56 protein-coding genes and 1 other RNA gene (2 of these 57 cut by a window edge) are annotated in these 54,047 nt (G+C 67.8%); 22 read left to right on the top strand and 35 right to left on the bottom strand.

Annotated elements, in window-relative coordinates:
* Window positions 1–853: the 3' portion of a histidine kinase famiy protein gene (locus SPI01S_RS09130; RefSeq protein WP_066721374.1), read on the top strand. The gene continues 860 nt to the left of window position 1, outside the view; 853 of the gene's 1,713 nt are visible here — the last part of the coding sequence; the start codon falls outside the window, past its left edge; it ends in the stop codon at window positions 851–853.
* Window positions 854–984: 131 nt separating this feature from the next.
* Window positions 985–3,444, top strand: a complete 2,460-nt coding sequence (locus SPI01S_RS09125) for a PAS domain-containing protein (protein ID WP_444544597.1) — start codon at window positions 985–987, stop codon at window positions 3,442–3,444.
* Window positions 3,445–3,475: 31 nt separating this feature from the next.
* Here SPI01S_RS09125 and SPI01S_RS09120 read toward each other — a convergent pair whose 3' ends face one another.
* Both SPI01S_RS09120 and SPI01S_RS09115 read right to left on the bottom strand, forming a co-directional pair.
* Window positions 3,476–4,423, bottom strand: coding sequence for a UDP-glucuronic acid decarboxylase family protein (locus tag SPI01S_RS09120; RefSeq protein WP_066721371.1), 948 nt, complete (start codon window positions 4,421–4,423; stop codon window positions 3,476–3,478).
* 143 nt (window positions 4,424–4,566) lie between these two features.
* Entirely contained in the window at window positions 4,567–5,508 is a 942-nt protein-coding gene (locus SPI01S_RS09115; protein WP_157084617.1) for a DapH/DapD/GlmU-related protein, read from the bottom strand.
* A gap of 30 nt (window positions 5,509–5,538) precedes the next feature.
* Between SPI01S_RS09115 and SPI01S_RS09110 the strand changes: the two genes are divergently transcribed.
* A complete protein-coding gene (locus SPI01S_RS09110; RefSeq protein WP_066721367.1) occupies window positions 5,539–7,794 on the top strand; it encodes a glycosyltransferase in 2,256 nt (751 codons plus the stop codon).
* Here SPI01S_RS09110 and SPI01S_RS09105 read toward each other — a convergent pair.
* From SPI01S_RS09105 to SPI01S_RS09090, 4 genes are all read right to left on the bottom strand, one after another.
* Window positions 7,791–8,810 (bottom strand): glycosyltransferase family 4 protein, encoded by a 1,020-nt coding sequence (locus SPI01S_RS09105; RefSeq protein ID WP_066721365.1) that lies wholly within the window; start codon window positions 8,808–8,810, stop codon window positions 7,791–7,793. The genes SPI01S_RS09110 and SPI01S_RS09105 overlap by 4 nt on opposite strands.
* 130 nt (window positions 8,811–8,940) lie before the next feature.
* Window positions 8,941–10,524: an alpha-amylase family glycosyl hydrolase gene (locus tag SPI01S_RS09100; protein ID WP_066721363.1), complete on the bottom strand. Its 1,584-nt coding sequence runs from the start codon at window positions 10,522–10,524 to the stop codon at window positions 8,941–8,943.
* Window positions 10,525–10,651: 127 nt separating this feature from the next.
* Window positions 10,652–11,767 (bottom strand): glycoside hydrolase family 130 protein, encoded by a 1,116-nt coding sequence (locus tag SPI01S_RS09095; protein ID WP_066721361.1) that lies wholly within the window; start codon window positions 11,765–11,767, stop codon window positions 10,652–10,654.
* A 37-nt stretch (window positions 11,768–11,804) separates the two neighbouring features.
* Window positions 11,805–12,113: a chorismate mutase gene (locus SPI01S_RS09090; protein ID WP_066721359.1), complete on the bottom strand. Its 309-nt coding sequence runs from the start codon at window positions 12,111–12,113 to the stop codon at window positions 11,805–11,807.
* A gap of 79 nt (window positions 12,114–12,192) precedes the next feature.
* Here SPI01S_RS09090 and SPI01S_RS09085 point away from each other — a divergent pair, with 79 nt between their 5' ends.
* On the top strand, window positions 12,193–13,206 hold the full coding sequence (locus SPI01S_RS09085; RefSeq protein ID WP_066721357.1) for a polyprenyl synthetase family protein: 1,014 nt from the start codon (window positions 12,193–12,195) through the stop codon (window positions 13,204–13,206).
* Between the two features lie 81 nt (window positions 13,207–13,287).
* Here the strand turns inward: SPI01S_RS09085 and SPI01S_RS09080 are convergent, their stop codons facing one another.
* A complete protein-coding gene (locus SPI01S_RS09080; RefSeq protein WP_066721354.1) occupies window positions 13,288–13,503 on the bottom strand; it encodes a hypothetical protein in 216 nt (71 codons plus the stop codon).
* Between the two features lie 60 nt (window positions 13,504–13,563).
* Here SPI01S_RS09080 and hrpB point away from each other — a divergent pair, with 60 nt between their 5' ends.
* From hrpB to SPI01S_RS23315, 3 genes are read left to right on the top strand one after another with little or no spacing between them, the layout of a single operon-like run.
* A complete protein-coding gene (hrpB, locus tag SPI01S_RS09075; protein WP_066721351.1) occupies window positions 13,564–16,014 on the top strand; it encodes an ATP-dependent helicase HrpB in 2,451 nt (816 codons plus the stop codon).
* 11 nt (window positions 16,015–16,025) lie between these two features.
* Window positions 16,026–16,307: an ETC complex I subunit gene (locus tag SPI01S_RS09070; protein ID WP_066721348.1), complete on the top strand. Its 282-nt coding sequence runs from the start codon at window positions 16,026–16,028 to the stop codon at window positions 16,305–16,307.
* Entirely contained in the window at window positions 16,219–16,563 is a 345-nt protein-coding gene (locus tag SPI01S_RS23315) for an excalibur calcium-binding domain-containing protein (protein ID WP_084253339.1), read from the top strand. Before SPI01S_RS09070 ends, SPI01S_RS23315 begins: the two co-directional genes overlap by 89 nt.
* 6 nt (window positions 16,564–16,569) lie before the next feature.
* On the opposite strand, the gene SPI01S_RS09060 is transcribed toward SPI01S_RS23315, so the two are convergent.
* Genes SPI01S_RS09060 through SPI01S_RS09040 form a run of 5 tightly spaced genes read right to left on the bottom strand, consistent with a single transcriptional unit; the run spans window position 16,570 to window position 19,762 of the window.
* Window positions 16,570–17,100: an NUDIX hydrolase gene (locus SPI01S_RS09060; RefSeq protein ID WP_066721345.1), complete on the bottom strand. Its 531-nt coding sequence runs from the start codon at window positions 17,098–17,100 to the stop codon at window positions 16,570–16,572.
* A gap of 10 nt (window positions 17,101–17,110) precedes the next feature.
* Window positions 17,111–17,782, bottom strand: a complete 672-nt coding sequence (locus SPI01S_RS09055) for a TPM domain-containing protein (protein WP_066721344.1) — start codon at window positions 17,780–17,782, stop codon at window positions 17,111–17,113.
* A 2-nt stretch (window positions 17,783–17,784) separates the two neighbouring features.
* A complete protein-coding gene (locus SPI01S_RS09050) occupies window positions 17,785–18,669 on the bottom strand; it encodes a TPM domain-containing protein (protein ID WP_066721343.1) in 885 nt (294 codons plus the stop codon).
* The gene (locus tag SPI01S_RS09045) at window positions 18,669–19,145 is read right to left on the bottom strand and encodes a TPM domain-containing protein (protein WP_066721342.1); all 477 of its coding nucleotides are present in this window, start codon (window positions 19,143–19,145) and stop codon (window positions 18,669–18,671) included. Before SPI01S_RS09045 ends, SPI01S_RS09050 begins: the two co-directional genes overlap by 1 nt.
* Window positions 19,146–19,171: 26 nt before the next feature.
* Window positions 19,172–19,762, bottom strand: a complete 591-nt coding sequence (locus SPI01S_RS09040; RefSeq protein ID WP_066721340.1) for a LemA family protein — start codon at window positions 19,760–19,762, stop codon at window positions 19,172–19,174.
* Window positions 19,763–19,908: 146 nt separating this feature from the next.
* Between SPI01S_RS09040 and mscL the strand changes: the two genes are divergently transcribed.
* The gene (mscL, locus tag SPI01S_RS09035) at window positions 19,909–20,367 is read left to right on the top strand and encodes a large conductance mechanosensitive channel protein MscL (RefSeq protein ID WP_066721338.1); all 459 of its coding nucleotides are present in this window, start codon (window positions 19,909–19,911) and stop codon (window positions 20,365–20,367) included.
* Here mscL and SPI01S_RS09030 read toward each other — a convergent pair.
* Window positions 20,364–20,795, bottom strand: a complete 432-nt coding sequence (locus SPI01S_RS09030; protein ID WP_066721336.1) for an RrF2 family transcriptional regulator — start codon at window positions 20,793–20,795, stop codon at window positions 20,364–20,366. The two genes, mscL and SPI01S_RS09030, sit on opposite strands and share 4 nt — an antisense overlap.
* Before the next feature lie 59 nt (window positions 20,796–20,854).
* Between SPI01S_RS09030 and ssrA the strand changes: the two genes are divergently transcribed.
* Window positions 20,855–21,199: a transfer-messenger RNA gene (ssrA, locus tag SPI01S_RS09025) on the top strand.
* Between the two features lie 50 nt (window positions 21,200–21,249).
* On the opposite strand, the gene SPI01S_RS09020 is transcribed toward ssrA, so the two are convergent.
* On the bottom strand, window positions 21,250–22,401 hold the full coding sequence (locus tag SPI01S_RS09020; RefSeq protein WP_066721334.1) for a glycosyltransferase family 4 protein: 1,152 nt from the start codon (window positions 22,399–22,401) through the stop codon (window positions 21,250–21,252).
* Between the two features lie 176 nt (window positions 22,402–22,577).
* Between SPI01S_RS09020 and SPI01S_RS09015 the strand changes: the two genes are divergently transcribed.
* Window positions 22,578–23,282 carry a fatty acid desaturase CarF family protein gene (locus SPI01S_RS09015; protein WP_066721332.1) on the top strand — a complete coding sequence of 235 codons (705 nt, stop codon included), beginning with the start codon at window positions 22,578–22,580 and terminating at the stop codon, window positions 23,280–23,282.
* An 18-nt stretch (window positions 23,283–23,300) separates the two neighbouring features.
* Here the strand turns inward: SPI01S_RS09015 and SPI01S_RS09010 are convergent, their stop codons facing one another.
* The 6 genes from SPI01S_RS09010 to mnmA all read right to left on the bottom strand — a co-directional run bounded on the left by SPI01S_RS09010 (window position 23,301) and on the right by mnmA (window position 30,385).
* Window positions 23,301–24,569, bottom strand: coding sequence for a capsule polysaccharide biogenesis protein (locus tag SPI01S_RS09010; protein ID WP_066721331.1), 1,269 nt, complete (start codon window positions 24,567–24,569; stop codon window positions 23,301–23,303).
* Entirely contained in the window at window positions 24,566–26,194 is a 1,629-nt protein-coding gene (locus SPI01S_RS09005) for a capsular polysaccharide export protein, LipB/KpsS family (protein ID WP_245653525.1), read from the bottom strand. Before SPI01S_RS09005 ends, SPI01S_RS09010 begins: the two co-directional genes overlap by 4 nt.
* Entirely contained in the window at window positions 26,194–27,009 is an 816-nt protein-coding gene (locus SPI01S_RS09000) for a 3-deoxy-manno-octulosonate cytidylyltransferase (RefSeq protein WP_066721329.1), read from the bottom strand. Before SPI01S_RS09000 ends, SPI01S_RS09005 begins: the two co-directional genes overlap by 1 nt.
* A gap of 10 nt (window positions 27,010–27,019) precedes the next feature.
* Window positions 27,020–27,988 (bottom strand): KpsF/GutQ family sugar-phosphate isomerase, encoded by a 969-nt coding sequence (locus SPI01S_RS08995; RefSeq protein ID WP_066721328.1) that lies wholly within the window; start codon window positions 27,986–27,988, stop codon window positions 27,020–27,022.
* A 124-nt stretch (window positions 27,989–28,112) separates the two neighbouring features.
* On the bottom strand, window positions 28,113–29,126 hold the full coding sequence (locus tag SPI01S_RS08990; protein WP_066721327.1) for a phytanoyl-CoA dioxygenase family protein: 1,014 nt from the start codon (window positions 29,124–29,126) through the stop codon (window positions 28,113–28,115).
* A 149-nt stretch (window positions 29,127–29,275) separates the two neighbouring features.
* Window positions 29,276–30,385 (bottom strand): tRNA 2-thiouridine(34) synthase MnmA, encoded by a 1,110-nt coding sequence (mnmA, locus tag SPI01S_RS08985; RefSeq protein ID WP_066721325.1) that lies wholly within the window; start codon window positions 30,383–30,385, stop codon window positions 29,276–29,278.
* 156 nt (window positions 30,386–30,541) lie between these two features.
* On the opposite strand from mnmA, the gene SPI01S_RS08980 reads away from it, so the two are divergent.
* The 3 genes from SPI01S_RS08980 (at window position 30,542) to SPI01S_RS08970 (ending at window position 31,551) form a co-directional block, all read left to right on the top strand.
* Window positions 30,542–30,769: a hypothetical protein gene (locus tag SPI01S_RS08980; RefSeq protein WP_245653524.1), complete on the top strand. Its 228-nt coding sequence runs from the start codon at window positions 30,542–30,544 to the stop codon at window positions 30,767–30,769.
* Window positions 30,770–30,872: 103 nt separating this feature from the next.
* Entirely contained in the window at window positions 30,873–31,172 is a 300-nt protein-coding gene (gene sciP, locus SPI01S_RS08975; protein ID WP_066721323.1) for a CtrA inhibitor SciP, read from the top strand.
* A gap of 121 nt (window positions 31,173–31,293) precedes the next feature.
* Window positions 31,294–31,551, top strand: a complete 258-nt coding sequence (locus SPI01S_RS08970; protein ID WP_066721321.1) for a GlsB/YeaQ/YmgE family stress response membrane protein — start codon at window positions 31,294–31,296, stop codon at window positions 31,549–31,551.
* A 67-nt stretch (window positions 31,552–31,618) separates the two neighbouring features.
* Here the strand turns inward: SPI01S_RS08970 and SPI01S_RS08965 are convergent, their stop codons facing one another.
* Window positions 31,619–32,344, bottom strand: coding sequence for an SIMPL domain-containing protein (locus SPI01S_RS08965; protein ID WP_066721319.1), 726 nt, complete (start codon window positions 32,342–32,344; stop codon window positions 31,619–31,621).
* Between the two features lie 271 nt (window positions 32,345–32,615).
* Between SPI01S_RS08965 and SPI01S_RS08960 the strand changes: the two genes are divergently transcribed.
* The 3 genes from SPI01S_RS08960 to SPI01S_RS08950 all read left to right on the top strand — a co-directional run bounded on the left by SPI01S_RS08960 (window position 32,616) and on the right by SPI01S_RS08950 (window position 38,219).
* A complete protein-coding gene (locus tag SPI01S_RS08960) occupies window positions 32,616–33,797 on the top strand; it encodes an efflux RND transporter periplasmic adaptor subunit (protein ID WP_066721317.1) in 1,182 nt (393 codons plus the stop codon).
* A gap of 12 nt (window positions 33,798–33,809) precedes the next feature.
* The gene (locus SPI01S_RS08955; RefSeq protein ID WP_066721315.1) at window positions 33,810–36,977 is read left to right on the top strand and encodes an efflux RND transporter permease subunit; all 3,168 of its coding nucleotides are present in this window, start codon (window positions 33,810–33,812) and stop codon (window positions 36,975–36,977) included.
* Window positions 36,978–37,220: 243 nt separating this feature from the next.
* Window positions 37,221–38,219 carry an LLM class flavin-dependent oxidoreductase gene (locus tag SPI01S_RS08950; RefSeq protein ID WP_066721313.1) on the top strand — a complete coding sequence of 333 codons (999 nt, stop codon included), beginning with the start codon at window positions 37,221–37,223 and terminating at the stop codon, window positions 38,217–38,219.
* Window positions 38,220–38,222: 3 nt separating this feature from the next.
* On the opposite strand, the gene SPI01S_RS08945 is transcribed toward SPI01S_RS08950, so the two are convergent.
* From SPI01S_RS08945 to SPI01S_RS08935, 3 genes are all read right to left on the bottom strand, one after another.
* Window positions 38,223–39,530, bottom strand: a complete 1,308-nt coding sequence (locus tag SPI01S_RS08945) for a sensor histidine kinase (protein WP_066721497.1) — start codon at window positions 39,528–39,530, stop codon at window positions 38,223–38,225.
* A gap of 121 nt (window positions 39,531–39,651) precedes the next feature.
* Window positions 39,652–40,320, bottom strand: coding sequence for a response regulator transcription factor (locus SPI01S_RS08940; RefSeq protein ID WP_066721311.1), 669 nt, complete (start codon window positions 40,318–40,320; stop codon window positions 39,652–39,654).
* A gap of 26 nt (window positions 40,321–40,346) precedes the next feature.
* Window positions 40,347–40,709 carry a hypothetical protein gene (locus SPI01S_RS08935; RefSeq protein ID WP_245653523.1) on the bottom strand — a complete coding sequence of 121 codons (363 nt, stop codon included), beginning with the start codon at window positions 40,707–40,709 and terminating at the stop codon, window positions 40,347–40,349.
* Between the two features lie 107 nt (window positions 40,710–40,816).
* On the opposite strand from SPI01S_RS08935, the gene SPI01S_RS08930 reads away from it, so the two are divergent.
* Window positions 40,817–42,601, top strand: a complete 1,785-nt coding sequence (locus SPI01S_RS08930; protein WP_066721309.1) for an ABC-F family ATP-binding cassette domain-containing protein — start codon at window positions 40,817–40,819, stop codon at window positions 42,599–42,601.
* Window positions 42,602–42,667: 66 nt separating this feature from the next.
* Here SPI01S_RS08930 and SPI01S_RS08925 read toward each other — a convergent pair whose 3' ends face one another.
* The 5 genes from SPI01S_RS08925 to SPI01S_RS08905 all read right to left on the bottom strand — a co-directional run bounded on the left by SPI01S_RS08925 (window position 42,668) and on the right by SPI01S_RS08905 (window position 46,630).
* A complete protein-coding gene (locus SPI01S_RS08925) occupies window positions 42,668–43,294 on the bottom strand; it encodes a PEPxxWA-CTERM sorting domain-containing protein (RefSeq protein ID WP_245653522.1) in 627 nt (208 codons plus the stop codon).
* A gap of 390 nt (window positions 43,295–43,684) precedes the next feature.
* A complete protein-coding gene (locus tag SPI01S_RS08920) occupies window positions 43,685–44,494 on the bottom strand; it encodes an ATP-binding protein (protein WP_066721491.1) in 810 nt (269 codons plus the stop codon).
* Between the two features lie 55 nt (window positions 44,495–44,549).
* Entirely contained in the window at window positions 44,550–45,425 is an 876-nt protein-coding gene (locus tag SPI01S_RS08915; protein ID WP_066721307.1) for an LOG family protein, read from the bottom strand.
* A 39-nt stretch (window positions 45,426–45,464) separates the two neighbouring features.
* Window positions 45,465–46,160, bottom strand: coding sequence for an extensin family protein (locus SPI01S_RS08910; RefSeq protein ID WP_066721306.1), 696 nt, complete (start codon window positions 46,158–46,160; stop codon window positions 45,465–45,467).
* A 68-nt stretch (window positions 46,161–46,228) separates the two neighbouring features.
* Window positions 46,229–46,630: an acyl-CoA thioesterase gene (locus SPI01S_RS08905; protein WP_066721304.1), complete on the bottom strand. Its 402-nt coding sequence runs from the start codon at window positions 46,628–46,630 to the stop codon at window positions 46,229–46,231.
* 70 nt (window positions 46,631–46,700) lie between these two features.
* Between SPI01S_RS08905 and SPI01S_RS08900 the strand changes: the two genes are divergently transcribed.
* Complete coding sequence (locus tag SPI01S_RS08900) at window positions 46,701–46,907, top strand: hypothetical protein (RefSeq protein ID WP_157084616.1); 207 nt, start codon at window positions 46,701–46,703, stop codon at window positions 46,905–46,907.
* A 15-nt stretch (window positions 46,908–46,922) separates the two neighbouring features.
* On the opposite strand, the gene SPI01S_RS08895 is transcribed toward SPI01S_RS08900, so the two are convergent.
* The 4 genes from SPI01S_RS08895 to SPI01S_RS08880 all read right to left on the bottom strand — a co-directional run bounded on the left by SPI01S_RS08895 (window position 46,923) and on the right by SPI01S_RS08880 (window position 49,796).
* The gene (locus tag SPI01S_RS08895) at window positions 46,923–47,558 is read right to left on the bottom strand and encodes a hypothetical protein (RefSeq protein ID WP_066721300.1); all 636 of its coding nucleotides are present in this window, start codon (window positions 47,556–47,558) and stop codon (window positions 46,923–46,925) included.
* A 55-nt stretch (window positions 47,559–47,613) separates the two neighbouring features.
* A complete protein-coding gene (locus SPI01S_RS08890; protein ID WP_066721299.1) occupies window positions 47,614–48,018 on the bottom strand; it encodes an ExbD/TolR family protein in 405 nt (134 codons plus the stop codon).
* Between the two features lie 120 nt (window positions 48,019–48,138).
* A complete protein-coding gene (locus SPI01S_RS08885; RefSeq protein WP_066721296.1) occupies window positions 48,139–48,480 on the bottom strand; it encodes a DNA primase in 342 nt (113 codons plus the stop codon).
* A gap of 80 nt (window positions 48,481–48,560) precedes the next feature.
* Complete coding sequence (locus SPI01S_RS08880) at window positions 48,561–49,796, bottom strand: multidrug effflux MFS transporter (RefSeq protein WP_066721294.1); 1,236 nt, start codon at window positions 49,794–49,796, stop codon at window positions 48,561–48,563.
* 104 nt (window positions 49,797–49,900) lie between these two features.
* On the opposite strand from SPI01S_RS08880, the gene SPI01S_RS08875 reads away from it, so the two are divergent.
* The 3 genes from SPI01S_RS08875 (at window position 49,901) to SPI01S_RS08865 (ending at window position 52,880) form a co-directional block, all read left to right on the top strand.
* Complete coding sequence (locus tag SPI01S_RS08875; protein ID WP_066721292.1) at window positions 49,901–50,398, top strand: hypothetical protein; 498 nt, start codon at window positions 49,901–49,903, stop codon at window positions 50,396–50,398.
* A gap of 100 nt (window positions 50,399–50,498) precedes the next feature.
* Complete coding sequence (locus tag SPI01S_RS08870) at window positions 50,499–51,449, top strand: isopenicillin N synthase family dioxygenase (protein WP_066721290.1); 951 nt, start codon at window positions 50,499–50,501, stop codon at window positions 51,447–51,449.
* Window positions 51,450–51,587: 138 nt separating this feature from the next.
* The gene (locus SPI01S_RS08865; RefSeq protein ID WP_066721289.1) at window positions 51,588–52,880 is read left to right on the top strand and encodes a homoserine dehydrogenase; all 1,293 of its coding nucleotides are present in this window, start codon (window positions 51,588–51,590) and stop codon (window positions 52,878–52,880) included.
* A 16-nt stretch (window positions 52,881–52,896) separates the two neighbouring features.
* On the opposite strand, the gene SPI01S_RS08860 is transcribed toward SPI01S_RS08865, so the two are convergent.
* Entirely contained in the window at window positions 52,897–53,226 is a 330-nt protein-coding gene (locus tag SPI01S_RS08860) for a hypothetical protein (protein ID WP_066721288.1), read from the bottom strand.
* Window positions 53,227–53,305: 79 nt separating this feature from the next.
* Window positions 53,306–53,659, bottom strand: a complete 354-nt coding sequence (locus SPI01S_RS08855) for a hypothetical protein (RefSeq protein ID WP_066721287.1) — start codon at window positions 53,657–53,659, stop codon at window positions 53,306–53,308.
* 159 nt (window positions 53,660–53,818) lie between these two features.
* Here SPI01S_RS08855 and glpX point away from each other — a divergent pair, with 159 nt between their 5' ends.
* Window positions 53,819–54,047, top strand: the start of a protein-coding gene (glpX, locus tag SPI01S_RS08850) for a class II fructose-bisphosphatase (RefSeq protein WP_066721286.1). Its footprint extends 740 nt past the window's final position; 229 of the gene's 969 nt are visible here — the first part of the coding sequence; its start codon is at window positions 53,819–53,821; its stop codon lies off the right edge, out of view.

Genomic DNA, 54,047 nt, shown 5'->3' with positions numbered 1-54,047 from the left:
GCAGATCGATCCGACGCACCTGGAGATGGCGATCCTCAACGTGCTGCTCAATGCACGCGACGCCATGCCCAAGGGTGGCACCGTCACCATCGCCACCCAGCTGTGGAAGCTGAACGGCAACGCGCCCAAGCACCAGCTGCCCGAGGGCGACTACGTCGTGCTCACCATCCGCGACGAAGGCACCGGCATGCCGGAGGATGTGCGGCGCCGCGCGACCGAGCCCTTCTTCACCACCAAGGGCGCCGAGCGCGGTACCGGCCTGGGCCTTGCGATGGTGCATGGTTTCGTACAGCAATCGCTGGGGCGGCTGGAGATCGACAGCGCGCCGGGCGAGGGGACCGAGATTCGCATGCTGTTTCCGACCGCCAGCGCCGTGGCGGGGGCCGCACCGCCCCCTGCGCCCGCTGCCAGGCGCGAACCCGGCGCGGGCGCGTCCGGCGGCAGCGAGACGATCCTGCTGGTCGAGGACAGCGACGACGTCCGCGCGCTGGCGCAGGAGCAGATCGCCGCGCTCGGCTACCGCGTCGTGCTGGCTGCCAGCGGCGAGGAGGCGCTCGATCGACTGAAGACCGAGACGATCGACCTCCTGTTCACCGACATCGTCATGCCCGGCGGAATGAGCGGGCTCGAGCTGGTCGAGCAGTTCCGCGAACGCTTCCCCGACACGCCGGTGCTGATGACCACCGGCTACAACGAGGATCTGGTCGCGGACATTCCGCGCGGCACGAATCTCGACGTGATCGGCAAGCCCTATCGCCGCGAGCAACTGGCGGACCGGATTCGTGCGGCGCTGGACCGGCGCACGTCCGGCCCGCGGCGCGACGTCAACCCTATCGTCCCGGCCGAGGGATGAGCCCGCCGGCGGGCATCGAGGCATCCGGCGGAACCCCGTTGGACCGGCTGATCGCGTCGCGCGACTGGTCCGCTTCGCTGCTGGGCCTGCCGGAGACCTGGCCGCGGAGCCTGCGCGACGCGCTTGCGGTGATGCTGCCGTCGCACGCCCAGATCGCGCTGTTCTGGGGGCCCGACTATGTCGCACTCTACAATCCCGCCTACGCCCAGACGATCGGCAACAAGCATCCGGACGCGCTCGGCAGCCCCGCCCAGTCCTGTTGGGCAGAGACCTGGGACGAGCTGGGACCGATGCTCGCCCATGTCCGCGCGACGGGCAAGACGCTCTCGGCGCGCGACCGACGCTTTTACACCGAACGCTATGATTTCGGCGAAATCGTCTATTTCGACATCTCGCTGTCGCCCGTGCGCGACGAGGACGGCACGGTCGGCGGGGTTATGTCGATCGTGTCGGAAACGACCGAGCGGGTGAAAGCCGACCGCCGGCTGCGCGAGAGCGAGGCCGCGCTGCGGGCGAGCGAGGCGCTGGCCCGCGAGCAGGCCGACGAACTGGCGGTGATGTACGACAACTCGCCGGTGGGGCTGGCGGTGCTCGATACCGATCTGCGCTACGTCCGCATCAATCGCCAGCTCGCCGAATGGAACGGCATACCCGTGGCCGATCATATCGGCCGCCATGTAAGCGAGATCGTGCCCGAGCTCGGCGACCAGGTCGTGGAAGCGCTGTACCGCGTTCTGGGTGGCGAGCCATTGCTCGGGATCGAGATTACCGGCCCCACGCGGGGGCGGCCGGACGGTGCCTCCACCTGGCGGCAGAACTGGGTGCCGGTCTATGCCTGGGACGGGACGATCCACCAGATCGCCATTTCCTGCGAGGACGTCAGCGAGGAGCGCAACGCCCAATATGCGCTGGAGACGCTCAATCGCGTCGGCGCGGCCCTTTCGGCCGAGCACGACCTGCAGCGGCTGGTGCAGATGCTCACCGATGCCGGCGTGGCGCTGACCGGGGCGAGCGTCGGCGCCTTCTTCCACAACGTCATGGACGAAAGCGGCGAGCGGCTGCACCTGTTCACGCTCTCCGGCGAGGACCGCAGCCGCTTCGAGAAGCTGGGACGCCCCCGGGCGACCGGCATCCTCCGGCCCATCTTTCACAACGTGGTGATCCGGTCGGACGACGTGACGCGCGAGCCGGAATATGGCCGGAACGCTCCCCATCACGGCATGCCGGCGGGGCATCCGCCGATCGCCAGCTATCTGGGCGTACCGGTGGTATCCCGCGATCGATCGGTGCTGGGCGGCTTGCTGTTCGGCCACCCCCAGCCCGGCCGGTTCACCGCGCGGCACGAGGCGCTGGCGCGCAGCCTGGCGGCACAGGCGGCGGTCGCGATCGACAATGCCGGGCTGCTCGCCGACGTGCGCGCCGCGAACGAGACGCTGGAGCGGCGCGTCGAGGAGCGCACCGCGGCGCTGCGCGAGACCGAGGCTGCGCTGCGCCAGAGCCAGAAGATGGAAGCGATGGGCCAGCTGACGGGCGGCGTCGCGCACGACTTCAACAACCTGCTCACGCCGATCATCGGCAGCCTCGACCTGATCCTGCGAAAGCGTGGCGACGATCCCGTGCTGCACCGGCTGCTCGACGGCGCGATGCGCTCGGCCGAGCGGGCGAGTACGCTGGTGCAGCGGTTGCTCGCCTTCGCGCGTCGCCAGCCGCTCCAGCCTGCGCCGGTCGACATGGTGGCGCTGGTCGATGGGATGGTGCCGCTGCTCGCCAGCACGCTCGGCCCCAAGATCGCGCTGTCGGTGACCAAGCCCGAGATGCTGCCGCCCGCCCGGGCCGATGCCAACCAGCTGGAAATGGCGCTGCTCAACCTCGCGGTGAACGCGCGCGACGCGATGCCGGAGGGCGGTGCGCTCGAGGTACGGCTGGTGCTTGGCGACGCGCAGGATGCGCCGACGCCGCTCGCCGCCGGGCATTATGTCCGGCTAGCAGTGCGCGATACCGGCGCGGGGATGGACGCGGCGACGCTCGCGCGGGCCGTTGAGCCCTTCTTCTCCACCAAGGGCGTGGGCCGCGGCACCGGCCTCGGCCTGTCGATGGTGCATGGGCTCACGAACCAGCTGGGCGGCACGATGGGGTTGGAGAGCCGGCCCGGCGAGGGAACGGTGGTCGAGCTCTGGCTGCCGGTGAGCGACGACGCGCCCGCCGCCATCGCGGCGCAGACCCGCCACGAGCCGCATGACGGCGCCGGCACGGTGCTGCTGGTGGACGACGAGGACATCGTCCGCGGCACGGCGGCGGAAATGCTGCGGGCACTCGGCTATCAGGTGCAGCCGGCGGACTCGGCAGAAGCCGCGCTGGCGATGCTCGACCGCGGGCTCGTCCCCGACCTGCTGGTGACGGACCATCTGATGCCCGGCATGACCGGCACCGATCTGGCCCGCGCGGTACAGGCGCGGCTGGGCGAGGTGCCGACGCTGATCGTTTCGGGCTATGCCGATGTCGAAGGCCTGGGGCGGGACTTTGCCCATCTGCCCAAACCCTTCCGACAGGCCGATCTGGCGCGGGCGCTGACCTTGCTGGGCGTCCGCTGAGACCCGGCGCGCCCGGTTCGCGCCCATCCGCTTACAGGGTGGACATTTCCAACAGGGTCGATCTGAAATAGCCGATGGTTTCGATCAGCCCCTCCCGCAATGCCGTGCGGGGCGACCAGTTCAGCACCGCGCGGGCGGCGCTGATGTCCGGGCATCGCCGCTTCGGATCATCCGCGGGGCGCGGACGAAACACGATCGGAGAAGGACCGCCGACGAGCGCGTGCACCTCCGTCGCGAGCTGCTGCAAGGTGATTTCCTGCGGGTTGCCGAGGTTGAACGGTCCGGACACGCCAGTCGGCGTGTCCGCCAGGGCGAGCACGCCCGAAACGAGATCGTCGACATAGCAGAAGGAGCGCGTCTGGGCGCCGTCGCCGAAGATCGTCATCGGCTCTCCCCGTAGGGCCTGGACGACGAGGTTGGAGACCGCGCGCCCATCCTCGACCTGCATTCTCGGGCCGTAGGTGTTGAAGATCCGCGCGACCTTGATGGGCACGGACCGGGTGCGGTGGAAGTCGAAGAAGAGCGCTTCCGCCGCGCGCTTGCCCTCGTCGTAGCAGGCGCGGATGCCGATCGGATTGACGTTCCCCTGGTAACGCTCGCTCTGCGGGTGCACGTCCGGGTCGCCGTACACTTCCGAGGTGGAGGCCTGGAGGATGGTGGCGCCGCATCGTTCGGCCAGTTCCAGCAGGTTGAGGGCGCCGTTGACGCTGGTGGACAGCGTTCGGACCGGATCGCGCTGATAGGCGAGCGGACTGGCGGGGCAGGCGAAGTTGAAGATCCGATCCACCACAACATCGATCCTTTCGCGCACATCCGCGCGCGTGAAGGTAAAGCTTCGGTTGCCGGAAAGATGCCGGAGGTTGCGAGCGCTGCCGGTCGAGAGATCGTCGATGCAGAGCACGTCATGGCCCTGCGCCAGCAATGCATCACACAGGTGAGAGCCCAGGAATCCGGCGCCACCTGCAACGAGACACTTCATGAAAGACTGCTTTCGGTTCTTTGATGGGACAGCGCTTTGCCGCCGCAGATCGCGATGGCAGCATAGCGGGGGAGGCAAGGGTACGGAAGAAATCACGTGCCGGCGATCGGCACGCCCCGCAGGTTCTCGGGCCGCGCGCAAGCCTATGCGTGCGGCGGGTTCCCGGCGGACTTGAACCGCGTGCGTGAGTGGACGAGGGTTCGCGCCGGCAAGGCGATGCTGCCCGGCGGCATGTCGCGCCGCACCACCACATTGGCCCCGATCCGGCAATTGTCGCCGATGGTGACGCCGGCCGAGACCAGGGCGCCGGATCCGATCAGGCAGCCGGTCCCGATGATCACGTCGCTCGAGATCATCGCCTGGGGCAGAATCGCGGAAAAGTCGCCGATACGCGCCCTGGCGCCGATCGAGTTGTGCGTGAAGAGATGCACGTGACGACCGATTTGCGCATCGGTGACCAGCGAGAACGGCCCGATATAGCTCCCTTCTCCGATCGCGGCATATTCCGACACGACGGCGTTCGGAAAGGCAAAGCTGGGCCAGCGGCACTGCGCCACTGCGGGTCGCGCGCGCACCGCGCGGGCGATCTCCGGATCGGTGATGGTCAGGAAGGCGTCGAGGGCTTCGCCCGCGATGCCGTCGATCGTCTCCACCGCCTTGCCCAGAACGGTGCCGGGCGCTGCATCGTCCACGACATACCGGACGTCCACGCCCGCAGCCTCGAAGATGCCCATCAGGTTATGGGCGTTCCGTCCTGCGCCGACGAATACGATGCTCGGCGCGGCAGGTCTGAGCGGCGACGTCGCTCCGGGGCGGCGATGCGAGGTGATGTCGATGTCTTTGCCGGTGACAGCGGGGTGCGGCGCCATGGATTCGAGTGCCCGTTCGACTGAAAGGTTGCGTACTGCGGTAGCAAAGCGGCGAGGGCCGTCGCAGCGTGCGGTGTACGATCGGCGTGTCGCCAGCACAACCTGCAGTTCATCGCAGGGCTGGCCGTATCCGTCGGCAGCACGTTGTCCCCCCGGGCCTTTTCCGCCGCGAGCAGAGCAGATTTCGGACTTGGGAAACGCGCTCCGTTCGGCCATCACGCCGGGCAGCACGGCAAGGGGCGGGACATGATCGTCATTCTGACATACGGAAAAATCTACACGACATCGCTGATCGAGATGATGACCTCGATGTTCCCCGGCGACGTCTTCTCCTCACACGTGCTGCAACCCGCCTATCCGCAGCTGATCGAGGCGTATGGCCTTGCCAGCGAAACCGACCTTTCCGGCCTGCGCCATACCACCACCAACCACCGCATTCGGCAGCGGCTCGAACGGGCGGAGCGCACGGGCGAGACGGTGACGTTCCTCACCGGCGTCCGGGACCCCGTCACGCGCAGCCTGTCGGTCGCGATGCAGCTCTATGCGGAGCTCTTCCGGCACGAGGGGGACGCGGAGAGGGACGATGCGGAGATCGCCCGCAGGATCGGCGCGGAGATTGCGGATCTCTGGCAGAATGACACGATAGGCGAAGACCCCCGGCGCCGCCTGGCCGAGGCGACGATCCGCTATCCGCTCACCTGGTTCGAGCAGGAGCTCGCCGAGCCGTTCGGCTTCGACCTGTTCGGTACGCCTTTCGACGCGAGCAACGGCTATTCGGTCTTCACGAACGGCAACAAGCGGCTGCTGCTGTTCCGCTACGAGAACGGTGCGGACGCGGTCGAGCGTGGTCTGTGCGAGCTGTTCCCCGGCCATGCGTTCCGGCTGCCGCATGCCAATGACGGCGATGCCAAGCACACCGCGTCGATCTACCGGCATCTGCGGGAATGTTTCCGCATGCCGCGCGCGGCGCTGGAAGCGATCTACCGGCACCCGGCCGTCGCGCACTTCTACGACGAGGCGCATCGCGAAGCGGCCATCGCGCGCTGGGCGGGCGAACCGCCCGCCGATTCGGCGTCGATCCCGATCGTGCACGACAATCGCATCTCGCCCCCTCTGCGCGCGACGGTGCTGATCCCGCTCTACAACAACGCGGCGTTCATCGGTGCGCAGCTCGACAGCATCTTCGCGCAGTGGCGTCCGGACCTGGAGCTTCTGGTGGTGGACGACGCGTCCACCGATGGCGGGCTCGAGATCGTTCTCGACAAGCTCGCCGGCCGTCCCGACATCGTGGCTACCATCCTCCGCCACGAGTCGAACTGCGTGCATGCGACGCTGCACGACATCGCGAAGCACGCACGGGGGACGGTCATCATCCAGGCAGACAGCGACGACATCATGCTGCCCGGCCGAATCGAGACGACGCTGCGGGTGTTCGAGGAGGACCGGCGGTGCCGCCTCGTCACCGGCAATGCCCTGATGATCTCGGACACCGGCCTGCCGCTCGGCTTGTATGACTCCGACCCCGAAGCCGGCACCATCACGCGGCCGGACGACACCGTCCGGAAATGGGGCTCGCGCTGGATCGGCGCGACCTCGGCCTATCACCGCTCGGTCATCGATGCGTTCGAGCCGGTCGATCCGGAACTGTGTCCCTATGGCTTCGACTGGCTGACCCCGCTGCGTGCGACGTTGCTGGGAACCCACCACCACCTGGCCGAGCCGCTGGTCGCTTGGCGACAGCACCGCAACAACTCCCATCGGTTGACGGGGTCGCTCAGCAGCCACCTCCAGCACCAAGAGCGCAACGTGGCCAACGAGCTGATGGGGATGGCCCAGCGGATCCGCGACGTCCGCTGGGTCCAGGAGCATCGCTATGTCCCGGACGCCGACATGCTCGACGACGCGCTGGCGCTTTCCGAATCGCTCTTCTTTCGCACCTTCGAGGGCTGGGCGCGGCTGCGCAGCAAGATGCAGGCGGCGATCAGCGAAGGCGCGGTCTCGTTCCATGATCAGCGCGGGATACGGCCGCCCCCCGGCGTGCCTACCATCATGACGTTGTCGCCTGGTCAGCGGTACAGGATCGGGCGGGGGGAGCCGCTGGCGAGCGCGCTGACAGCGTGGAACGGCTTTCACGCCATCGAGGAGGGCCACGTCTGGACGTCACGTTGCGCGGCGTTCGCGTTCCGGATCGCCGATCCTGCCGTCAACGCGCTGGCGATCACGCTCGGCGGCTCCTTGTTTTTTCCGCCGCAAACGGCGCTCGTGTCGATCAATCTGGACGCGCCGGTACGGATCGACCTGCCCGGGGACGGGGGGGCAACGCATGAAATACCCTGGGAGCGCGCGCGGGTCGGCAGCCTGCCGTGGAGCGATGATATCGTCGTCGTGACCATTTCCGTGCCCACGGCGGACAAGCCGGTGAACCTGTGGCCCGAATATCCGGACGCGCGCACCCTCGGTGCGGCACTGTTCGCGCTGGAGCCGATCATCCGCCAAGCCTAGGCGGCGGATCGGGCCCCGAGGATACGGTGGTAAAGCGCGATGTATTTGTCGGCCATTGCCTCGACCGAGAATCGCGCTTCTACCGCGCGGCGGCAGGCGGCCCGGTCGATTCCGTCGACCCGCACCACCGCCGCCGCCGCCTCGTCCGCGGACTGGAGCAGCCGTCCCGACACGCCGTCGTCGATCAGCTCGGGCATCGAGCCGCGCCGCACCGCGATCACCGGCGTGCCGCATGCCATCGCCTCGATCACCGACAGGCCGAAAGGCTCGTCGAAATTGATCAGGTGGAGCAGCGCGCGGGCTTGGCCGAGCGCACGGACGCGTTCCTCGCCGCCGACCGCACCGTGATGGACGATGCGGTCGTTCAGGTGCGGCTGGACCGCGCGTTCGAAATAGCCCTGGTCCTGGATGATGCCGTAGAGGTTCAGCCGGCGGCCGGTGGCCTGGGCGACGGCGATCGCCTCGGCCGCGCCCTTGTCCGGATGCATGCGGCCGAAGAAGAGCAGGTCGTCGCTGCCCGCCGCGTCGAAGGCGAATTCGTCGAGCCGGATGCCGTGGTGGATCGTCGCGGCATAGCGCAGTGCCGGATGCCGGTCGGCATCGGAGATCGCGACATAGTGCACCCGGTCCTCGAACGGCTTGTACATCGGCAGGATGCGTTCGGAGGAGAAGCCGTGGATCGTCGTCACCATCGGCGTGTCGATCAGCGGCGCGTAGGCATGGGCGGGGAAATCGGCCTGGTTGTGGATCAGGTCGAACTCCGATGCGCGGGCGAAGAGGTGCGACTGATGGGCATATTCCCACACTTTCGCATCGATCGCCGGATCCTCCTCATAGCCACGCGGCACCACGCCGTCGAGGCGGGCGGTGGTGACCGAATCCTGCGTGGCGAACAGGGTGACGTCGATGCCCTTGGCGACCAGCGCTTCGGTGAGCAGGCTCGTCACCAGCTCCCACGGGCCATAATGGCGCGGCGGCGTGCGCCACGCGATCGGCGCGAGCATGGCGATCTTCATGCGGCCACGCTTTTAGCTGTGTTCGCGGGCACCTCCCCGCCGTGCCCCTGGGAAAGCAGGGACCCAGGGTTGGAGAGCGAATCGCTTGTGGCACTGGGCCCCTGCTTTCGCAGGGGCACGGGGAGGGTGGTCATGCGAGCAGGATGCCTTGGTTCGGGGCGAGGGGGAGGGGGGTGCCCTCCACGCGGAGGTCGTGACCTGGCGTGGTGAGGACCGGCGCCAATGCGGCGGCCCAGTCCGGCAGCGCCAGCGTCTGCGGGGAGTCCGACAGGTTGAGCGCCACCAGCACGCGCTCCTCACCATGACGCCGCTCATAAGCCAGCACCGCGCCGTCGCTCGACACCGCATGCCAGCTGCCGACCGACAGCGCGGGATGCGTGCGCCGCAGCTGGAGCAGTGTGCGGGTGAAGGACAGCATCGAATCCGGATCGTCGCGTTGCGCCATCACGTTGCGCGTCGCCCAGTCGGGGTTGAGCGGCAGCCACGGCTCCACCGTGCTGAACCCGGCATGGGCGCTCGCGTCCCACGGCATCGGCGTGCGGACTTCGTCGCGGTTGAAGGCGGTGTCGGGTTCGCGCAGCGCTTGGGGATCGCGCACGCGATCGGGCGGAATCTGCACATTGGCGATGCCCAGCTCGTCGCCCTGGTAGAGCGTCGGCGTGCCGCGCAGGGTGAGCAGCAGCATCATCGCCACCGGCGCCTGGTCGGGGCCCACCCGCGAGGCGACGCGCGGCTTGTCATGGTTGCCCAGCACCCAGTTGGGCCAGCCGTCCGCCGGCAGCGCGCCCTCATAGTCGGCGATCAGCCGCGCCAGCGCAGCCGCATCCCAGCGCGCATCGAGCAGGTGGAAGTTGAAGGGCAGGTGCACGCCGTTCCCGGTCTCACCGTAATAGGCGACGAGGCGCGGGATCGGCAGATAGATCTCGCCGATCAGCACGCGTTCGGGATAGCCATCGGCCACTTCGCGCATCGCGGCGATGATCTCGGCCATTTCGGGCTGGTCGGCGGAATGGACCGGGAGCAGCCGGTCGATGTCCTGCATCCCCGCGCGCCACTCCGGATTGGCCGGGTTGTCGGGAAAGTCGGGGTGCTTGATCGCCAGCCACAGCACATCGATGCGAAAGCCGTCGACGCCACGCTCGAACCAGAAGCGCATCGCATCGAGCATCGCCGCGCGCAGATCGGGGTTGCGCCAGTTGAGCTCGGGCTGTTCCTTCAGGAACTGGTGGAGATAATATTGGCCGCTGGTCTCGTCCCACTGCCAGGCGCTGCCGCCGAAGAAGCTCTGCCAGTTATTGGGTGGCCCGCCATCGGCGGCGGCATCGCGCCAGATATACCAGTCGCGCTTGCGGCTCGCGCGCGAGCCGCGGCTTTCGAGGAACCAGGGGTGTTCGCTCGAGCTGTGGTTGGGCACGAAATCGAGCAGCAGCTTGAGGCCGCGGGCGTGCGCCGCGTCGCGAAGCGCGTCGAAGTCGGCGAGGGTGCCGAAGCGCGGGTCGATCCCGCAATAATCGGCCACGTCATAACCGAAATCGGCCATCGGCGAGGGGAAGATCGGCGACAGCCACACCGCGTCGATGCCGAGATCGACCAGATAGTCGAGCCGCGCCGTTACCCCCGCCAGATCGCCGATCCCATCGCCGTTCGAGTCGTTGAACGAGCGTGGATAGACCTGATAAATCACGCCCTTCTGCCACCAGAGAGGTTCGGTCATTGACCTTTCTCCAATATCGCTCGTTCCCCTGCGAAAGCATGGGGCCAGGGCCACAGGCGATTCGCTCTCCAACCCTGGGCCCCTGCTTTCGCAGGGGAACGCGGGTGCGTAGAGGCACGGGAAGGGCTCACCGGAAGCGCGCCTTCGGGATGTGCGTGATCCGGCAGGCCAGATCCGCCTCGCCGCTCGCGACGATGTAGCGGTCGCCGGCGTCGACGAGTCCCGTGGTGAACACCACCGGCGTCGGCAGATAGAGCTGGTGGGCGATGTCGGTGGTCAGCGCGGGATTGGCCTCGAGCAGCGGCACGATGTCTTCCTGCCGCAGGATCACGCTGGGATCGTCGCGATCGAGCAGCGCCCAGAAGCTGCGGTAAATGCCCACCGCATCGCGCTTCTCGACGCCGTGGTAGAGCAGCAGCCAGCCTGCATCGGTAAGGATTGGCTGGCTGCCGCCGCCGATACGCTGGTTCGAGGTCGAGCCCTTGCGCGCGCGGATGCCCGGCTGGTCGAGCGGTTTCCAGTGCAGTCCGTCGGGCGAGCGGGCGAGGTGGATCGACGGGCCGCCGAGCCATGGGGAATCGTCGGGATAGGCGAAATAGACTTCGCCGAGCGGTCGGGTGAGCGCGTGGAAGAAGCCGCCGATCCGCCCCTCGAACAGGATCATGTCCTTGTTCTGGTGATCTAGCACGATGCCGAGCAATTCCCAGTCCAGGCCGTTCGCCGACCGGTACATGGCGGTGCAGTGCCGCTCCGCCGAGACGCCGCACACCGTCATCCAGTAGCTGCCGTCGATCCGCGTGATCCGCGCATCTTCCACGCCGTATTCGAGATAGCTGGCCGAAGGTGCGATCGCCTTGTCGTGATGGACCGCCACCACCGTGCGGCCATCGGCGTCCAGCTCCACCGGCAGCAGCCAGGAAAGCGAGGTGAGGCCGAGCAGCCGGGGATTGCGGTCCTTCAGCGCGAACTGGCGCGGATCTGTCATGTCGAGGCCGGCGACGGGATGGGCGTCGAGCACATAGCCCGACGGCGTCCAGCGAATTGCGCGGGCATGGCCGTCCACGACTGGATCCCGCAGCGCCTCCGCCACGCGCACCATCAGCAGCAAATTGCCGTTCGGCAGCCGCGCAAAGCCGGGATTGAAGGCGCCGAGGACATAGGTCGCCGCGTCCACGCCGCGGCGCAACGGCGAGCGGGTCAGGTCGACATCGTCGGGCCGGAAGATCAGATAATCGTCGCTCAAGCGCTTGCCCCCATGGGTATCACGCCCAGCAACGGAGTCAGGCCCCAGCAGTTCCGGGCGCGGTTCCGGCTTGCTGGGCCTGCTGGTGGTGCCGGATCACCTCGTCGATGATGAAGCGCAAGAATTTCTCGGAAAACTCCGGGTCGAAGTCCGCGTCCTGCGCCAGCGCGCGCAGCCGGGCGATCTGTGCCTCCTCCCGTCCGGGATCGGCCGGGGGCAGCCCGGCCTCGGCCTTGTAGCGCCCCACCGCCTGGGTCACCTTGAACCGCTCGGCGAGCATGAAGACGAGCGCGGCATCGATATTGTCGATGCTCTGGCGAAAGCGGGTCAGCGTCGCGTCGGTCATGGAATCCCTTTTGCCGCTGCGGCACGGCCATGCAAGCACTCTTGCCTTTGCAGGGCACAAAGGCCAGAGGCACGAGCATATGAGCGCAACCGTCCACCGCCTGGGGTCGCGAACCCAGCCCTCGCTCGATCCGATCATGGCGCTGGTCGCCCAGGACATGAACCTGGTCAACGCGGTGATCCTCGATCGCATGCAGTCGGAAATCCCGCTGATCCCGGAGCTTGCCGGCCACCTGATCGCCGGCGGCGGCAAGCGGATGCGGCCGATGCTGACCCTCGCGAGCGCCCGGCTGCTCGGCTATGCGGGCACGCGGCACCACAAGCTGGCCGCGGCGGTGGAGTTCATCCACACCGCGACGCTGCTGCATGACGATGTGGTCGACAGCTCGGACCTGCGCCGCGGCCGCCGCACTGCCAACATCATCTGGGGCAACCCGGCAAGCGTGCTGGTCGGCGACTTCCTGTTCAGCCGCTCGTTCGAGCTGATGGTCGAGGCGGAGAGCCTCAAGGCGCTGCACATCCTGTCGAACGCCAGCGCGGTAATCGCCGAGGGCGAAGTGAACCAGCTGACTGCCGTCCGCCGGATCGATCTGTCCGAGGACCGCTATCTCGACATCATCGGCGCCAAGACCGCCGCGCTGTTCGCCGCCGCCTGCCGCATCGCGGGCGTGGTGGCCGAGCGGCCCGAAACGGAAGAGCTGGCGCTCGACGCCTATGGCCGTAATCTCGGCATCGCCTTCCAGCTGGTCGACGACGCGATCGACTATATCTCGGACGCGTCGACCATGGGCAAGGACGCCGGCGACGATTTCCGCGAAGGCAAGATGACGCTGCCGGTGATCCTCGCCTATGCCCGCGGCAACGAGGCGGAACGCGCTTTCTGGAAGGAAGCGATTTCGGGCCGCCGCATCTCGGACGAGGATTTCGCCGAGGCGATCCGGCTGGTGCGCAGCTGCCGCGCGGTGGACGACACGCTGGCGCGTGCCCGCCATTACGGCCAGCGCGCGATCGATGCGCTGGGCGGCTTCCGCGCCTGCGAGGCGAAGGACGCAATGGTCGAAGCCGTCGAGTTCGCGGTGGCGCGCGCCTACTGACGCGCGCCGACCGGAGCATTTTCAAGTGGATCGCTTGCGATCCACGACTGGGAAAATGCGACCGTCAAAAGCTGCCGGCGGTTATTCGTCGGTCGTCTTTTCTTCTTCGTCCTCATCGACGGCTAGGGCGTCTTCCTCGTCGCTGTCGAGCACATCTTCTATGGCTTCCACGATCAGGTCGAGCTGTTCATAGCTCGCTGCCATCTCGATGGTTTCGCCGTCCTCGTCTTCCAGATGCAGCGTGTAGTCGCCGTCGCTGTCCGGGGTGATGGTGAACTGGGAAAGGATTCGTGCCATGTCGCGCTCCTCTGGCGGTGAGTCCGCCTAACCACGCTTGTCTCGAATGGTTGCAGCCCGATGACGTCCTCCCTGCCGATCCACGCCGTTTTGCCGGCGCTGCTCGATGCGCTGAGGGCGCAAAGCAACGCCGTGCTGGTCGCGCCGCCGGGTGCGGGCAAGACGACGGCCGTGGCGCCGGCGCTGCTCGGCGAGGCCTGGTGTGACGGCGAGATCCTGCTGCTTTCCCCCCGCAGGCTGGCCGCCCGCGCGGCGGCGGAGCGGATGGCGGCGCTGGCGGGCGAGGGCGTCGGCAAGACCTTCGGCTATGCCACACGCATGGATTCGAAGCGTTCGGCGGCAACGCGGGTGACGGTCGTCACCGAGGGAATTTTCGTCAACCGCATCCAGGCCGACCCCGAGCTTGCCGGCGTGTCGGCCGTGCTGTTCGACGAGGTCCATGAGCGCAGCCTCGACAGCGATTTCGGCCTGGCATTGGCGCTCGACGCGCAGGGCGCGCTCCGGCCGGACCTGCGAATCGTCGCGATGTCGGCAACTCTCGACGGCAGCCGCTTCTCCGGGCTGATGGGCGGGGCGCCGGTAGTGGAGAGCGAAGGCCGCAGCCATCCGCTGGCGCTGCGCCATCTCGGCCGGGCGGCGGAGGCGCGGATCGAGGACAGCGTGGCGGCGGCGGTGCGCCAGGCGCTGCGCGAGGAGGGCGGGGGCATCCTCGCCTTCCTGCCCGGCGTCGCCGAGATCGAGCGGACGGCCGAACGGCTGGGCGACATCGGCGGCGCGGTGCTCCATCGGCTGCACGGCAGCCTCGACCCCGCCGCCCAGCGCGCCGCGATCGCGCCCGATCCGGACGGGCGCCGCAAGATCGTGCTGGCGACCTCGATCGCGGAGACCTCGCTGACGCTCGACGGGATTCGGGTGGTGGTCGATTCGGGGCTGGCGCGGCGGCCTCGCTACGACCGCGCGGCGGGGGTGACCCGGCTGGTCACCGAACGCGCCAGCCAGGCTGCGGTGACGCAGCGCGCCGGCCGCGCCGCGCGGCAGGGGCCGGGCACCGCCTACCGGTTGTGGGAAGAGGCGGCGACGGCGGGGTTGCCGCGTTTCGATCCGCCCGAGATCCTGGAAGCCGACCTCTCCGCGCTGATGCTCGACTGCGCGCTCTGGGGCGTCACCGATCCCCGCCAGCTCGCCTGGCTCGATCCGCCGCCCGAGGCCGCCATCGCCGAGGCGCGGGCGCGGCTGGGCGCGCTGGAGGCGATCGATCCGGACGGTCGCCCGACCGAGCACGGCAAGGCGATCGCTCGCCTGCCGCTGCCGCCTCGCCTCGGGCACATGCTGGTGCGTGCGAGCGAGCGTGGCATGGCGCGGACCGCGGCCGAGGTGGCGGTGCTGCTCGGCGAGCGCGGGCTGGGCGGCAGCGATGCGGACCTCGAACTGCGTCTCCGCCGGTGGAAGGGCGAACGCGGCCAGCGGGCGGAGAATGGGCGAAGGCTGGCGGAGCGGTGGACCAAGCTGGTCGGACGCGGCGGGGAACCAAGGGGCGGGGAAGAGGCGGTCGCCCTCTGCGTCGCACTCGCCTTTCCGGACCGTGTGGCAAAGCGCCGCGATTCCTCCGGCGAGACCTGGGCATCGGTGGGCGGGCGCGGGTTCAAGCTCGATCCGGCCTCGCCGCTGGCCCGCGCCGAATGGCTGGCGGTGGCGGAAACGCAGGGCATGGCCGCAGGCGCGCGCATCCTTTCTGCCGCGTCGATCGACGCGGCCACGGTCGAGTCGTTGTTTGGCGATCGGATCGAGACCCGGCGCACCGTCACCTTCGATCCCGCCACCGGCCGCATCGAGGCGCTACGCGAACGCCGCCTCGGCGCGGTACGCCTTTCCGGCGGCAGTGATTCGAACGCGAGCCCGGACGAGATCGAATCGGCGCTGCTCGACGGCGTGCGGACCCATGGCCTGCACCTGCTCCCCTGGTCTGATACCGCGCAGGCGCTGCGCACCCGCGCCGCCTATGCCGGAATCGATGCACTGTCGGACGAAGCCCTGCTCGCCACGCTCGACGATTGGCTGCCCTCTGCGCTGGAGAGCAGGCGCCGGCTGGATGCGGTGCCGCCCGAGTCGCTCACCCAAGCGCTGCAGAACCTGCTCGGCTGGGACAGGCAGAAGACCCTCGATCGCCTCGCTCCTGCGCGGTTCGAGACGCCTGCCGGTTCCAGCCACGCGATCGACTATGCCGCTGAGGCGGGCCCCACGGTGGAGGTGCGCGTGCAGGCGCTGTTCGGCCTCGCCGAGCATCCGGTGATCGGCGGGCATGTGCCGCTGGTGCTCAGCCTCACCTCGCCGGCGGGGCGGCCGATCCAGACGACGCGCGATCTGCCCGGTTTCTGGAAGGGCAGCTGGGCCGCGGTGGCCAAGGAAATGCGCGGTCGCTATCCTCGGCATCCCTGGCCGGACGACCCCGCTGCGGCCTCCGCAACGCTACGGACGAAAAACGCTGATGCAAGGGCGCGCGGGGCGCGCTAAAGGGTGCTCCCATGAAGTCCGCTCGCATCTATCAGCGCGTCAAGAACGCGATGCAGTCCGGCCGCGCCCGGACCGACAACTGGGTTCTCGAGTTCGAGCCGCACACGCCGCAGCGGCCCGATCCGCTGACCGGCTGGGCCGGCGGCGGCGAGACCGCAAACCAGGTCCGCATCGCCTTCCCGACGCTGGAAGCGGCCAAGGAATATGCCGAGCGGGAAGGCTATGCCTATCACGTCGTGCCGGCGCCGCAGCGCAAGCTCAAGCTGCAGGCCTATGCGGACAATTTCCGCTAAGGCATTTCTTGCCGCGGCGATTTGCGGTTTTGTCCTGGTGCCGGTGGCGGAAGCTGCGAGCGGCCGCGGGGCCAAGGCCCGCCGCGCCAAAAGCGCTCGCCTCGTCGGTAGCCGCGCCATGGGCGGCGGAAGCGGCGCGATCTTTGCAAATTGCGCGGCGGCGCGTGCCGCCGGTGCGACGCCGATCCGCGTCGGCGACCCGGGATATAGTCGCCGCCTGGACCGCGATGGTGATGGAATCGCCTGCGAACGCTGAACGCCGCTAGCCGCCGCGCCCGAGCAGCGCGCCGCTGAGCAGCAGCAGCATCTTCACGTCTACGCCCATGCCTTGTGCGCGGCAGTCGGCGATGAACGCCGGCAGCTCGGCCATCGGCACATGGTGTACGTTGATGTCCTCGCCGTCCACGCCGCCGCCATTGCCGATGCGGGTGAGGCCGTGCGCGCGCACCAGCGTGAAGCTTTCGCTGACCATGCCGGGCGAGGCGAAATACTCGCCGAGCTCTTCCACGCGCTCGCAGGCATAGCCCGCTTCTTCCTCGAGCTCGCGACGGGCGGCGGCTTCGATCGTATCGCCCTCCTCGGTATCGCCAATCAGCCCGGCGGGCAGCTCGATAGAGCGGCGGCCCATCGGCACCCGATATTGGTCGACGAGGATCACCCGGTCCTCGTCGTCGATCGCGACGATTACGACGGCGCGGATGCTGCGCGCGCGGGAGACATACTCCCAGCGCCCCTGGCGGTGCACGGTGATCCACTTGCCTGCCCAGGGGGTCTCGATCGGTTCGTCGGTCATTCCGAAGGCCTTAAAGCTCGATCAGTCGATCGGGAAGCTCATTCACGTCGTCGGCGGCGCGCGGGAAATGCTCGGCCAGCACGATGCCGATCTGCGCGACGGCCGCCGCCATGCCCTCCGCCGCGCGCCCTTCCTTCACCTCGGCGAGCAGCGCCGCCATCGCCGCGCCCCACACTTCGGGCGTGACGCGCGAATGGATCGCCGAATCGGCGAGGATCTCGGCGCGATGCTCGGCCAGGCTGAGATAGAGCAGCACGCCGGTAGACCCGGTCGTCCGCTTCTCCGCCGCCGTGCGGAACAGCGCCAGCGCGCGGGCATGGACCCGCCGCGTCTTGGTCGAGCCGGGCGCCAGCGCGATCCGCAGCGCGTCCTTCGCCAGCGCGATGCGGACGAGAAGAAAGGTGAGCGCGGTCACCACCAACGCGGCGGTGAGATACCAGTGCGCCGGTACGGTCTGCGCCCAGGGATCGATCATCCGGCTGTGCAGCCATTCGATCGGCCCGGGCTGCCAGGCGAGCAGCGCCAGCACCAGCAGCATCGCCAGCACCGCCCATTGGAGGGCGACATCGGCATAATCGTCGGAGCGCCGGGCGAGGACCGTGACGATTTCCCCGCTGGTGGCCGATTCGGCTTGTTGCACCGCCTGCGCGACGCGTGCGCGGTCCTGATCGGTCAATCGCATCCTCACCAACTCCCCGAAGCCCCGCCGCCGCCGAACGACCCGCCGCCGCCGGAGAAGCCGCCACCGCCACCGCCGCCGCCCCCCCAACCGCCGCCGCCGCCGCCCCAGCCGCCATGGTCGTCATCATCATCATCACGATGGCTTGCGGCACGGCCGATCTCGTTCGCGATGGTCCACAGCACGATCGGCAGCATGCCGCTGTCGTTGTCGCGCGCGCGATAGGCCTGGCCGTCCCAGGGACCCGGCCGCCGCCGCCCGCCGAAGCGCGCGAGCATCGGAATGAGGATGACGACCGCGATGATGAACCAGAAGAGCAGCCCGATCGGCAGCCCGCCGCCCTGGCGCTTGCGCGCGGAGGATTTGGTCGCGGCATCCTGCGCCGCCTTGGCCTTCTGTTCGGCAGCCTCGAGCGGCTGCTGCATCTGTTCGCTGATCGCCTGCGCGCCGGCGACGATGCCGCCCGCCATGTCGCCGGCCTTGAACTTTGGGACGATGACATCGCGGATGATCTGGTTCGACAGCGCATCGGTCATGATCGGTTCGAGGCCATAGCCGACTTCGATCCGCACCTTGCGCTCGTTGGGCGCGACGATGAGGAGTATGCCGTTGTCGGCGCCCTTCTGCCCGATCCCCCAGGTGCGGCCGAGCTGGTAGCCATAATCGGCGATGTCATAGCCTTGCAGGTCCGGGATCGTAGCGACGACCAGCTGGCGGCTCGACGCCTTCTGCACCGCTTCCGACAGCTGGGTGAGCTGCGCCACCTGCTCCGGCGAGAGCAGGTGCGCGTCGTCGACCACCCGGCCTGTCAGCTTGGGGAAGGTGGGATCGGCCAGCGCCGGTAGCGGCGTCAGCACGAGCAGCGCCAGAAGGAAACGCAACAGGATCATCAGCTGATCTCACGAAGAATGGAGGTGACCGCGGCGTCGATGCCGCCGTTCCAGTTCTCGGCCCGGAAGCGGGGAATGACATCTCGATCGATGATCATCGCCGCTTCCGTGTCGGTGAGCGCGTTCTCGAGACCGAAGCCGACCTCGATCCGCACTTGTCTTTGGACAGGCGCGACTAGGAACAGCACGCCATCGTTGTAGAACGCGCGCCCGATACCCCAGGCGTTGGCGAGCCATCGGCTATACCCGCCGATGGTCTCGCCATCGAAGCCGCAGACCGTGACCACCACGACCTGGTGGTGGGTCGTCGCCTCGGCTTCGGCAAGCCGACGGGACAATGCCTGTGCTTGGACGGGTGTCAGCACGTTCGCTTCGTCCACGACGCGCCCGGCTTTTGCCGGCAGTTCCGGTCCGGCGCCGGCCGCGCGCGTCACCGGCGGCGCTGGCTCGAACGTGCCGCAGCCGTGCAGCAGCACGGCGCTCGCAAGGAGCGCCGCGTGGATCAGTTGCTGTTTCCGAAATTGACGGTCGGCGCGGTATCCGCACCGGCCTTGGCCTGGAACGGCGTCATCGGCTTGGCGCCGTAGAAGATCTTGGCGCCCACCGCGTCGGGGAAGGTGCGGATGCGGGTGTTATAGGCCTGCACCGACTGGTTATAGTCGCGGATCGAGATGGTGATCCGGTTTTCGGTGCCTTCGAGCTGGCTCATCAGCGTGGTGAAGTTGGCCTGGCTCTTGAGGTCGGGATAGGATTCCACGGTCGCGAGCAGGCGCGACAGCGAACCGCCCAGCTGCTGCTGCGCCGCCTGGAACTGCTGGACCTTGGCCGGATCGGTAAGATCATTGGCATTGACCTGCACCGAGGTCGCCTTCGCGCGGGCATCCATCACGTCGGTGAGGATCTTGCCCTCGGAAGCGGCTGCGCCCTTCACCGTTGCGACGAGGTTCGGCACCAGGTCGGCGCGGCGCTGATACTGCGCCTGCACGTCGGCCCACTTCGCCTTGGCATTTTCCTCGGCGGTGGGAACGCTGTTGAGCCCGCAGGCCGAGAGCGACAGAGCTGCGATCGGCACGAGTGCGGTACGAAACTTCATGGGGAAGCAACCTCCAAATCCCATCAACGGGGTGTCTTATACGACGCCTACACCGGCGGGAGGAAGCGAAATCGGACATCGGGGGGTTGGCGTCGGCACGCCACTTCGGCAAGGTCGCGAAGCCTTCGCAACGGGAGAGATGGCGAATGTTGAAGGAGTTCAGGTCGTTCATCGCGCGCGGTAACGTGCTCGATCTCGCGGTGGGCGTGATCATCGGCGCGGCGTTCGGCAACATCACCAAATCGCTTACCGACGACATGATCATGCCGCTGGTCGGCTGGATCTTCGGCGGCATCGATTTTTCGGGCTATTTCCTGCGGTTGGGTGCAATTCCGCCCAGCTATACGGGCTCGCCGTCCAATTATGCGGCTCTCAAGGCCGCGGGCGTGCCGCTGATCGGCTTCGGCGCGTTCGTCACGGTGGTGATCAACTTCCTGATCCTGGCGTTCATCGTCTTCCTGCTGGTGCGCACGGTGAACAAGATGATCGCCGCGGCCGAGCGCGACAAGGCGACCGGCGACGCGCCGCCTGCCGCCGATCCGGCCGATGTGGTGCTGCTGCGCGAGATTCGCGACGAGCTGAAGAAGCGCAACGGCGCGGCTTAGGCCGCCGCCAGTTCCTCCGCGGCGGCATCGGCCAGGCTGGTGCCGTCAAGGATGCGTGCCGTCTCGTCGCGCACGCGCGCCATCGCCCGGCGAATCGCGCAGGCGGCTTCGTCCTTGCAGTCATTGCACGGGCGATAGGCGGTGCGGCTGACGCAGGGGACCAGTGCCAGCGGGCCTTCGATCACCCGGATGATCTCGCCGAGCGAAATCAGGTGCGCGGGGCGGGCGAGGCGGTAGCCGCCCATCTTGCCGCGGGTGGAGACGAGGAAGCTCGCCTCGCGCAGGTCGGCGAGGATCAGTTCGAGGAATTTGCGCGGAACGTTCGCCTCCGCGGCGATGCGGTTCATCGGCACGGGCGCGCCGGCGATCGGCTGTTCGGCAAGGAAGAGCATTGCGCGGAGCGCGTAGCGGGAACGCTGCGTCAACATGATGCACTCTCCATGCCAACCGAATGGGGCCGTGTGAAGGCGCTTAATCCGTGCAACCTGACCTTTTCATTAAGCGCAAAGGCCCTATATAGGGTTTTGCCGGGTTCGCCCGGCTATGGCGATAAATTGCGGCGTAAAATAGATGCAGCGGACCCGGGGGCAGTACCCGGCGGCTCCACCACAAGGTGGTGTTTCTGGACACCGTTTCTGACGGGGCCGAACCAGGATCGACGTGTATTGAAAGGCGCTGTTTTCGCTCGGAATGGGACCACCGCAACGGCCCATTACACAAGTGCCAACGATAACGAAGCACTCGCTATTGCGGCGTAACCCCACGGCTTAACGGCCTAAGGTTATTCTAAAATGCGCGGTTCGGGCCACACCGGGCAACAGAAGTGGATTCCAGCGGCCGCCAGGGGGGCCGGGCAACAGAACCCCCTGGACCTTCTCCGTCCTAGAGGCCCGAGAGCCATGGCTCCACGGCGGCGAAATGGGCCTCCCAGCTGGGCATCACATAGCCTTGCACGCGCGCCAGCTGCGCCTCGCGGACGGCGCCTTCCTGCAGATGGTGCGCGATCGCTGCCAGCCAGGCTGCGCCATCGAGCGGATCGCAATAGATCGGCAGGTCGCCGGCCAGTTCGCGAAACACCGGCAGGTCGCTCGCCACCACCGGCGTGCCGACGCCGAGCGCCTCCACCACCGGCAGGCCGTACCCTTCGGCGAAGCTGGGCATCAGCAGCGCGCGGGCGCCGCGCAGATAGCCGGCGAGCGCCGTGTCCGCGCAATCCTCGATCACCTCGACATGGCCGGCGAGCATCGGCAACCGGTCGAGCATCGCCAGCGCCGTCTGGGCCTCCCAGCCGCGCTGGCCGATGATGATCAGCTTGGGGCAGGCGGCGGGCTTGTGCGTGATCAACCGGCGCCACAGCTGAAGCAGCAGGACGTGGTTCTTGCGCCCCTCGATCGTGCCGAGGGTCACGAAATAGGGGCGATCGAGCGCGATCGGCGGCGCGTCGGCCGGCAGCGGGTGGCCGCCGAGCAGCGCGGGCAGCATCGGCGGGCAGGTCTTGCCCTCGGCCGCGGCGAACGCGGCAAAGTCGTCGAGCGTCGCCTGCGAATTGCCGATGATGCCGGCGGCGCTGGCCAGCGCGTTCGCCATGCGGCGATGATGGCGGATATCCTCGCCCACCCGGCAGAATTCGGGATGGGTGAGCGGGATCAGGTCGTGGATGAGATAGACCGGCCGCACCTGGGCGCGCTGCGTCCAGGCGACGAGGCCGGTAGCGTCGAGCCCCGTATGGCCGACGTTGAGATAGAGCCGGTCGAGCCCGAGCTGCCCGCCCCGTTGCGCGACCACCGCCCGCATCGCCAGCCGCGGCGCGCGGGTGCGGAATTGCGGGCCGCCTTCGCGGATCAGCCGGAAGATCGCGTCGGACAGCGCGGGCGTGAGGATCTGGCGCAGATTGCCGCGCTGTACCACCGCCTGCGCCCGATCGGCGAAGTGATCGACATAGGCCAGGCACACCCGGTCGATCCCGGTCGGCAGGCGGCCGGTCCAGGTGCGCCAGATCAGACGACTGATGTCGATGAGAAGATCGCGCTGCATCGCTGTCGGCACTCAGTCTGCCGGACGGGATGGAAGTATTGCAAGGGCAAGCATGCTCACGATGCCCCGTCGCTTGCGCCCGCACTCCGGACAAATCAAGCCGTTGATGCACGACAATGCAATGCGTAGGACGCGCGGTAGCACCTGCCCGATGGGCGGAGACAAGTGAGATCCTGATGGCTCGACAGATTCTGATGCCGCTGTTCCTCGCATCGCTTGCGGCCAATCTGGTGGCGGCGCTGCTGGACCCCAGCTGGTGGGCGATTCCCGCGCTGCTTGCCGGCTGGTATGCTGCCGATCTCGCCTCGGGCCTCGTCCACATGTACATGGATTATCGGCCTACGCCGCCTGGCAAGGGACTCGACGCGCTCTATTTCTACCCCGGCTCGCGCGAATCCGATCACTACAAGGCGTTGTGGCGCGAGCGCATGGCCAAGGTGAGTCCGCTCGACCGGCTGGTCTATGACTTCAAGAACCATCACCCCCGCCCGGACGCGCTCGGCCGCCGCGATCTGTGGCGACTGATCGGCAGCACGGTGATCCTGGCGGCGCTGCCCTTTTCGGTGGTGCTCAACCTGCTGGCCTTTACCGGGCTGGTGCCGGGCTGGGCCGCGGCGGGCGGCGTGGCGCTGATCGCGGGGGGAGCGTTCGCGCAATATTTTCACGGGGCGCTCCACCGCGAGCAGAATCCGTGGATCGTCGTCGCGATGCGGCGGGTGGGGCTGCTGATGACCCCGGCGGCGCATCAGCTGCACCACGATACGTTGCAGCGCGATTTCGCGACCAATTGCGGCTGGTCGAACCCGCTGGTGAACCGCCTCTTCCTGGCGGGCCGGCGGCGCGGCTGGTTCGACGATGCGGGGCTCGAGCCGACCGCCTGAGCCGCGTCGACGTCGCCGCTAGCGCGGCACGCCGTGGAAGAACAGCGAGGGCTCGCGGATGCTGGCGAGCTGCTCCGGTTCGTCGCCGAGCAGCCGTTCGATGCTGTTGGCCACCAGCGTCTCCGTTGCCGACTGGCTGGCGAGGCCCCCGCGGATCAGGCAGTGCGCGTGCAATACCCGCCGGAAAGCGTCATACAGTGCCATGTCCGGCGCCTGGGGGGCGTCCCAGAAGCGATCGAGATGCCCCTGGTGGGTGATGCCGGGCACGTCGTAGATCGCCTCGCCAAGCACGATTACCGGCTTGCCTGCCGAGAGCGCCAGCGTGCCGGACGTGCTGTTGACGCACACCATGCCCTGGGCATCGCGCGCCAGCCGCTCCAGATCGCCGCCTTCGAGATGGTGGACGCGCCCCTCCAGGCCCAGGGCCCGGGTCCGCTTCTGCAGGAAGCTGCGCCAGTTGTGAAAGCCGCAGTCGAGCGGATGCTCCTTCACCAGCAGATGGGCATCGGCGGGCGCACAATGGGCGAAGCTGTCGAGCACATAGTCCGCCGCGGTCATCATCGTCCCGAACGGCGAATGTTCGCGGATCTGGTAATCGCCGGTCAGCTGCAGCGGGAACAGGAAATAGGGCTTTTGGGCAATTGCCGCGAGCGTCGCGCGCGCCTGTGCGGTGCGTCGGCGGCTCAGCGCGAACTTGCGGATCCAGCCCAGCCCTTCGACGATGATGATGCCCTTGCGGTGCGAGCGATAGAAGGGGAAGCGGAACCGTCCGGTGACGACGCGGTGATAATACCAGTAGGAATCGCGCGCGCGGCGGCCAAAGCTGGCGGTGATCGGCGGCAGATCCGGGAGCGGCGGCAAATCGCGCGCGCGCTCGACAATGGAGGCCGGGTCGCGATCGAGCGTCGAGTGGCCGTTCACGCCGTCGGGCTCCAGCGTCATCCAGTCGGGCCGGATATAGCCGTCCTCGAAGACATGGATCGCCACACCGCGCAGCTTCGCGAGCTGATGCGCCGCTAGGTGCATCGGGCGGCAATCGCCGTACAGCACCAGATCGGTGATGTCGTGTTCGCGCACGAAGCGATCGAAAAAGATCGGCCACGCAGCGAGGCGGCCGCGATAGTCGACGCTCCCCTCCGGCCAGTCATACCGGTCGCCGCCGTTCAGGTTGATGCGATGTACGGCGCAGCCCCGCGCCTGAAGTTCTCGGCTCAGCTGCCAGAAAAACGGTCCCGGCGGCCCCTGCAGGAACAGGAAGGATCGCCGTAACGGTCGCACGTGCTTCATCGGCCGGTCCTCTTGGGCGCGAGCTTGCGTCTAACCTTCCCTTGCAGCGTACGCAATCGTTCGAGAAAGCTGGGGGTCGCGGCGACGTCGGCGATCATCCGGTCGACCAGGACTTCCGCAGGGCAGGGCAGCCGGGTGACCGGATCCAGATAGCGCGGATAGAGGATCAGCACCGCCGCCACCAGTTCGGCGAGGCTGCGGCGCGCGGTGCGCCGTGCGGGTATCGCGCCGAGATCGCGGGTGAGCCCCCAGCCGGCATAGAAGGGCACCCCGTGCGTGACGACCTCCTTGCCCCGCAGCAGCGCCTCGAAGCCGGCGAGCGAGGTAAGGACATGCAGCGCATCGACCATGTCGAGCAGCGCGGAAATGGGGGCGGCGCGCTCGATCTGATCGGCGTAAGCGCGTGCCACCGCATCGTCGATCGCACCCTTGCGGTGCCCCGCCTCCACGTCGGGATGCGGCTTGTAGATCAGATAGGCGTCGGGCTCCGCTGCGCGGGCGGCAACCAGCAGGTCCAGGTTGGTCCTGCCGCCGGCGCCGCACTGCACCGAGCGATCGTCCTCCACCTGTCCGGTCACCAGCACGTGGCGTCGCGCGCCCGCCGGTCGCGCCAGCGCTGCGCCGCCACGCCCATATTTGCTCAGCCCCTCGGTGACGATGCGGGAGACCAGCGCCTCGGCCCGTGCAAGCATCGCCGGCGCAAAGCCGCCCTGCTCGATCAGCACTTCCAGGTCGCTGGGCTGGGTGGGATCGAAATGCACGCCGCGGCGGTCGACGGTGATCGACAGCGGCGGCACGCAATTGGCGCCGAGCCCGACCGAGCGGACAAAGCCGTCCTCGATCTCGCCGAGCGGCCCCCCGTCCGCCTCGATTCGCCGCAGCATCGCCGGCGGCACCCGCGACCGCCAGAGTAGCGTCGTACCGTTGCCCGCCCCGCCCGCCCGGTAGCGCGGGCCGCTGCCACCGTCCCAGAGCAGAGCCTCGACCGTCTCCCGCTTCCACCCGGCGACGCCGAGCACCTGCGTCACGTCGCGATTGCCGTCGATCAGCGCGCGCCAGCTGGCCAGCAGCGCCAGGATTGCGGCGATCGGCGTGGGTGCGCCGGTGAAGGGATCGCGATAGTCCTTGTCGGCGAGGAGCTCGGCGCCGACGACGCGTTCGAGCGCGACAGCGTCCGCGCCGTTGCCCAGTGCCGCGAACCGGCCGCTGCCGAACAGGCGCAGCGGGCAGCCCGCGAGCGCCGCGACCAGGGCAATCTCGTCATCGGCATCGGCAAAGATGGTGCCGCACCGGCGCGCCATCCACCAGGGGTCGACCGGGCCGATCCGGGGCATCCCCGGTTGTGCCGCGCCGAGGACCATGCCGCGCGCGGCCGCACCGGCCGGCGCCGCGGCAAGCATTGCCTGAAGCTGCGCGGCGGAGGCAGGGGCGAACAGCAGGTCGCGCGACGCGGGCAGCGCCGGTTGCGCCTGCCAGAAGCCGCCGCCGACGCGCAGGGCGCGCAATTGGGCGACGACCGCCGCCGCGTCCGCATCGGCACTGCCTGCGCCCGATAGCGCGAGCGGCGCGATGCGCGCCCGCGGGAAGGGCGGCATGCGCAGAAATGCCGGTCGCGGCCGCGCCATCAGGCGATTCCGCGGGCGGTGAGCGTCGCTTCGATCGGAGCCAGGTCCGTCGGGTTGTTGAGTTCGATCGGATCCCAGCCGGGCGGATCGAGCGCGATCACGTCGATCGGGATGCCGTGGTGCAGGAAGCGCAACTGCTCAAGTCCCTCGGCCTGTTCGGCGGGAGAGGGGGGCAGCGCACGGTAGCGGCGCAGTGCGACGGGCCGATAGGCATAGAGGCCGAGATGCAGCAGCACCGGGTTGGGAGCGTCGCGCGGCGGTTCGGCGAGGAAGGGCAGCACGCGCTTGGAAAAATACAGTGCGCGCCCCGCAGCGTCGGTCACCACCGTGGTGCCGCCGCTGCGCCCGGCCGCCTGATCGGCGAGCAGATGGGTGTAGACGCCGGCCGAGCACCGCATCGCCACCGTGGCGACGGCGCAATCGGGGTGATCCTCCATCCACGCGGCCAGTGCGGCCACGAACCCGGGCGGGGTCAGCAGCGCGTCGCCCTGAAAGTTGATCGCGTAATCGGGTTCGATGCGGAGCGCCTCCAGCGCGGCGGCGACGCGCTCCGTCCCGTTCGCGCAGCTTTCCGGCGTCAGCACCGGCGTTTCGCCCAGCGCCTCCACCGCCCTCATGATCCGTGCGTCGTCGGTTGCGACGTGCAGCGGAAGGTCGAGCCCGGCGCGCCGCACGGCGGCGATCGAGCGCGCGATCAGCGGCTGTGTCTGGCCGGTGGCGCCCGCCACGGCCGCGAGCGGCTTGCCGGGATAGCGCGACGAGGCATAGCGCGCGGGAATGACGATCACGCCGCGGGGCGTCGAGTTCGGCTCCATCGACGGCCGCTCAGGCGCCGAGACGGAGATCGTGGATGTGGAGCAGCCCCCAGGGGCGGCGGGACCCTGTCTTTTCCATCACGAACAGCACGGTGATCTTGTTCTCCTGCATCCTGGCGATCGCCTCGTCGACGGTGGCGTCCTTCGTAATTGTCACCGGGTCGCGCGTCATCAGTTCTCCCGCCACGGCGAGCAGCATGCGGTCGAACGCGCGGCGCAGATCGCCGTCGGTAATCACCCCGATCAGGTCTCCCGCGGTGTCGACCACGCCGGCGACGCCCTTGCCGCAGGAAGTCATCTCCAGCACCACGTCACGGGCGCAGGCGTTCGCCCGCACAAGCGGCATCGGCTCGGTGCGGCGGACGAGCGCCTCCAGCGTCTGCAGACCCCAACCGATCCGGCCGCCCGGATGCCAATGGGCGAGCTCGTTGCGCGAGGTGCCGCGCTTGCGCATCGCCGCCACTGCCAGCGCGTCGCCAAGCGCGAGCATCATCGTCGTCGAGGTGGTCGGCGCCACGCCCTCGGGACAGGCCTCGCCGCAGGCCGGCAGGACGAGCGTCATCGTGGCGTTGCGCGCCAGCATCGAGTCGGCGCCTGCCGTCATCGCGATCACCTGCACCGCCAGCCGCTGCGCATGGGTCAGCACCGCCACCACCTCGGGCGTCTCGCCCGAGTTCGACAGGACCAGCAGCACGTCCCCGCTGCGCATCATGCCCAGATCCCCGTGCGATGCCTCGCCCGGGTGCATGTAATAGGCGGCGCTGCCCGTGGCCGAGAGCGTCGCGGCGATCTTGCGCGCGATGTGGCCGGACTTGCCCATCCCCGCCAGGATGATCCGGCCGGGTGCGCCGACCAGCAGGTCCACCGCCGTCGAAAAATCGGTACCCAGTCGGCCGGCGAGCATCGTCAACGCCGCCGCCTCGGCACGAATGACCTCCGCGCCGTGATCGATGATGCTCTGTACGCTATTTACTTCCATGCACGTCCCCTGGTGATCTTCTTTGCGGTGGTACGAATGCGGCAAGCATCCATACCCGCAACTTCAATCACGCCCTTGTGCGTCTTGCACTCGCCGATCCCCAACGCAAGATCAACGCGCGCGATCAGTCATCGAGCACCAGTTTGTTGCCGCTCGGTTTCCAGGGTTGGCCCGCCCAATTCTGGAAGCGGTCGCGGATGTGCCACATCGCGTCGATGCGTCGTTCGGCGATTCCGGGCATGCTCAGCAGATCGGCGCCCGTCCAGGGAACGAACGGATTGCGGCGACTGAACGACCAGAGCTCCAGCCGGCGGCTCGGCCGCGTCGCCGCGACGCGCGCGTGGAAGCCGCAGGTATCGGCCACCACCAGGGTGTTTGCAGGAACCGGGAAGCGCTGGGCCCCGGGCAGCCCCAGCCCCGGCAGTTCCTCGGCACGGACCCGCAGCGATCCGCGCGCGGAAAGGAAGTCCTCGCTCGTCCCCGCCGTGAGGCTGCGCGCATGTTCCCATGCGAGCCGGGCAGGGGTGAGCCGATGCGAGCCGGGCACATAGGAAAACGGGCCGTCCGCTTCCTCCACGTCGTTGAGGAAGAACCAGGCCTTCAGCGTCGGGTGGAAGGTGTCGGCATGGAGGTTGGTCTGCGGATCGGGATCGGGGGCGCCGCTGTCGGTCAGGATCGTCTGGATGTAGTGGAGCGGCTCGCTGCGGAAGCTGCCGACATAGCGGCACAGCGCCCGAAAGCGATCGTCGCGCAGCAGTGCCTGCGCCGCCGGCACCGTGCGCAGGAAACCGGGCCCGATCGCGATCCGGCGTGTGATCGTATTGCCCTGGCGCATCTCGCGGGTGTCGAAGCGATGGGCGAGCACGGCGTCGCGCAGCGCGGCGAACAGCGCCGTTGGCAGGAAATCGCGGACAATGACGAATCCGTCGCGATCGAAGGCCTCGCGGTCGGCAGCGGGCAACCCCGCCGTCAGGCGGGCACGACGCGCCCAGGCAAGGCGATGTGCCAGCCGTGCCCGGCCGGCATGCAGCCCCATCGCATTGAGACGTTGCGATCCGATCACGGGATTGTCACGGAACGACTTGGCGCCGGTGGCAAGTTGGGCGACCCACCAAGGGGCGGCCAGCATTGAAGACATGCAAGGTCTCACTCGAACGCGACGGATGTGCGCCCCATCCTGCTGGTGCAGCGCAATCCTGTCCTCCGTTCCGCCAAAAACCGGAACGGGTCAAGCTGCAGATCTTCGTTTCCCGATGAACCGTCCGGAAAAGCTTTCGCCTGAACGGGTTATGCCGCCAGCGCCGCTGCCCGCTCCGTTGCTGCGATCCAGCCGCCGCCCAGCACGCGATCGCCGGCATAGAGCACCGCCGCCTGGCCGGGCGCCACACCATATTCGGGCGTTTCGAACAGGACGCGGTCTCCTTCCATCCGCGCCGGTACTGGCTTGGCGAGGCTGCGGACCTTGGCCGTCATCGGACCCTGATAGTCGCCGCCCAGCCAGTTGATCGCTTCCAGCCGTGCCGCCGCCACGGCCAGGGCGCGGCGGGGGCCTACGACCACGCGCTTCGTCTCCGGCTCCAGTCGCAGCACGTAATAGGGTTCGGGGGCGCCGCCGATTTCCAGCCCGCGGCGCTGGCCGACGGTGAAATGGATCAGGCCGCGATGCTCGCCCAGCTTGGCGCCGGTCTCGTCGACGATGTCGCCCCCTGCCTCGGCTTCCGGGCGCAGCTTCTTCACCAGGGTGGCATAGTCGCCGTCGGGAACGAAGCAGATGTCCTGGCTGTCCGGCTTGCCGGCGACGCCCAGGCCCAGCTCCGCGGCGAGCGCGCGCACCTCGGGCTTGGGTAGGCCTCCCAGTGGGAAGCGCAGGAAATCCAGCTGCGACGCGGTCGTCGCGAACAGGAAATAGCTCTGGTCGCGCGCCGGATCGGCGGCGCGGTGCAGCTCGGCGCCGTGCAGGCCCATCGCGCGGCGGACATAGTGGCCGGTGGCGAGGCAGTCCGCGCCCAGATCGCGGGCGAGCGCGAACAGGTCGGTGAACTTCGGGCCCATGTTGCACTTCACGCACGGAATCGGCGTGCGGCCGGCCAGGTATTCGTCGGCGAAATCGTCGATCACCTGGGTCTGGAAGCTGCTCGCATGGTCGAACACGTAATGCGCGATCCCGAGCTTGTCGCACACCGCGCGCGCGTCGCGGATGTCGCGGCCGGCGCAGCAGCTGCCGGCGCGGCCCACCGCCTCGCCATGGTCGTAGAGCTGGAGCGTGATGCCGATCGTTTCCGCACCGCTGCGCGCGGCGAGCGCGGCGACGACGGAGGAATCGACGCCGCCGGACATGGCGACGACGATACGCCGCCCGGAAAGCGGCTCGGCAAGCTGGAAATCACCGGGGTTCATGGCCGCCCAGATAGGGCAGGCCCGCTCCGGATGCCACCCGGGGTATTTGGAAACCTGCCAGACACGGAAGTTAAGCGCAGGTTTTCAGCGCCTTTACGGCCCTTTCAGCAGTGCGGGCCTATACTGCGGGCACGAAGGACGACTGGAAACGCATTGGTGGACTTGAGTTTTGCCCATCCGAACCGCGACTTGGCCTCCGCGATGCTCCCCACGGGGCTGGCGGTGCTGATGGCGATGGTGACGAGCCGGCAAGCCGCCAGCCCGACCGCGCGAATCCAGACCCGGCTTTCGATGCCGCTCCCCGTGGCAGCGCTGCTCGCGCCGGTCGATGGTTGTTTCCATCGCGCCGTCGCAACCGCGCTTCACCAGTGGGGAGAGGCGTGAAGCGCGCGTTTACCTTGCCATTTTAGCCGATGTTCAAGGCAGGCCGGTAAAAGTCGTTTCACGGTTGCGTAACAGGGGCGGCCGGCCCCGATGAGGTTGGTAGATGATTGAGAACCAGAAGATCCGTCCTGCAAAGGTGATCGGCCCGCTCGGCGAGCCGCTGACCCTGGACTCGCTGCCGCCGCCGAACACGACCCGCTGGGTAGTGCGGCGCAAGGCCGAGGTCGTCGCCGCCGTCAATGGCGGGCTGCTGACCGTGGACGAGGTGTGCGATCGCTATGGACTCACCGTCGAGGAATTCGCCGGCTGGCAGCGCGCGATCGATCGTTCCGGCATGCCGGGCCTGCGCGTCACTCGCATCCAGCATTACCGCTCGCTCTATGAACGCCAGCAGAAGTTCTGATTTTCGAAGCGGTCGTTCGAAGTTCCCTTGACAACGCAAAATATCGTGACGGAACCAATCTGACCATTTGCGGATTTCCCTCTACGTCGCCCGGGTCGCCGGGCAAGTAAAGGAGGGACGAATGGTAGGTTTTCTCATTTGGCTCGTCATCGGCGGCGTCGTCGGTTGGCTTGCGAGCATCATCATGCGTACCGATGCCCAGCAGGGTGTCTTCCTGAACATCGTCGTCGGCATCGTCGGCGCCTTCGTTGGCGGACTGTTGTTCGGCGGCAACATCAACAGCGGCGTGATCACCCCGATGACCTTCCTGGTCTCGCTGGTGGGTGCAGTCATCCTGCTGGCGATCGTCAACCTGGTGCGTCGCGGCGCGGTGCGCTAAGCATCCGCTCAGACCAGCCTTCAAAAAGGGCCGCCCCTTCCAGGGCGGCCCTTTTTTCATGTCCGGATCATTTCAGAAGGAAGCGCACCGAGACGCTGGCGGTGACCTTCTGCTCGCCGGGCACGATCGCCGTATCGGCCTCCGCCATCATCGCCTTGCCACGCATCAGCATCGGCATCGGCTGCGGTAGCGGCGCGCTTCCGGCTTCGGAGATCAGCAGGATGCGATCCACCTTGAGTCCCGCCGCCTGCGCATAGAGCGTCGCGCGCGCCTTGGCCTTGGTGATCGCGTCGCGTCGCGCCTCGTCCAGCGCGCCCTCCTCGTCCGCCAGCGTCAGGTTGGGTCCGGCAATGTTGTTGGCCCCCTGTGCGACCAGCGCGTCGAGGATCGTCCCGCTCTTCGCGACGTCGCGGAAGCGGACCGTCAGCTGGTTGGAAGCCTGGTAGCCGGTGATCACGGGCGGCTTGTTCTCTTGATAGCGATATTGCGGCGCGAGGTTGACCGCGCTGGTCTGCAGGTCGCGTTCGGCGATGCCCGCCTTGCGCAGCGCGCCCAGCACCGCGGCCATTCGTGCGGAATTCTGCTGCATTGCTTCTCCCGCCGTGGTGGCGGTGGTGACGACGCCGGCCTGGATCAGTGCCAGGTCGGGCACGCGTGTGCTCGCGCCCTCGGCGACGATGTCGAGCACGGTGCCGTCCGCCGGGATCGGCTGCCCGACGGTCTGCGCCTGGGCGAAGGCTTGGGGCGCGGCGGCAAGCGCCAGCATCGCCGCGAGCGGCAGGGTACGGATCATGGGGACGTTCCTCCTGTGGTTTTCGTCGTCTCGATGCACCGGCTTGTCGACGCCTGCGCACGAACGCAGGCTGAACGAACCGGGAGAGACAAACGATTGGTATTACTTGCAAGCTCCCGCAGGAGCTTCACATTTTCTTTGCTGTCACTTGCGTTCGAGCATGCAACCGGGCATTCCGCCACGCGTTGCTACACCGGCCTTGTGGCGGGTGATATATTCCTATAATACAGTGCGACCTGGGACGTGCATGCGTCCCGAACGAGGTGGGCGCATGAACTACGAGGCAGGGATGTTGGATCGGCAGGAGCAGCTCGGTTTCGAGGGGGAACCGGCGCGTCGCGGGCGGCGGTGGCTGTGGATCGGCCTCGGCGCATTCGCGCTGGTCGTGATCATGGCCTTCTTGCTGATGGGGCGTGCCTCCGACAAGAAGCTGCCGGTCGCCAAGGGCGGCAAGGACCAGAGCCAGCTGCTGACCGTCACGGTGTCGGCGCCGGGGCAGCAGACCATCTCCACGATCGTCACCGGTAATGGCAGCCTCGCCGCCAAGCGCGAAATGCCCGTGGGCGTCGCCGGGGAGGGCGGCATCGTTACCCGGGTGTTGGTCGATGCCGGCAGCTGGGTGCAGAAGGGGCAGGTGCTCGCCACGGTCGATCGTTCGGTGCAGTCGCAGACCGCCGAATCGCTGGCCGCGCAGATTCGCGTCGCCGAGGCGGATGCGAAGCTCGCCCAGTCGAACCTCGAACGTGCCGAGAAACTGGTCGGAAACGGCTTTATTTCTCGCGCCGATATCGACCAGAAAACCGCCGCGCGGGATCAGGCGCTCGCCCGCGTCCGCGTTGCCAAGGCGCAGCTCGCCGAAACCCAGGCGCGCAACCGCCGGCTCGATATCCGCGCGCCGGAAGCAGGCCTGGTGCTCTCGCGCCAGATCGAGCCCGGCCAGATCGTCAGCTCGGGCTCGGGCACGCTGTTCCGCATGGCGATGGACGGCCAGCTGGAACTGCGCACCCAGCTTTCCGAAGCCGATGTCCAGAAGCTGCACGTCGGTGCGCCGGCGGAAGTGACGCCGGTCGGCGCGCAGACCAGTTTCAAGGGCCAGGTCTGGCAGGTTTCGCCGGTGATCGACCCGACCAGCCGGCTCGGCATCGCCCGCATCGCGCTGCCCTATAATCCGGCGCTCCGGCCCGGCGGCTTCGCCAGCGCGCGCATCGTCGCCGGCTCGGCGACGTCGGTGATCCTGCCGCAGTCGGCGGTGCAGAGCGATCAGCTGGGCACCTATGTCTACGTCCTGAACGACAAGAACGAGGCGGTGCGCCGCGAGGTGAAGACCGGTGACGTGTCCGATCAGGGCGTTCGCATCACCAGCGGCTTGACCGGCAGCGAGCGCGTGGTGATGACTGCGGGCGCGTTCCTCAACCCGGGCCAGAAGGTCATACCCCAGCTCCAGAAGAAGTAAGGGATCGGCGCGATGAGCTTTCGCAACATCTCGGCCTGGGCCATCCGCAACCCGGTCCCGCCGATCGTCCTCTTCCTGTTCCTCACCATCGCCGGGCTGGTCAGCTTCAGCCGCATGGACGTGAACAACAGCCCGGACATCGACTTCCCGATCGTCTGGATCTCGATCAGCCAGCCCGGCGCCGCGCCGAGCGAGCTCGAGACGCAGATCACCCAGAAGGTCGAATCCGCCGTCCGCAGCCTGCAGGGCATCGACGAGATCAACTCGACCGTTTCCGAAGGCAACACCCAGACGGTGGTGCAGCTGGCGATCGGCACCCCGATCGACCGCGCGGTGGAAGACGTGCGCAGCGCGATCCAGCAGATCCGCGGCAATCTGCCCGACGGCATCCTGGAGCCGCAGGTCGGCCGCGTCGACAGCGCCAGCAGCAACGACATCGCCAGCTTCACCGCCACCGCCACCGACATGACGGTCGAGCAGCTTTCCTGGTACATCGACAACACCGTCTCCAAGGAACTGCTGTCGATCAGCGGCATGGCGGCAGTACAGCGCAACGGCGGCGTCAGCCGCGAAGTCAGCGTCGTGCTCGATCCGGTGAAGCTTGCGAGCTACGGCCTCACCGCGAGCCAGGTGAACCAGCAGCTCCGCCAGGTGAACCTCAACGCCGCAGGCGGTCGCGCGCAGATTTCCGGCTTCGAACAATCGCTGCGCGTCGTCGGCAATGCCAAGGACGCCTATACGCTGGGCCAGAGCCAGATCGCGACCGGCAGCGGCCGCACCGTGCGGCTGGCCGATATCGCGACGGTGAAGGACGGCTTTGCCGAGCGCCGCAACTTCGCGCGCTATGACGGGCATCCGGTGATCTCGTTCGACATCCAGCGCGCCAAGGGCGCCTCGGACGTCACCATCTTCGAGGAAACGCAGAAGAAGCTGCAGGCGCTCGAGAAGAACAATCCCAAGGTGCATTTCGAGCTGCTCGACAACAGCAGCAAATACGCCAAGGAGCAGTTCGATACCGCGATGGAAGCGATGATCGAGGGCGCGGTGCTCGCCGTCATCGTCGTGTTCCTGTTCCTGCGCGACTGGCGGGCGACGGTGATCTCGGCGCTGGCGATTCCGCTCTCGGCGATCCCCAGCTTCTGGTTCATGGACATGATGGGCTTCACGCTCAACCAGATGACGCTGCTCGCGCTCAGCCTGGTCGCGGGCGTGCTGGTCGACGATGCGATCGTGGAGATCGAGAACATCGTCCGCCACATGCGCATGGGCAAATCGGCGTATCAGGCATCAATCGACGCGGCCGACGAGATCGGCATCGCGGTGCTCGCCACCACCATGTCGATCGTCGCGGTGTTCCTGCCGGTGGGCCTGATGCCGGGCATCTCGGGCCAGTTCTTCAAGAATTTCGGGCTCACCGTGGTGGCGGCGGTGCTGATGTCGCTGGCCGTGGCGCGCATGCTGACGCCGATGATCGCGGCGTATTTCCTCAAGGCGCACGGCCATGCCGAACATGGCGGCGGGCTGATGATGCGCATCTATGTCCGCCTGCTCGAATGGACGCTGATGCACCGCTGGGTGGCGATCCTCGCCTATGTGCTGTCGCTCGCCGGCACCATCGGCCTGCTGGTCGGCATGCCGCAGACCTTCCAGCCGGCGCAGGACCAGGACAGCGTGACCGCGACGATCGAAATGGTGCCGGGCACCACGCTCGAACAGACCGACCGCGTCGTCCAGCAGGTCGCCACGATCCTGCGCGCCGAACCGGGGGTCCAGCACACCTATGCCCGCACCTCGGTAGGCAATGGCCGCGTCACTGCCGACCTGGCGGAGAAGAAGAGTGCCGAGCGCAAGGAAACCAGCACCGAGTTCGAGAAGCGCGTGGCGCCCAAGCTGCTCGCCATCGCCGATGCGCGGGTGAATTTCCGCTCGCAGTTCGGCTGGGGCTCGTCGGGGCGGGACCTGACGATCACGCTGGGCGGCGAGGATCCGGAACTGCTCAACAAGACGGCACTCACCCTGATGAAGCAGATGGAGGGGCTGAAGTCGCTCGTCGCGCCGCGCATCTCGGGCGACCTGCAGCGGCCGGAAATCGTGATTTCGCCGCGGCTCGACCTCGCCGCCGATCTAGGCGTCACCACTGCGGCACTCTCCAACGCGATCCGCGTTGCGACGCTGGGCGACATCGAGCAGAACAGCGCGAAATTCTCGCTGTCCGATCGTCAGATCCCGATCCGCGTCGCGCTCGATCAGGATTCGCGCACCAAGCTCGACACGCTCCAGAACATGCGCGTGCAGACCCAGACCGGCGGTTCGGTGCCGCTCTCGGCGGTGGCGGACATCCGCTTCGCTGCAGGCCCGACCAAGGTGGAGCGCCTCAACCTGCAGCGCCGCCTGGTGGTGGGCGCCGACCTTGCGATGAACCCTGCGACGGGCAAGCCCTATGTCTCGGGCGACGTGATGAAGGAGATCCACAATCTCCCGATCATGAAGCAGCTGCCGGTTGGCGTGGCCGAGATGACGGTCGGCCAGGCAAAGTGGCAGGGCGAGATGATCCAGAACTTCATCATCGCGCTGGCCTCGGGCATCTTCCTGGTCTTCGCGGTGATGGTGCTGCTGTACCGCCGCTTCGTCTCGCCGATCGTCAACATGGGCTCGCTGCTCAACGCACCGCTGGGCGGGCTGATCATGCTCGCGATTCTCGGCATGCCGGTGAGCCTGCCGGTCTATATCGGCATGCTGATGCTGTTCGGCATCGTCGCCAAGAACTCGATCCTGCTCGTCGACTTCGCGCTGGAGGAGATGGAGAAGGGCGTGCCCAAGCTGGAGGCGATCGTCGATGCCGGCCGCAAGCGCGCCCAGCCGATCGTGATGACCACCATCGCGATGGTGGCGGGCATGGTGCCGACCGCGCTGTCGCTCAACGGCGACTCGTCGTTCCGCGCGCCGATGGGCGTGGTGGTGATCGGCGGCCTGATCGTCTCGACGCTGCTCACGCTGGTGATCGTGCCCGCGCTGTTCAGCCTAGCGGTGGGCCTCGAAGGCTGGCTCGGCCCGCGGCTCTCGCGGCGGCTGCTCACCTATCGCCCGGGCGACGACGGCAGCCGTGTGCTGGGACCGGTGGGCACGCCCGGCGCGATCGACCACAAGCCCGGCGACGACGGGGTGCTGCCCGCGGAGTGAGCGGGCACATCCTCCTCGTCGGCGGGGAGAGGGCTGTCGCTGGACCAAATCCTCGTCACCCCGGCGAAAGCCGGGAACCATTGGGGTCTCCGTCACGGCGCTTGCTGATGCCGAGAGGCGAGTGGATCCCGGCTTTCGCCGGGATGACGGCAGTTGGAAGGGCATGGCCCGGACGCGCATGTGCGGGAGCGGGCCGCGCCCAACCCTCTGGCAAGCCACGCCCGCGCTCCCCACATTCCTTCCATGACTGCTTTTTCGCTGCTCGATCTGGTGCCCGTCGTCCAGGGCGGCACCGTGTCCCAGGCACTTGCCAACGCCGCCGATCTCGCCGCCCATGCTGAACGGCTGGGCTTCCAGCGCTACTGGATGGCCGAGCATCACGGCATGGAGGGCATCGCCAGCGCCGCGACCGCCGTGGTGATCGCGCATGTCGGCCATGCCACCAGCACCATCCGTATCGGCGCCGGCGGCATCATGCTGCCCAACCACTCGCCGCTGCAGGTGGCGGAGGCATTCGGCACGCTCGACGCGCTGTTCCCGGGCCGCATCGATCTGGGCCTGGGGCGAGCGCCAGGTTCGGATCAGCGCGTGTCCGCAGCAATTCGCCGCAACCTGGGCAGCGACGGCAACGAATTCCCGCAGGACGTGATGGAGCTGCAAAGCTATTTCGCGGACGACGGCCGCACCGGCGTTCGCGCGACGCCTGGTGCGGGCGCGGACGTGAAGCTCTGGATCCTGGGCTCCAGCACCTTCGGCGCGCAGCTCGCCGCCGCGCTGGGCCTGCCCTATGCCTTCGCGTCGCATTTCGCGCCCGGCCTGCTCGACGAGGCGATCACGGTCTATCGCCGCAACTTCCGCCCGTCCGAGGTGCTCGCCAAGCCGCACGTGATGCTCGGCTTCAACGTGTTCGCCGCCGATACCGACGAGGAGGCCGAGTATCTGGCCAGCTCGCAGCAGCAGGCGTTCGTTGCGATTCGCACCACCGGCCGCGGCATTCAGCTGCCCCCGCCGGTGCGCGGCTATCGCGAGAGCCTGGGCACGCAGGGCAATGCGGTGCTCGACCATGTGCTGTCCGCCTCGGCGATCGGCGGCCCGGCCAAGGTGCGCCGCGAGATCGATGCCTTCATCGCGCGCACCCAGGCCGACGAGCTGATGCTGACCAGCGCGATGTTCGATCACCAGGCCCGCAAGCGCAGCCTGGAAATCGCGGCGGAGGCGATGCGCGCGGTCGAGCCTGCCTGAGCCTCAGCCCGCGGCGGGCAGGCGGAGGCGGACGAGCAGGCCGCCGAGATCTTCGCTTTCCTCCAGGCTGACGGTGCCGCCGTAGATTTCCGCGACGTCGCGGACGATGGCGAGACCGAGTCCGGTGCCGGGCTTGCCGGTATCCAGCCGCACGCCGCGATCGAAGATGCGGATGCGGTCGGCCTCGGGAATGCCGATACCGTCGTCCTCGACCATGATCTCGACGAAGCCCGAGTCGAGCCGCGCCGTCACGAACACGCTGCCGCCGCCATATTTGGCTGCGTTCTCGACGAGGTTGCCGAGGATCTCGTCCAGGTCCTGGCGCTCGATATGCGCGACCGAATCCTTCACCCCGTCCACGTCGATGCGGACATTGGGGTAGAGCCGCGCCACCGCGCGCTCGACCGCCTCGATCGATGGCCAGACCTCGGCGCGGCTGTGCGCACTGCCGCGGCGCCCGACGGCGCGGGCGCGGGCGAGGTGGTGGTCGATCTGCCGCCGCATCGTCCGTGCCTCGCGGATCACGGTGTCGGGCAGATCCTCCTGGCCCGCCGCGGCAGCGTTCATGATCACGCTGAGCGGGGTCTTGAGCGCATGGGCGAGGTTGCCGGCATGGCGCCGCGCCTCCTCGGCCTGGCGATCATTATGCTCTACCAGCGCGTTGAGTTCGTCGACCATCGGGCCGACTTCGGCCGGCATCGGCCCGCCGACGCGCTGCGTCCGCCCCGCGCGCAGGCTGGCGATCTCGCGCCGTACCTTGCGCAAGGGGCGGAGGCCATACCAGGTCTGCAGCGCCGCCATCGCCACCAGCCCCAGCCCGAGCAGCGCAAAGCTGCGCACCAGCGTGCGGCGAACCGTGGCGATCTGCGCGTCGAGCACCTCGCGGCTCTCCGCCACCTGGAAGCGCCAGCGCACCGGCGATCCCGGCAGCTTCAGGTCGCGTTCGGCGATGCGCAGCTTCTGGTCGGCAAACTGGTTGCTGTCATAGAAATGCATCTCGCGATCGTTGTGGACTTGGTCGACGCGAAGCTTGCGGTCCCAAAGCGAGCGCGATGGGAAGGGCTCGAAGCCCTGGCCGCTGATCTGCCAATAGGCGCCCGAATTGGGTTCGAGGAAGCGCTGGTCGGCCAGTTCGCGGTTGAGCACGACCTCGCCGTTCGACCCCACTTCGGCCGAGACGATCATCGAGGAGACAAGATAGTCGAGCTGGTCGTCGAAATTGCGGGTGATCGCGCTGGTCAGCACGCGGTCGAGCGCATAGCCGCCGCCGACCAGCAGCAGCAGGATCCACGCCGTCGCCACCAGCAGCATGCGCCGGCTGACCGAGCCGGTGACGCGCACCGGCCGATAGCCGCGCGCATCGGCCTCGGCGGTCGCGGACGCCGCATCGGGCGTCTCTCCGGCGATCAGGACTGCGTCCACCCGCCCGGCCTCAGGTGAAGCTGGATTCGTCGAGGCTGTAGCCGAGACCCCGGATGGTGGTGATCACGTCTGCGCCCAGCTTCTTGCGGATGCGAGTGACGAACACTTCGATCGTGTTCGAATCGCGATCGAAATCCTGGTCGTAGATATGCTCGATCAGTTCGGTGCGGCTCACCACCTTGCCCTTGTGGTGGAGCAGGTAGCTGAGCAGCTTGTATTCCTGTGCCGTCAGCTTCACCGGTTCGCCGGCCTTGGTGACCTTGCCCGAGCGCGTGTCGAGCCGGATGTCGCCGGCGGTCAGCTCGGCCGAGGCATTGCCCGAGGCGCGGCGGATCAGCGCGCGGAGGCGGGCGATTAGCTCCTCGGTCTGGAAGGGCTTGGCGACATAATCGTCGGCCCCGGCATCGAGCCCGGCCACCTTGTCCGACCAGCTGTCGCGCGCGGTGAGCACCAGCACCGGCATGGTGCGGCCTTCCTTGCGCCAGCGATCGAGCACGGTCAGCCCGTCGATCTCGGGCAGGCCGAGGTCGAGGATGATCGCGTCATACTGCTCGGTAGACCCGAGGAAATGCCCCTCCTCGCCGTCGGTGGCGAGGTCTACGGCATAGCCCGCGCCTTCGAGCGCGGTGCGCAGCTGGATCCCGAGATTGGGTTCGTCCTCGACGATCAGAAGTCGCATTCGCAGTCCCGTCCTTTTCTAGCTGCTCAACTGCCCATGCGGCGGAGGATCTGGCCGGTATGGCCGTCCACCTCCACCCAGATCACCGATCCGTTGCGCAGGAACTTGAGCGTGTAAACGTCGTGCTCGGGGTCATAGTCGAACCCAAGATATTGCGCGCCCGGCATGCGCGGGATGATCCTTCGCTCGATCTCGCGCACGGGCAGATTTTGGCCGCGAAGCCGCCGCTCGCGGGCCGCACGCTGGCCGTCATCCTGCTCCGTGCCGATCGGGCGCGCTACGACCGGGCTCGCGAACGCGAGGCTCGCAAGACACGCGATCAGAACGGGTTTGACCAACATCGGCATGGGAATGGCATAGGGTCCGGGCATTGAATAGCCCCTGAACATGCCGCTCAGCCGCGGTTCCGCAATTGTGGCATTGGTGCATCGCTCACGCCGGCCGCTGCGCACCTGCGCGCTTGCGGGCGCGCCCGCCGCCTCCTAGGTGCTGCACCATGGCTGCTCCGGTGCTTTCCTACGAAGGGCTGGGTCTCGTTCAGGGATCCGGCTGGCTTTTCCGCAATCTCGACATCCACGTGGGCGAGCGTGATCGGCTCGCGCTGATCGGCCGCAACGGCGCGGGCAAGACCACCTTGCTCAAGCTGATCGCCGGCACGATCGACAGCGACGAGGGGCGCCGCACGATCGTGCCGGGCACCCGCGTGATCCTGCTGGAGCAGGAGCCGCGCATGCTCGGCTGCACCACGCTGATGGACTATGTCCTCTCCGGCGACGACGCGCCCGCCCAGCATGAGGCCGAGGCGATCGCCGACCAGCTCGGCATCGACCTGACGCGCGAGGCCGCGACCGCGAGCGGCGGCGAGCGCCGCCGCGCCGCCATCGCCCGCGCGCTGGCGCAGGATCCGGACGTGCTGCTGCTCGACGAGCCGACCAACCATCTCGATCTCGGCGCGATCGAATGGCTGGAAGACTGGCTGACGCGCTACAAGGGCGCGTTCGTCGTCATCAGCCACGATCGTACCTTCCTCACCCGGCTGACGCGGCAGACGCTGTGGCTGGATCGCGGCGCGATCAAGCGCGCCGAGATCGGTTTCGGCGGTTTCGAGGCGTGGACCGAGCAGGTCTATGCCGAGGAGGAGCGCAACGCCCAGCGGCTCGATGCCAAGCTCAAGATCGAGGAGCATTGGCTCCAGCGTGGCGTCACCGGCCGTCGGCGGCGCAACCAGGGGCGGCTGGCCAAGCTGAAGGACATGCGCGCGGAGCGCGCCGCGATGCAGGGACCGCAGGGCACCGCCGCGCTCGCCACGGCGTCGGACGGCAACCAGACCAAGGTGGTGATCGACGCCAAGCATGTGACGAAGCGCTTCGGCGAGCGGACGATCATCAAGGACCTGACCTTCCGTGTCACCAAGGGCGACCGGATCGGCATCGTCGGATCGAACGGCGCGGGCAAGTCCACGCTGCTAAAGATGCTGACCGGCGAGCTGCAGCCCGACGAGGGCACGATCAAGCTGTCGCAGACGCTGGACGCGATCATCATCGACCAGCAGCGCAGCCTGATGGCGCCGGACAAGCGCGTGCGCGAGGTGCTGGCGGACGGCGGCGACTGGATCGACGTGCAGGGCGTACGCAAGCACGTGCACGGCTATCTGAAGGACTTCCTGTTCGATCCCAGCATCGCCGAGGCGCGGATCGGCACGCTTTCGGGCGGCGAGCGCTCGCGCCTGCTGCTCGCGCGCGAATTCGCCCGGCCGTCCAATCTGCTGGTGCTCGACGAGCCGACCAACGATCTCGACCTCGAGACGCTCGATCTGCTCCAGGAAGTGATCGCCGATTACGCCGGCACGGTGCTGATCGTCAGCCACGACCGCGACTTTCTCGACCGCACCGTCACCGTGACGCTGGGGCTGGACGGCAGCGGCACGGTGGACGTGGTGGTCGGCGGCTATGCCGATTGGGAGGCGAAGCGCCGTCCCAGGAACGAGGCGAAGAAGGCGAGTAAGCCGGCCGCGGCCGTGCCCGCGCCCGAAGCGCCCAAGGCACGCACCAAGCTCAGCTACAAGGACCAGCGCGACTATGAGCTGCTGCCCAAGCGGATCGAGGAGATCGACCGCACGATCGCCCGTGACGAGGCGGCGCTCGCCGATCCGCAGCTCTATGCGCGCGATCCGGCCAAGTTCGCGGCGATCAGCGACGGCATCGCCAAGCTGCGCGAGGAAAAGGACGCGGCCGAGATGCGCTGGCTGGAACTGGCGGAGATGGTGGAAGGCCTGGGCTGATCCTCCAAAACGACGAACCCCGCAGGATCGCTCCGGCGGGGTTCGCGCATTCAGGAGGCTGGAAGCTCAGTTGGTCGAATAGCGAACCCGCACCGCCCGGCGCGACGCGCGGAGCATGCCGCCCATCATGCCGAAGCCTGCGATCATCAGCGCCCAGCTCGCCGGCTCCGGCACGGGCGAAAGCGCCGTCGCCGAGAAGCTGGTCAGGCCGTCGCCCTGCGTCGTCAGCGTCACGAGGCCGGGTGTGTCCTCATAGCCGGCGATGCGGAAGGTGCCAGAGGCGACCAGCTTCAGGCTGCCGCCGGCGCTGTCCTGCTGATGGGTGACCGAGCTGATCGAGCCGAGGTCGAAGAAGATGACCGAGCCGAGGTCGAAGAACGAGGAGATCGGTCCGACCGAGAAGTTCGGCAGATCCTTGATCGTGCCGCACGGCCCCACGCAGGTGATGCCCCCGAACACGCCGGTGCTGCCGAGCGCAGCGAAGATGGTGCCCGGCACCCCGCCATCGTTCAGCGTCGGGCCCGGCGACAGGAAGTTGTAGAAATCCAGGCCCGTCGCCGCGCCCATGGTGGTGGCACCCACCGGCCGGACGAACCCGGTGAAGCTGATCTGGCCCAGGATCTGCGCAGCGTTTGCCGGAGCTGCCACGCACAGTAACGCCGCAGCTGCAGCGAGCTTGGTGTGTATACGCATGTGCGTAACCTTTCCTACGAGTTTACTTAACAGCGCGACTCGAATGTTGTGATCGTTAACGAGACGTTAAGCTTCAGAACTCGACCGACAATAATGTTCTCATCTTCATAACTAAGAAGACATGTATTTTGCGGCACGGCGTGGATTCGTAGGAATTCGGGCGTAGCTCCGCATCTGCGCAGGAAAGTCGTATCAAATAATACGGACAACTATCCGCGTTCTACACTGAAGCTATACCTTCAGCGTGGCGCAGGAATGATCTTGTTTCGCTACGACAACGTTGCTGCAGGCGCGGCGGGAAATTCCATGGTTCGCCCGCGCGCCCGGAAACCGTCCCAATACGGGACGATGATTTTCTGGGACTGCAAAAGTCGGGCGTTTTGTTCGGCGTCAGAGCCGTTTCCCGTGCCGCCCCGCCAGCTCGACGACATATTGCCATGCGACGCGCCCCGAGCGACTGCCCCGACGCGTCGCCCACTGGATCGCGTCCTGCGCGTCGAACGCGAGCCCATGGGCTTCGGCATAGCCGCGCACGATCGCGACATAGGTGTCCTGATCGACGACGTGGAAGCCGAGCGACAGGCCGAAGCGATCCGCCAGCGCGAGGTCGTCATCGATGGAATCGCGCGGGTTGATCGCGCTGGACTGCGCCTCCAGGTCGCGCGGCAGCAGATGGCGGCGGTTCGAGGTGACCAGCAGGCGGCAGTTCGCCGGTCGCGCCTCGGCGCCGCCCTCGAGCAACGATCGCAGCGCGCGTGCGTCCGCGGCGGCGTCGAAGCCCAGATCGTCGATGAAGATCGCGAAGGGCCGGTCCGTTGCGGCAAGCAGCGCGAACAGATCGGGCAGCGTGTCCAAGTGCGTCGTTGTCGCCTCGACCAGCGCGAGCCGACCGCCCTGCGCCTGCACCTCGGCGACTGCGCCCTTTACCAAGGCGGACTTGCCCGTGCCCCGCGCACCCCAGAGCAGGACGTCCTGCGCGGCATGACCTGCCGAGAGCCGCTCCAGATTGGCGAGGAGCGCGGCCCGCTGCTTCTCCACGCCCTGCAGCAGCGCGAGCGGGGTTGGGGCAAAGGCGCGAGCCGGCAGCATGTCGCGGCCGCGCCACACATAGGCGGGGTGCGCTTCCAGGTCCGCGGGCGGGGCGGGAGGCGGGGCCAGTCGTTCGAGCGCTTCGGCAATGCGGATGAGCGGATCGGTCATGCCGCCGCTATACCGCATTGCCCACGCATGGCGAGCCGGAGGCTGCGCTCCCGGATTACCCTTGGCCCGTTTCCTTGTTGCGCCAGAAGTCCTGGACGATCTCCCAGCCTTCCTCGGCGGTTTCGCAGAAGCGGAACAGGTTCAGGTCGCGGGGCGAAATCACGCCTTCGTCGCACAGCGCCTCGAAATTGACGACGCGGTTCCAGAATTCCTTGCCGTAGAACAGCACCGGAATCGGATCGACCTTGCCGGTCTGGATCAGCGTCAGCAGCTCGAAGCTCTCGTCGAAGGTGCCGAAGCCGCCCGGGAACACCGCAACGGCGCGGGCATGCAGAAGGAAGTGCATCTTGCGCAGCGCGAAATAGTGGAACTGCATGCTCAGGCCGGGCGTCACATACGGGTTCGGCGCCTGCTCATGCGGCAGGACGATGTTGAGGCCGATCGTCTCCGCACCGACGTCGCGCGCGCCGCGATTGGCGGCTTCCATGATCGAGGGGCCGCCGCCCGAGGTGACGACGAAGTGCCGCTTGCCGGCGGTATCGAGCGGGAAGTTGCTCGCCAACTGGCCCAGCCGGCGCGCGACGTCGTAATATTTGGACTTCGCGACCAGGCTCTCGGCGATGCGCTTCTGCTGCTCGGTTTCGGCGAGCGCCAGCACGGCCTCGGCCTTGGCGGGCTCCGGGATTCGCGCCGATCCGTAGATCACGAAGGTAGACGCGATGTTCGCTTCGTCGAGCAGCAGCTGCGTCTTCAGCAGCTCCAGCTGGAAGCGCACCGGCCGCAGGTCTTCGCGCAGCAGGAAGTCCATGTCCTGGAAGGCGAGCCGGTAGGCGGGATGCTCGGTCTGCGGGGTGCCGGTGGCGGTGTTGGCGCTTTCGGCTTCCTGCTGGGCAGGGCGGAAGACGCGCGACGGGACTCTCGTATCGCTCATTACCGGCGGATTAGGCGCATCCGCGCCGCTTGGAAAGCCTCAGGCGCAGAACGGCCCGCGGCCCATGTCGAGGTGGAAATGGTCGCGATGGACGTAATTATAGTTCGGACTCAATACGGTAGCGAAACGTCTACAGGCGGATCCGTGGATCGTTTCCAGGAAGCGTCGGACCGCAGGATCCTGGTTCTGCCAATCCTTGAGGATGGTGATCCGCCGCCCGTCCCTGAGCACGAAGCCGGAGACGTCCACCGCGTTGGCGCGGCCATGTTCGGACAGCTTGGTGCCAGGCTGGGTGCCGCCGACGATGGCGCGGCAGACATAGGTGCCGAACGTATCCACCCGCACCAGATCGCTGCCGAGGATCTGCCTGGCCGCCGGGGCGACGGCATATTGCACCCAGCCGGTAAAGGCGCGGGCGAGCGGGCAGCGCATGCCCTTGATGCCGCCCACCGGCACACCGATGTCGATCAGCTGCACTGCGCCCTCTACCAGGCAGCCGCCGCCATAGTCGCGATCGGGCATCGCGCTGAACCGCACGCCGGCGCGCGACAGATCGGTGAAGCATTGCTGCGTATCGCGCGGGGTGGGGCGGTTGAGCGTGACCGGCCGGCTGCCCGCCGGGCGGGTGGGGGCAGGTGCCGGCCGCTTCTCGCCGCCGCCGCTACCGAAGATGCAGGCCGAAAGCAGCAGGGGCAGCGACAATGCCACCAGCGGAAACACACGCGAGAACGCCATGGGCACGCACCCTACGCGAGTTCGGCGGCGGCGCGAACCACGGTTCGTCGTGCCTGCGACTCGGCTCGTCAGTCCTGCGCCTCGAGGAAGCGGTCGCTGAGCGCCGCCGGTACGCGCAGCAGCCGCCCGGCGGCGCGATCGAGCAGCGCCCAGGTGGTCACTGCCTCCACCCGCACCTTGCCGTCCGCACCGACGAAACGGACGTGCCGGTTGAACCGCGCACCGCGCGGCGGCGCCGGCACCCAGGTCTCGCCTGTCACCGTCTCGCCCGCGCGGACATTGCCGCGATAGTCGATCTCGTGCCGGGTGACGACCCAGACATAGGCTTGCTGTTCCTGCGGCGTCGCCAGCGCTTCCCAATGGGCGACGGCGATGTCCTGGATCCAGGCGACCCACACGGCATTGTTGACATGACCCAGCACGTCGATGTCGTCGGGCGTCGCGGTGATCGAGCGGGAGAAGCGGGGCATCACGGATCCTCGGTGCGGTAACCATGCAGCGTAGCGCGGCGTTCACCCCATGGGGAGCAGGGTTCGCGCCATGCTGCCGCGCCGTCCCTCCGCCCTGTTCCGCAGCCGCTGGGCGGCGCTGCTCTGGGCGGCCGGGGTGTTGTGGACCGCGGTGAGCATCGTGGGCGTGGCAAAGTCCCCCGTCGCAGGCGTGCCCGTCGAGAATGCCACCGATGCGCTGGGACAGCCGGTCGACAATGCCGATCTGGCGCTGCTCCGCAACGTCATCGGCGGCTGACCATCGAGGTGAGGATCACTGGGCCGGCTTGCCCGGATCGTCCCGGAACTTGATCGCGCGGATGTGCCAGGCGCGCTGTTCGGGCGTGGCGCCGTCGATGTCGCCGGCGCGGTGCAGGGTCACCTCGCCGAGCTGGTAGAAGGGCTTGGCCGTCGCCCTGGCCCGCCCATAGACCTGCACCGGCACCGTCACATAGCGCTGGCCGGCGCCCGCCTCGATCCGGCCGGGTGCGCCGATATTGGCGTGATATTCGGAATAGGGCGCGAAGCGTGCCGCGAACGCCTTGGCGTCGCCGCCCGATGCCTTGCCGCCGTCGCTCCACAGCGCCCAGGCCTGGTCGTAGCGGCCGCTCTCGACCAGCGCGTAATAGGTCTGGACGACGTTGGCGGCGCCCTGTGCGCTGTCCGGCGTGAATCTGGCCTCGCTCAGCGGCGTGCGATCGTCGGGCAGGCCGCCCGGCTGGCCGGGGGCGGGCGGGCTAAGCGGCTCGAGCTGCTGTTCGTTGCCCGGGGCCCGTTCGGTCGCAGCCGGCGCGGTCTGGTCGACCTCGGCCATGCTGGTGTCGTTGGCGCTGTTTTCGGCCGCCGGGGGCAGGCCCGAGGAACAGGCGGCGAGCGAGCAGGCGGCGAGCAGGGCAGGAATCAGGCGCATCCGGGTCTCTTCCACATTGGGACGATGCGAACGAGCCACCGGATGCGCGGGTTCCTCAGTCGGCCAGCGGCTGGTTGCCGACAAAGCCCAGCTTGGCGATGTTGGCACGCTTGATCGCGGCGAGGATCGTGTCGAAGCGCTCGTACCGGGCCTCGGGATCGGTCTGGAGCTGCAGCACCGCCGCGTCGGTGCGCAGCGCGGCCAGCCTGGCGGGCAAGGCGGCATCGGCGAGGCGGGCGCCGTCCCAGAACAGCGCGCCGTCGCGATCGATCGCCAGGCGGTGCGTGGCGTCGTCGGCGGCGGAGGTGCCGCCCTGCGGCAGGTCGACGGGTACCTTGTGCGACATCATCGGCATGCTGAGGATCATCACGATCAGCAGCACCAGCATCACGTCGATGAACGGCGTCACGTTGATCGCGCCGATCGGCATGGGTTCGGCGGCGGGTACGAACTTGCGCATGACCTCTCCTCCTGTGTTGCTACGGTATATCGTAACACTTCATGGGCGACGCGCAAGCGGGTCCTCGGCCGGCGGGCAATGGTGCGCGAAGCGGTAGCTCGCGCACCATGCGGTCATGCGTCAGGGGCGCAGCGCCACGTCGTCCGGATCGTCGAGTTCCTCGTCCAGATCGTCCTCGTCGACATCGTCGTCATCGAAATCGTCCTGGAGGTCGTCCTCGTCGAGATCGTCCTCATCCTCGTCGGCGTCGTCGTCTTCCTCGCCGATCTCGTCGTCGGTCATGGTGAGTTCGTCGAGATCGTCGTCGTCGTCCTCGTTGCCCCCCAGATCGGGGTTGAGATCGGTGAGCAGCGCACCGTCGTCGGGGCCGTCGCCCGTCACCTCGAGAATTTCGGCGCGCTGGCTCTCGTCATAGCCTTCCGCGTCATAGCCGTCGTCGCCGGGACTCTGAATGCCGCTCATCGCCAAACCTCATTGCTGGCCCGGCGGGGATCGCCGGGGTTCGAGAAGCGCAACGGCGCTGGCCCCGGCTGCGTTCCGACTCAGCTCGGGCGGAACATCCGTCCGCGTTCCGTCACCGCTACTACCACGAGCGAAAGCCCACCCATCAGCAGAAAACCACTATACAGGGGGATGGTGGTGCCATCGAAGGCCTGGCCGATCGCCGCGCCGATCAGCGCGCCGGCCAGCGTGGTCACGAACCCCTGCAGGCTCGACGCGGTGCCGGCGATCGCGCCCATCCTCTCCATCGCCATGGCCGAGAAGTTGGACGTGGCGAGGCCGAAGCACGCCATCATCAGCGCCTGAAGCACCGCGAAGCTCCACAGCGTCTCCCAGCCGAGCAGCGTGATGGCGAGGTGAACGGCAGCGACCAGGGTCAGCAGGGTGAGCGCGGTGTGCGAGATCACCCGGGTGCCGAGCCGCATGACGATGCGCGAATTGAGGAAGGAGCCTACCGCCATCGTGCTCGCCACGCCGGCGAACACCACGGTCAGCAGGTCCGGCCGGTGGAAGACATCGGCCATCACCTGCTGCACCGATCCGATGAACCCGAACAGCGCGCCGGAAAGCAGGCCTGTCGCGATCGTATAGCCGACCGCCGCCCGGTCGCGCAGCATCAGGCCGTAATCGGAGGCCACCCGGGCGGGGTGGAGCGACTGGCGCGCGTTGGTCGCCAGCGTCTCGGGCATGCGCAGCGCGAACCACAGCAGCACCAGGCCGGCGATCGCGGCGATACCCCAGAAGATCGTCCGCCACGATCCCCCGGCGGAGAGGATGACCTGCCCTACGGCCGGCGCGAAGATCGGCGCTGCCATGAAGACGATGAACACCAGGCTCATCACCCGCGCCATCGCGCGACCGGAATAGCAATCGCGCACCAGCGCCACGGTGACCACGCGGGCGCCTGCCGCCGCCGTACCCATCGCGAGGCGGGCCAGCAGCAGCAGCGCGAAGCTGCCGGAGATCGCGGCGATCGCGCAGGTGAGCACATAGCAGCTCAGCGCGACCAGCAGCACCGGCCTGCGCCCGAACCGGTCCGACAGGGGGCCGTAGGCGAGCTGCGCCACCGCGAAGCCGATCAGGAAGGCGGTGATCACGAACTGGCGGTGGTTGGCCGAATCGACTCCCAGGCTGGTGCCGATCGCGGGCAGCGCCGGCAGCATCGAATCGATGCCCAGCGCGGTCAGCGCCATCAGCGCCGCGGCGAGCGGCACGAACTCGCCGAAGCGCAGCGGGGCCTTGCCGGCGGAGGCGGTGCTCAGATGCGGGGCGTTCATGCCCGCGCCATGGCCCAACCCTGCTCCCACGTCACCCTTTTTCCGGTTGACGTGGGAGCCCGCGCAACAACATTGCGGTGTGGAACCGCCGCAGGAGTATCCCGATGAATCGCCGTTTCGCACCCCTCTTGCTGCCGCTCGCGCTCGCCGCCTGCCACGGCAACGCCAACATCAATTTCGAGGGCAACGATACCGACGGCAACAGCGTCATCTCCACCGATGCCAATGGCCGCATCCAGATCAAGGCGCCGGGCATCCAGGGATCGATCACGCTGCCGAAGATGCCGCTGGATGCGAAGAACTTCGATATCGACGGTGTGACGCTCTATCCCGGATCGACGCTCAAGAACCTCAAGGTCAACGACAAGGGCGGCGACAAGGATGGCGAGCGGGACGGCGAGGTGATCGTCGAGTTCGAGAGCCCGGCCGCGCCCACGGTGGTGCGCGACTGGTTCCGCGACAACATGACGAAACAGGGCTTCAAGGTGACGACCAAGGACGATAACCTGATCGGCACCACCGATGACGGCCAGCCCTTCGCGCTCCAGCTGAGCGCGAATGGCGAAGGCAGGACCAAGGGGTTGATGCAGGTCGGCCGCTGAGCCCGGTTCGGGACAGCGCTGCGGCCATCGGGAATGTCCCCAGTCTTGTGGGGCCCGTCGTGGCGGGACTAACCACGCGTTTTTGCGTTCGGAGACTCTGATGTTGGATACCCTCGCCGAAATTCCGGTGCTTTCGCTCGAGGAGCAGGCCGGCGACCCCGAGGGCTTCGCCCGGGCGTTCGGCCAGTCCTTCCAGCGGTTCGGCTTCGCCGTGGTGCGCGATCACGGCGTGCCGCAGGAACTGATCGATCGCGCCTGGCGCCTCACCAAGGCGTTCTTCGACCTCCCCGAAGAGGACAAGCGCGGCCATTTCATCCCCGGCGGTGGTGGCGCGCGCGGCTACACCCCGTTCAAGACCGAGATCGCCAAGGGCGCGACCCATGTCGACCTGAAGGAATTCTGGCACATCGGGCGCGAACTGGCCGCCGGTCATCGCTTTGCCGACGTGATGGCCCCGAACATCTGGCCGGCCCGGCCCGAAGGCTTCCGCGAGACCTTCGTCGAATTGTTCGCGGCATTGGATACCGCCGGCGACAGGCTGCTGTCGGCGGTCGCGCGGTACCTGGGCCTCGCGCCCGACTGGTTCGAAACGGCGGTGAAGGACGGCAATTCGGTGCTGCGTCTCCTCCACTATCCGCCGGTCGATGCCGATGCGCCGGAAGTGCGCGCCGGCGCGCACGAGGACATCAACCTCATCACCCTGCTGCTGGGCGCGGAGGAAGCGGGGCTCGAACTGCTCGACCGCGACGGCAAGTGGCTCGCGGTGAAGCCGCCCGAGGGCGCGATGGTGATCAACGTCGGCGACATGTTGCAGCGCCTGACCAACCATGTCCTGCCCTCGACCACGCACCGCGTCGTCAACCCGCCGGCCGAGCGCCGCGGCCATTCGCGCTATTCGATGCCGTTCTTCCTGCATCCGGCGCCCGATTTCCTGATCGAGACGCTGCCCGGCTGCATCAGCGCCGAGAACCCGAACCGCTATCCGGCGCCGATCACCGCCCACGACTATCTGCACGAGCGGCTGGTCGAAATCGGCCTCATCAAGAAATAAACAGCGCGTAACGGCGGGCTGCCGCGACAAAATCTGTCTTTCCTTCGGGGAAGGGAAGGCGCTAGGGACGGAAAGGCGGCGGCAGGGCGACAAGCGTCCGGCCGCCGCCTTGTCGTATGAATTCAAGAGGAACGAGGAATGGCGGAAGCGTTGCGCGTGGCACTGGCGGGGCTCGGGACGGTAGGCGGCGGGGTGATTCGCCTGCTCGATGCCAATGCCGAGCTGATCAGCCGCCGCGCCGGCCGCCCGATCGAGGTGGTCGCCGTTTCCGCCCGCGACCGCTCCAAGGACCGCGGCATCGATCTCTCCCGCTTCGACTGGGTCGACGATCCCGTCGCGCTCGCCCGCCATGCCGAGGCCGATGTGGTGGTGGAACTGGTCGGCGGGTCGGACGGCCCGGCGCTGGCGCTCGCCCGCGCGGCGCTGGGCGCGAGCAAGAGCTTCGTAACCGCCAACAAGGCGATGATCGCGCATCACGGCCTCGAGCTGGCGCAAGCAGCGGAAGGCGCGAAGGTCGCGCTGAAGTTCGAAGCGGCGGTGGCCGGCGGTGTGCCGGTGATCAAGGGGCTGCGCGAAGGCGCGGCGGCCAATGCGATCAGCCGCGTCTACGGCATCCTTAACGGCACCTGCAATTTCATCCTGTCGAAGATGGAGGCCGAGGGCCGCGACTTCGCCGAGATCCTCGCCGAGGCGCAGGCGCTCGGCTATGCCGAAGCGGACCCGACCTTCGACATCGACGGGATCGACGCCGCGCACAAGCTGTCGATCCTCGCCAGCATCGCCTTCGGCACCCAGCCGGCGTTCGGCGACCTCAAGGCGAGCGGCATCCGCCACATCCTCGCGGCCGACATCGCCGAGGCGGCGACGCTCGGCTACCGCGTGCGGCTGCTCGGCATCGCCGATGCCGGGGCGCACGGCCTGTTCCAGCGCGTCCATGCGCATCTGGTGCCGCTCGGCCATCCGCTGGCGCACGTCACCGGATCGACCAACGCGGTGGTGGCGGAAGGCAATTTCGTCGGCCGGCTTCTGTTCCAGGGCGCGGGCGCGGGCGACGGTCCCACGGCGAGCGCGGTGGTCGCCGACCTGATCGACATCGCCCGTGGCGAGTTCGGCCCGCCCTATGCGATGCCGGCGGCCTCGCTGGTCGCCCAGCCGGCGGCAGACAGCGGCGAGCGGCGCGGCCGTTCCTATGTGCGGTTCACCGTGGCCGATCGCGTGGGTGTGCTGGCGGAGATCGCGGCGGCGATGCGCGATGCGGGCGTCTCGATCGAGAGCCTGATCCAGCGCGGCGTGAGCCCCGATGGCAGCGCGCTGGTCGCCATCGTCACGCACGAGGCGCCGGAGCGGAGCATCGCCCAGGCGCTGGAAAAGCTGCGCGGCTCGCAGAGCCTCACCGGCGAGCCGATGTGGATGCACATCCTCGACGCGTAAGCCGCGTCCGCGGGGTCTAGTAGCTCAGGTGGAGCAGCCGGTGGCCGCTCCCCGGGCACACCGGCATGCCGGTGCGATCGCAGCTGGGGCCTTGCGCGGCGCGGATCATTTCCAGCTTCCGATCGACCAGCGGCGCCTGCGTTCCGGTCAGGCGAAAGCGACTGCGCGCGGCGCGGGTGCCGCAGTCGCGATCGACGTCGCATGCGCGGGTCAGCGGCGAGGACTCCCGCCCCGGCCGCGCCGATCGCTTCAGCGTGGCGCGCATCACGCGCGGGCGTACGGACTCCGCGGCGCTCACCGTGCCTGCCATGATGGCGCTATGGGCCGCCAGTGCCATCAACAACATATGCCCTCCTGTTGTGTCCCGCCGAAGCAACGCGTCGACAGGCAGCTGGTTGCCCAGCCATGCAGGCCTTTCGTCGCGCTTATGGGGCAAGCTCGCGCTGCTGCATCCTGACCTTCCCGTCGAAGCCCATCGTGACGGTGACGCCGACCTTGCCGCATCTCACCGTGAAGGCACCCTCGCCACAGGGGGTGATGCCCTGCTGCGCAGGGTCGCCGATCAGCCGGTTGAGCCGGGCAGCATCGGAATCGCGGCCGAGATTGGGCGCTACGAACGGTACGCGATAGCGATCGGCTTCACGCCGTGCGCAGACGACGATCTCGGTCTGGTCGGACGATGTCCGGCACGGGATTTCCGCCTGCGTTTGCGTGCGATAGTCGGCGAGCACGGTCGCCACCGCAGTTTGTTGGGCCATCAGCAGCATTGTCAGCAACATCGTGTCGTTTCCCTACGAACTTGCGCAACGATACCGAAAACTTCTGCCGAAATCACGAAAGGACTTCCGGTAGATTTGCTGACAACGTTAGCACTGCTCGACAGGGGGGGAAGGGCACCGTATCGCATCGCACAAATCGAACAGGGGATCACCGAACCGATGCCGAACGCAAGCCATGTTCTCGACCGTGTCCTGGTGCTCGAAATGGTGCGCGTCACCGAGGCGGCGGCGATTTCCGCCTCCAGCCTGATCGGCCGGGGCGATGAAAAGGCCGCCGATGCCGCCGCCGTGGAGGCGATGCGCGAGGCGCTGAACCAGCTCTATATGGACGGCACCGTGGTGATCGGCGAGGGCGAGCGCGACGAGGCGCCGATGCTCTATATCGGCG

It is taken from the genome of Sphingomonas pituitosa NBRC 102491, assembly GCF_001598435.1.
In the GTDB taxonomy this organism is placed as follows: Bacteria; Pseudomonadota; Alphaproteobacteria; order Sphingomonadales; family Sphingomonadaceae; genus Sphingomonas; species Sphingomonas pituitosa.
Note: the sequence above shows the minus strand (reverse complement) of the source record. Positions and strands in the feature narration are given on the sequence as shown.

Bases quoted from the DNA above. Each gene is read 5' to 3' on its own strand.
- SPI01S_RS09115 (WP_157084617.1), bottom strand. From the start codon at position 5,508: ATGGCCGAACGGAGCGCGTTTCCCAAGTCCGAAATCTGCTCTGCTCGC.
- SPI01S_RS08945 (WP_066721497.1), bottom strand. From the start codon at position 39,530: ATGCTGCTGGTGGCGACGGCGTGGATCCTGCTGCTGCTGGTCGGCGGC.
- SPI01S_RS23315 (WP_084253339.1), top strand. From the start codon at position 16,219: ATGCCGAGCGGGAAGGCTATGCCTATCACGTCGTGCCGGCGCCGCAGC.
- SPI01S_RS09005 (WP_245653525.1), bottom strand. From the start codon at position 26,194: ATGGCGCGGCCGCGACCGGCATTTCTGCGCATGCCGCCCTTCCCGCGG.
- sciP (WP_066721323.1), top strand. From the start codon at position 30,873: ATGATTGAGAACCAGAAGATCCGTCCTGCAAAGGTGATCGGCCCGCTC.
- SPI01S_RS08920 (WP_066721491.1), bottom strand. From the start codon at position 44,494: ATGACCGATCCGCTCATCCGCATTGCCGAAGCGCTCGAACGACTGGCC.
- SPI01S_RS08955 (WP_066721315.1), top strand. From the start codon at position 33,810: ATGAGCTTTCGCAACATCTCGGCCTGGGCCATCCGCAACCCGGTCCCG.
- SPI01S_RS09000 (WP_066721329.1), bottom strand. From the start codon at position 27,009: ATGGAGCCGAACTCGACGCCCCGCGGCGTGATCGTCATTCCCGCGCGC.
- SPI01S_RS09050 (WP_066721343.1), bottom strand. From the start codon at position 18,669: ATGATCCTGTTGCGTTTCCTTCTGGCGCTGCTCGTGCTGACGCCGCTA.
- SPI01S_RS08895 (WP_066721300.1), bottom strand. From the start codon at position 47,558: ATGCGCCTGATTCCTGCCCTGCTCGCCGCCTGCTCGCTCGCCGCCTGT.
- SPI01S_RS09060 (WP_066721345.1), bottom strand. From the start codon at position 17,100: ATGACCGACGAACCGATCGAGACCCCCTGGGCAGGCAAGTGGATCACC.
- SPI01S_RS09105 (WP_066721365.1), bottom strand. From the start codon at position 8,810: ATGAAGATCGCCATGCTCGCGCCGATCGCGTGGCGCACGCCGCCGCGC.
- SPI01S_RS08890 (WP_066721299.1), bottom strand. From the start codon at position 48,018: ATGCGCAAGTTCGTACCCGCCGCCGAACCCATGCCGATCGGCGCGATC.
- SPI01S_RS08885 (WP_066721296.1), bottom strand. From the start codon at position 48,480: ATGAGCGGCATTCAGAGTCCCGGCGACGACGGCTATGACGCGGAAGGC.
- SPI01S_RS08870 (WP_066721290.1), top strand. From the start codon at position 50,499: ATGTTGGATACCCTCGCCGAAATTCCGGTGCTTTCGCTCGAGGAGCAG.
- SPI01S_RS08960 (WP_066721317.1), top strand. From the start codon at position 32,616: ATGAACTACGAGGCAGGGATGTTGGATCGGCAGGAGCAGCTCGGTTTC.
- SPI01S_RS09040 (WP_066721340.1), bottom strand. From the start codon at position 19,762: ATGAAGTTTCGTACCGCACTCGTGCCGATCGCAGCTCTGTCGCTCTCG.
- SPI01S_RS09125 (WP_444544597.1), top strand. From the start codon at position 985: ATGCTGCCGTCGCACGCCCAGATCGCGCTGTTCTGGGGGCCCGACTAT.
- SPI01S_RS09100 (WP_066721363.1), bottom strand. From the start codon at position 10,524: ATGACCGAACCTCTCTGGTGGCAGAAGGGCGTGATTTATCAGGTCTAT.
- SPI01S_RS09120 (WP_066721371.1), bottom strand. From the start codon at position 4,423: ATGAAGTGTCTCGTTGCAGGTGGCGCCGGATTCCTGGGCTCTCACCTG.
- SPI01S_RS08900 (WP_157084616.1), top strand. From the start codon at position 46,701: ATGCTGCCGCGCCGTCCCTCCGCCCTGTTCCGCAGCCGCTGGGCGGCG.
- SPI01S_RS09090 (WP_066721359.1), bottom strand. From the start codon at position 12,113: ATGACCGACGCGACGCTGACCCGCTTTCGCCAGAGCATCGACAATATC.
- SPI01S_RS08970 (WP_066721321.1), top strand. From the start codon at position 31,294: ATGGTAGGTTTTCTCATTTGGCTCGTCATCGGCGGCGTCGTCGGTTGG.
- SPI01S_RS08930 (WP_066721309.1), top strand. From the start codon at position 40,817: ATGGCTGCTCCGGTGCTTTCCTACGAAGGGCTGGGTCTCGTTCAGGGA.
- SPI01S_RS09080 (WP_066721354.1), bottom strand. From the start codon at position 13,503: ATGGCACGAATCCTTTCCCAGTTCACCATCACCCCGGACAGCGACGGC.
- SPI01S_RS09110 (WP_066721367.1), top strand. From the start codon at position 5,539: ATGATCGTCATTCTGACATACGGAAAAATCTACACGACATCGCTGATC.
- SPI01S_RS08860 (WP_066721288.1), bottom strand. From the start codon at position 53,226: ATGTTGTTGATGGCACTGGCGGCCCATAGCGCCATCATGGCAGGCACG.
- SPI01S_RS08940 (WP_066721311.1), bottom strand. From the start codon at position 40,320: ATGCGACTTCTGATCGTCGAGGACGAACCCAATCTCGGGATCCAGCTG.
- mscL (WP_066721338.1), top strand. From the start codon at position 19,909: ATGTTGAAGGAGTTCAGGTCGTTCATCGCGCGCGGTAACGTGCTCGAT.
- SPI01S_RS08935 (WP_245653523.1), bottom strand. From the start codon at position 40,709: ATGTTCAGGGGCTATTCAATGCCCGGACCCTATGCCATTCCCATGCCG.
- SPI01S_RS08910 (WP_066721306.1), bottom strand. From the start codon at position 46,160: ATGGCGTTCTCGCGTGTGTTTCCGCTGGTGGCATTGTCGCTGCCCCTG.
- SPI01S_RS09055 (WP_066721344.1), bottom strand. From the start codon at position 17,782: ATGCGATTGACCGATCAGGACCGCGCACGCGTCGCGCAGGCGGTGCAA.
- SPI01S_RS08875 (WP_066721292.1), top strand. From the start codon at position 49,901: ATGAATCGCCGTTTCGCACCCCTCTTGCTGCCGCTCGCGCTCGCCGCC.
- SPI01S_RS08965 (WP_066721319.1), bottom strand. From the start codon at position 32,344: ATGATCCGTACCCTGCCGCTCGCGGCGATGCTGGCGCTTGCCGCCGCG.
- SPI01S_RS09010 (WP_066721331.1), bottom strand. From the start codon at position 24,569: ATGAAGCACGTGCGACCGTTACGGCGATCCTTCCTGTTCCTGCAGGGG.
- SPI01S_RS09070 (WP_066721348.1), top strand. From the start codon at position 16,026: ATGAAGTCCGCTCGCATCTATCAGCGCGTCAAGAACGCGATGCAGTCC.
- SPI01S_RS08905 (WP_066721304.1), bottom strand. From the start codon at position 46,630: ATGCCCCGCTTCTCCCGCTCGATCACCGCGACGCCCGACGACATCGAC.
- SPI01S_RS09030 (WP_066721336.1), bottom strand. From the start codon at position 20,795: ATGTTGACGCAGCGTTCCCGCTACGCGCTCCGCGCAATGCTCTTCCTT.
- SPI01S_RS08925 (WP_245653522.1), bottom strand. From the start codon at position 43,294: ATGCGTATACACACCAAGCTCGCTGCAGCTGCGGCGTTACTGTGCGTG.
- SPI01S_RS09015 (WP_066721332.1), top strand. From the start codon at position 22,578: ATGGCTCGACAGATTCTGATGCCGCTGTTCCTCGCATCGCTTGCGGCC.
- SPI01S_RS09085 (WP_066721357.1), top strand. From the start codon at position 12,193: ATGAGCGCAACCGTCCACCGCCTGGGGTCGCGAACCCAGCCCTCGCTC.
- hrpB (WP_066721351.1), top strand. From the start codon at position 13,564: ATGACGTCCTCCCTGCCGATCCACGCCGTTTTGCCGGCGCTGCTCGAT.
- SPI01S_RS08865 (WP_066721289.1), top strand. From the start codon at position 51,588: ATGGCGGAAGCGTTGCGCGTGGCACTGGCGGGGCTCGGGACGGTAGGC.
- SPI01S_RS09020 (WP_066721334.1), bottom strand. From the start codon at position 22,401: ATGCAGCGCGATCTTCTCATCGACATCAGTCGTCTGATCTGGCGCACC.
- SPI01S_RS08995 (WP_066721328.1), bottom strand. From the start codon at position 27,988: ATGGAAGTAAATAGCGTACAGAGCATCATCGATCACGGCGCGGAGGTC.
- SPI01S_RS08915 (WP_066721307.1), bottom strand. From the start codon at position 45,425: ATGAGCGATACGAGAGTCCCGTCGCGCGTCTTCCGCCCTGCCCAGCAG.
- mnmA (WP_066721325.1), bottom strand. From the start codon at position 30,385: ATGAACCCCGGTGATTTCCAGCTTGCCGAGCCGCTTTCCGGGCGGCGT.
- SPI01S_RS08950 (WP_066721313.1), top strand. From the start codon at position 37,221: ATGACTGCTTTTTCGCTGCTCGATCTGGTGCCCGTCGTCCAGGGCGGC.
- SPI01S_RS08855 (WP_066721287.1), bottom strand. From the start codon at position 53,659: ATGTTGCTGACAATGCTGCTGATGGCCCAACAAACTGCGGTGGCGACC.
- SPI01S_RS08880 (WP_066721294.1), bottom strand. From the start codon at position 49,796: ATGAACGCCCCGCATCTGAGCACCGCCTCCGCCGGCAAGGCCCCGCTG.
- SPI01S_RS08990 (WP_066721327.1), bottom strand. From the start codon at position 29,126: ATGTCTTCAATGCTGGCCGCCCCTTGGTGGGTCGCCCAACTTGCCACC.